At 44.3% G+C, this 57,671-nt stretch carries 33 protein-coding genes, 1 tRNA gene and 3 pseudogenes; 28 read left to right on the plus strand and 9 right to left on the minus strand.

Going from position 1 to position 57,671, the window contains the following annotated elements:
- The 5 genes from BWI44_RS17600 to BWI44_RS17620 all read left to right on the plus strand — a co-directional run.
- On the plus strand, positions 1 to 364 hold a 364-nt coding region (locus tag BWI44_RS17600; RefSeq protein ID WP_286815254.1), incomplete at its 5' end, for a uroporphyrinogen decarboxylase family protein.
- 92 nt (positions 365 to 456) lie between these two features.
- Positions 457 to 1,569, plus strand: a complete 1,113-nt coding sequence (locus BWI44_RS17605; protein ID WP_138291044.1) for a glycoside hydrolase family 26 protein — start codon at positions 457 to 459, stop codon at positions 1,567 to 1,569.
- A gap of 14 nt (positions 1,570 to 1,583) precedes the next feature.
- Positions 1,584 to 2,759, plus strand: coding sequence for a glycoside hydrolase family 130 protein (locus tag BWI44_RS17610; RefSeq protein ID WP_195208815.1), 1,176 nt, complete (start codon positions 1,584 to 1,586; stop codon positions 2,757 to 2,759).
- The gene (locus BWI44_RS17615) at positions 2,747 to 4,129 is read left to right on the plus strand and encodes an MFS transporter (protein WP_195208816.1); all 1,383 of its coding nucleotides are present in this window, start codon (positions 2,747 to 2,749) and stop codon (positions 4,127 to 4,129) included. Before BWI44_RS17610 ends, BWI44_RS17615 begins: the two co-directional genes overlap by 13 nt.
- 50 nt (positions 4,130 to 4,179) lie before the next feature.
- Positions 4,180 to 5,367 (plus strand): AGE family epimerase/isomerase, encoded by a 1,188-nt coding sequence (locus BWI44_RS17620; protein WP_044533051.1) that lies wholly within the window; start codon positions 4,180 to 4,182, stop codon positions 5,365 to 5,367.
- A gap of 10 nt (positions 5,368 to 5,377) precedes the next feature.
- On the opposite strand, the gene BWI44_RS17625 is transcribed toward BWI44_RS17620, so the two are convergent.
- The gene (locus BWI44_RS17625; protein ID WP_195208852.1) at positions 5,378 to 6,715 is read right to left on the minus strand and encodes an amino acid kinase family protein; all 1,338 of its coding nucleotides are present in this window, start codon (positions 6,713 to 6,715) and stop codon (positions 5,378 to 5,380) included.
- A 291-nt stretch (positions 6,716 to 7,006) separates the two neighbouring features.
- On the opposite strand from BWI44_RS17625, the gene BWI44_RS17630 reads away from it, so the two are divergent.
- A complete protein-coding gene (locus BWI44_RS17630; protein ID WP_195208817.1) occupies positions 7,007 to 8,350 on the plus strand; it encodes a sigma-54-dependent transcriptional regulator in 1,344 nt (447 codons plus the stop codon).
- A 119-nt stretch (positions 8,351 to 8,469) separates the two neighbouring features.
- Here BWI44_RS17630 and BWI44_RS17635 read toward each other — a convergent pair.
- Positions 8,470 to 9,020 (minus strand): annotated as a pseudogene (locus BWI44_RS17635) (putative polyvalent protein kinase domain-containing protein).
- 601 nt (positions 9,021 to 9,621) lie between these two features.
- Between BWI44_RS17635 and kdpF the strand changes: the two are divergent.
- From kdpF to BWI44_RS17665, 7 genes are all read left to right on the plus strand, one after another.
- Complete coding sequence (gene kdpF / locus BWI44_RS22325) at positions 9,622 to 9,702, plus strand: K(+)-transporting ATPase subunit F (protein WP_138291096.1); 81 nt, start codon at positions 9,622 to 9,624, stop codon at positions 9,700 to 9,702.
- A gap of 57 nt (positions 9,703 to 9,759) precedes the next feature.
- The gene (gene kdpA, locus BWI44_RS17640; protein ID WP_195208818.1) at positions 9,760 to 11,466 is read left to right on the plus strand and encodes a potassium-transporting ATPase subunit KdpA; all 1,707 of its coding nucleotides are present in this window, start codon (positions 9,760 to 9,762) and stop codon (positions 11,464 to 11,466) included.
- A gap of 19 nt (positions 11,467 to 11,485) precedes the next feature.
- The gene (gene kdpB, locus BWI44_RS17645) at positions 11,486 to 13,534 is read left to right on the plus strand and encodes a potassium-transporting ATPase subunit KdpB (protein WP_195208819.1); all 2,049 of its coding nucleotides are present in this window, start codon (positions 11,486 to 11,488) and stop codon (positions 13,532 to 13,534) included.
- A gap of 72 nt (positions 13,535 to 13,606) precedes the next feature.
- Positions 13,607 to 14,179: a K(+)-transporting ATPase subunit C gene (locus tag BWI44_RS17650; protein WP_138291051.1), complete on the plus strand. Its 573-nt coding sequence runs from the start codon at positions 13,607 to 13,609 to the stop codon at positions 14,177 to 14,179.
- 230 nt (positions 14,180 to 14,409) lie between these two features.
- Positions 14,410 to 15,159, plus strand: coding sequence for a TorF family putative porin (locus BWI44_RS17655; protein ID WP_118424427.1), 750 nt, complete (start codon positions 14,410 to 14,412; stop codon positions 15,157 to 15,159).
- Positions 15,160 to 15,339: 180 nt separating this feature from the next.
- Positions 15,340 to 16,464: a sensor protein KdpD gene (locus BWI44_RS17660; protein ID WP_138291053.1), complete on the plus strand. Its 1,125-nt coding sequence runs from the start codon at positions 15,340 to 15,342 to the stop codon at positions 16,462 to 16,464.
- Positions 16,465 to 16,485: 21 nt separating this feature from the next.
- Complete coding sequence (locus tag BWI44_RS17665) at positions 16,486 to 17,925, plus strand: sensor histidine kinase (protein ID WP_195208821.1); 1,440 nt, start codon at positions 16,486 to 16,488, stop codon at positions 17,923 to 17,925.
- A gap of 61 nt (positions 17,926 to 17,986) precedes the next feature.
- Here BWI44_RS17665 and BWI44_RS17670 read toward each other — a convergent pair whose 3' ends face one another.
- The 5 genes and pseudogenes from BWI44_RS17670 to BWI44_RS17690 form a co-directional block, all read right to left on the minus strand.
- Positions 17,987 to 20,236 (minus strand): S9 family peptidase, encoded by a 2,250-nt coding sequence (locus tag BWI44_RS17670; RefSeq protein WP_195208822.1) that lies wholly within the window; start codon positions 20,234 to 20,236, stop codon positions 17,987 to 17,989.
- Between the two features lie 13 nt (positions 20,237 to 20,249).
- Positions 20,250 to 22,655 (minus strand): glycoside hydrolase family 127 protein, encoded by a 2,406-nt coding sequence (locus BWI44_RS17675; protein WP_195208823.1) that lies wholly within the window; start codon positions 22,653 to 22,655, stop codon positions 20,250 to 20,252.
- A gap of 22 nt (positions 22,656 to 22,677) precedes the next feature.
- On the minus strand, positions 22,678 to 25,080 hold the full coding sequence (locus tag BWI44_RS17680; protein ID WP_195208824.1) for a family 43 glycosylhydrolase: 2,403 nt from the start codon (positions 25,078 to 25,080) through the stop codon (positions 22,678 to 22,680).
- A gap of 67 nt (positions 25,081 to 25,147) precedes the next feature.
- Positions 25,148 to 27,874 (minus strand): retaining alpha-galactosidase, encoded by a 2,727-nt coding sequence (locus BWI44_RS17685; RefSeq protein WP_286815270.1) that lies wholly within the window; start codon positions 27,872 to 27,874, stop codon positions 25,148 to 25,150.
- 352 nt (positions 27,875 to 28,226) lie between these two features.
- Positions 28,227 to 29,329 (minus strand): annotated as a pseudogene (locus BWI44_RS17690) (Fic family protein).
- A 300-nt stretch (positions 29,330 to 29,629) separates the two neighbouring features.
- On the opposite strand from BWI44_RS17690, the gene BWI44_RS17695 reads away from it, so the two are divergent.
- The 12 genes from BWI44_RS17695 (at position 29,630) to BWI44_RS17750 (ending at position 53,074) form a co-directional block, all read left to right on the plus strand.
- Entirely contained in the window at positions 29,630 to 32,065 is a 2,436-nt protein-coding gene (locus tag BWI44_RS17695) for a glycoside hydrolase family 127 protein (protein ID WP_195208853.1), read from the plus strand.
- Between the two features lie 68 nt (positions 32,066 to 32,133).
- Complete coding sequence (locus BWI44_RS17700) at positions 32,134 to 35,175, plus strand: SusC/RagA family TonB-linked outer membrane protein (RefSeq protein ID WP_195208826.1); 3,042 nt, start codon at positions 32,134 to 32,136, stop codon at positions 35,173 to 35,175.
- 13 nt (positions 35,176 to 35,188) lie between these two features.
- A complete protein-coding gene (locus BWI44_RS17705) occupies positions 35,189 to 36,877 on the plus strand; it encodes a RagB/SusD family nutrient uptake outer membrane protein (RefSeq protein ID WP_195208827.1) in 1,689 nt (562 codons plus the stop codon).
- Between the two features lie 27 nt (positions 36,878 to 36,904).
- The gene (locus BWI44_RS17710) at positions 36,905 to 37,942 is read left to right on the plus strand and encodes a DUF4859 domain-containing protein (RefSeq protein WP_138291061.1); all 1,038 of its coding nucleotides are present in this window, start codon (positions 36,905 to 36,907) and stop codon (positions 37,940 to 37,942) included.
- Between the two features lie 70 nt (positions 37,943 to 38,012).
- Entirely contained in the window at positions 38,013 to 40,355 is a 2,343-nt protein-coding gene (locus tag BWI44_RS17715; protein ID WP_195208828.1) for a DUF6055 domain-containing protein, read from the plus strand.
- A gap of 27 nt (positions 40,356 to 40,382) precedes the next feature.
- Positions 40,383 to 40,787 (plus strand): hypothetical protein, encoded by a 405-nt coding sequence (locus tag BWI44_RS17720; protein WP_195208829.1) that lies wholly within the window; start codon positions 40,383 to 40,385, stop codon positions 40,785 to 40,787.
- Positions 40,788 to 40,926: 139 nt separating this feature from the next.
- Positions 40,927 to 42,231, plus strand: a complete 1,305-nt coding sequence (locus BWI44_RS17725; protein WP_138291064.1) for a CotH kinase family protein — start codon at positions 40,927 to 40,929, stop codon at positions 42,229 to 42,231.
- Positions 42,232 to 42,236: 5 nt separating this feature from the next.
- The gene (locus tag BWI44_RS17730; RefSeq protein WP_195208830.1) at positions 42,237 to 43,565 is read left to right on the plus strand and encodes a DUF6055 domain-containing protein; all 1,329 of its coding nucleotides are present in this window, start codon (positions 42,237 to 42,239) and stop codon (positions 43,563 to 43,565) included.
- A 46-nt stretch (positions 43,566 to 43,611) separates the two neighbouring features.
- Entirely contained in the window at positions 43,612 to 44,496 is an 885-nt protein-coding gene (locus tag BWI44_RS17735) for a DMT family transporter (protein WP_195208831.1), read from the plus strand.
- The gene (locus tag BWI44_RS17740; RefSeq protein WP_195208832.1) at positions 44,493 to 48,467 is read left to right on the plus strand and encodes a hybrid sensor histidine kinase/response regulator transcription factor; all 3,975 of its coding nucleotides are present in this window, start codon (positions 44,493 to 44,495) and stop codon (positions 48,465 to 48,467) included. Before BWI44_RS17735 ends, BWI44_RS17740 begins: the two co-directional genes overlap by 4 nt.
- Positions 48,468 to 48,547: 80 nt before the next feature.
- Positions 48,548 to 51,796 carry a S41 family peptidase gene (locus BWI44_RS17745; protein ID WP_195208833.1) on the plus strand — a complete coding sequence of 1,083 codons (3,249 nt, stop codon included), beginning with the start codon at positions 48,548 to 48,550 and terminating at the stop codon, positions 51,794 to 51,796.
- Between the two features lie 525 nt (positions 51,797 to 52,321).
- Positions 52,322 to 53,074, plus strand: a complete 753-nt coding sequence (locus BWI44_RS17750) for a NigD1/NigD2 family lipoprotein (RefSeq protein WP_195208834.1) — start codon at positions 52,322 to 52,324, stop codon at positions 53,072 to 53,074.
- A 69-nt stretch (positions 53,075 to 53,143) separates the two neighbouring features.
- On the opposite strand, the pseudogene BWI44_RS17755 reads toward BWI44_RS17750, so the two are convergent.
- Positions 53,144 to 54,532 (minus strand): annotated as a pseudogene (locus BWI44_RS17755) (FAD-dependent oxidoreductase).
- Positions 54,533 to 54,673: 141 nt separating this feature from the next.
- A tRNA-Met gene (locus tag BWI44_RS17760) sits at positions 54,674 to 54,747 on the minus strand.
- A gap of 207 nt (positions 54,748 to 54,954) precedes the next feature.
- Between BWI44_RS17760 and BWI44_RS17765 the strand changes: the two genes are divergently transcribed.
- From BWI44_RS17765 to BWI44_RS17775, 3 genes are all read left to right on the plus strand, one after another.
- Positions 54,955 to 56,088, plus strand: coding sequence for a winged helix-turn-helix domain-containing protein (locus BWI44_RS17765; RefSeq protein ID WP_195208835.1), 1,134 nt, complete (start codon positions 54,955 to 54,957; stop codon positions 56,086 to 56,088).
- 167 nt (positions 56,089 to 56,255) lie between these two features.
- Entirely contained in the window at positions 56,256 to 56,501 is a 246-nt protein-coding gene (locus BWI44_RS17770) for an NVEALA domain-containing protein (RefSeq protein ID WP_021967964.1), read from the plus strand.
- A gap of 22 nt (positions 56,502 to 56,523) precedes the next feature.
- Complete coding sequence (locus tag BWI44_RS17775; RefSeq protein ID WP_229036111.1) at positions 56,524 to 57,615, plus strand: BF3164 family lipoprotein; 1,092 nt, start codon at positions 56,524 to 56,526, stop codon at positions 57,613 to 57,615.
- The last annotated feature ends 56 nt before the right edge of the window (positions 57,616 to 57,671 follow it).

The raw sequence follows: 57,671 nt of genomic DNA on the forward strand, positions 1-57,671 counted from the left end.
GGTACAAGATGATTCGTTTGCAGTGATTCTTCATAACTGTGGTAATACAGGACATTGTACTCCTGCTATGTTGAAAACCGGTGCCAAAGGATATCATTTTGGAAATAAGGCTGATATGGTAGAAGCACTGAAAGTTTGTCCTGCAGATGTACTGGTTATGGGTAATCTGGATCCGGTTGGTATTTTCAAGATGGCCTTGCCGGAGGTAGTTGTCCGTCAGACAGAGGAGCTTCTGAATCGCACATCTTCATATCCGAATTTTGTAATTTCAAGTGGTTGTGATACCCCTCCGGAAGTTCCATTTGCCAATATTGAAGCTTTTTATCAGGCAGTGGAGAAATATAATAATAAGTGTGGCAGATAAAGACAAAAAAGAGATAAAATTGTATCAGTTTATCCGTTTACAGTCAGCTATCTTTGTCGTGTAAAATAAATGGGAATCTAAATAGTATAAAAATGAATAAGCTTAAAGGGATTGCGTTAACATTGGCCACTACTGCTCTTGTAGCATGTGGACCGGGTCAGAAACAGTCAAATTTTAGTTCGTCTTCTATGCGTACAACAGAAACGGAGAATTTACTTGCTAACCTTAAAAAAGTATCATCTAAAGGGATTATGTTCGGACATCATGATGATACTAACTATGGTATAGGCTGGGATGGTGAAGAGGGACGCTCCGACGTAAAAAGCGTGTGCGGAGATTATCCCGCTGTTATCAGTTTCGATCTGGGACATATAGAACTGGGTGATACAGTGAGCCTGGATAATGTTCCGTTCAGTAAGATTCGTCGAGAAATACTGAACCAATATCAAAGAGGAGGAATGTCTTCTTTGAGTTGGCATTTACGTAATCCGCTGACAGGTGGAGACTCTTGGGATGTATCGGATACAACAGTGGTGAAGTCAGTTCTTCCTGGAGGAAGCAATCATGAAAAATTCACCGGCTGGGTAAGTAAAGTATCTGCCTTTATTAATTCTCTGCAGACAGAGGATGGAGTAAAAGTCCCCGTACTTTTCCGACCATGGCACGAGCATACAGGTAGTTGGTTCTGGTGGGGTGAGAAACTCTGTACTCCCGAAGAATATAAAGCACTCTGGCATATGACGGTGGATATTCTTCGTGAAGATGGTGTGAATAATGCTCTTTATGCTTACTCCCCCGGTTCCGAGCCACAAGATACCGTACAATACCTGAAACGTTATCCGGGAGATGATCTGGTTGATGTAATAGGCTTCGATACTTATCAATTCGATCGTGATAGTTATATTGCTAATCTTGAAAAATCGCTTGCCATTATAGATAGCATCGGTAAAGTACACAATAAAATAATTGCTATCACTGAAACCGGATATGAGGGTATTCCCGATTCGAAATGGTGGACCGGAACTTTGCTGCCTGCCATTGAGAAATATCCGATAGCTTATGTATTGGTATGGCGCAATGCCCGTGAGCGTGTTACTCATTTCTATGCCCCTTATCCGGGACAGATTTCTGCTGATGATTTTGCAGAATTCTATAAGCATCCTAAAACCTTGTTTGCGGCAGATGTAAACTCTTTGTATAAATAAGAAAAACTATCAATATGGAAACTTTTAGTGATAAGGTAAAGAGACTCTTTCAGGAACACGAAGAGCTGATAACAAGAAAAAATGAGCCGGTAGAGGGTGGAAACGGTATTTTCACACGTTACAAATATCCGGTAGTGACGGCGGCACATGCACCTGTCTTCTGGCGATATGATTTGAATGAAGATTCCAATCCTTATCTGATGGAGCGCATCGGCATTAATGCAACCCTTAATTCAGGTGCTATTAAGTGGAATGGTAAATACTTGATGATGATACGTGTGGAAGGTGCCGACCGGAAATCATTTTTTGCGATTGCAGAAAGTCCGAATGGAATCGATAATTTCCGTTTTTGGGATTATCCCGTAACTATGCCTGAGGATTTGATTCCGGCTACCAATATTTATGACATGCGTCTCACGGCCCATGAAGATGGCTGGATTTATGGTATCTTCTGCGCCGAACGCCATGATGATAATGCACCTTTGGGTGATTTATCTTCAGCTACTGCTACAGCCGGCATTGCCCGTACAAAAGACTTGAAGAACTGGGAGCGTTTGCCTGATTTAAAATCCAGAAGCCAGCAACGTAATGTAGTGCTTCATCCGGAATTTGTAGATGGAAAATATGCCCTTTATACCCGTCCGCAAGATGGATTTATTAATGCCGGAAGCGGTGGCGGTATTGGTTGGGCTTTGGTGGACGATATGACCCATGCAGAAGTGAAAGAGGAAAAGATTATAGATTACCGCTATTATCATACCATTAAAGAGGTGAAGAATGGAGAAGGTCCTCATCCGGTAAAAACGCCGAAAGGTTGGTTGCATCTGGCTCATGGGGTACGTGCTTGTGCTGCCGGATTGCGTTATGTACTTTATATGTATATGACTGCCTTGGATGACCCGACAAAACTTATTGCCGCTCCTGGTGGTTATTTCATGGCACCTGTGGGAGAAGAGCGGATCGGTGATGTAAGTAACGTGCTTTTTACTAATGGTTGGATTGCTGATGAAGATGGTAAGGTGTTTATCTATTATGCTTCTTCGGATACACGGATGCATGTGGCTACTTCCACGGTGGATAAGTTGGTCGATTACTGTATGAACACGCCGGCTGACGGTTTATCTTCTTTCGCCTCCGTAGAGACTCTGAAGAAACTTATTGATAAGAACCTGAAGATATGGCAGCACTAAAAGAGAAAATTGGCTACGGTTTCGGTGATATGTCTTCCTCTATGTTTTGGAAGATATTCTCCTACTATCTGCCCATATTTTATTCAAATATATATGGTTTGAGCTTAGCAGATACCGGGGTTTTGTTATTGGTAACACGCATCTGGGATGCTGTATCCGATCCGATGATGGGAGTGATAGCAGACAGGACACAAACCCGTTGGGGAAAATACCGTCCTTATTTACTGTGGATTTCTCTTCCGTTTGCTGTTTGCGGTGTGTTGCTGTTTACAACTCCTGACTTTGGATCAACAGGTAAACTTGTCTGGGCATACATCACTTATATACTGATGATGACGGTCTATACAGCTATCAATGTTCCATATGGAGCCATGCTGGGGGTAATGACGGATGATTCGGACACGAAGACTGTTTTTTCTTCTTACCGGATGTTCTTTGCCTATGGTGGTAGTTTTATTGCTTTGTTTGCCTGGGAACCGTTATGTGCCTGGTTTAAGGAAATGACGGGTTCGTTGACCGTAAGTTGGCAGTATTCCATGATTGTGATTGCTGCATTCTGTTTCGTCATATTCTTACTTTGTTTCAGTATGACGCGGGAATACATAAAGAGTATCTCTACGGTTTCTATCGGAAAAGATATTAAATCGTTACTCGCTAATGTTCCTTGGTGGCTACTTATCGGTGCGGCTTTGTGTTCTAATTTATTCAGCACGGTGCGCGGTGCTACAGCCGCATACTTCTTCAAAGATTATATAGGTGATGGCATATTCTTAAGTTTGGGTGACTTTTCACTCTTGTTTTATGCCGGATTGTTTCTGAGTGTCGGAGAAGTTTCAAATATGATTGGAGTTGTATTAGCGGTTCCCCTTTCCCGTTCATTAGGTAAGAAATCTACTTATATTTCGACTATGGCTGCTTTGGCAGTATTAAGTATTTTGTTCTTTTACCTGCCTTGTACGCCATCAGGTTTTTGGTTGATGCTGGCTATGCAAGTCGTCATATCTGTTTGCACAGGTATTGTATCTCCGTTGGTATGGAGTATGTATGCGGATGTTTCAGATTATGCCGAACTAAAAGACGGAACGGCTTCAACAGGACTCATTTTCTCTTCTTCATCTATGGCGCAGAAGTTTGGCGGTGCGTTTGGGGGTGCTGCCGTCATGTGGATTCTGGCTGCATTCGGTTACAATACGGCCGAGGGAGCAGTACAAACAGAAGAAGCCTTGACCGGACTGAATTTGCTGATGAGTTGGATACCGGCTGCCGTGGCCGTTTTGGCTATGATAGTCGTATACTTTTATCCGTTGACAAAGAAACGTGTTGCAGAGGTTGATGAAAAGCTGAAGAAGATACGGGCTGCCCAGCTATAAATGACGGGAAATAATTGGTATTTGTAAATGATTAAATTGCAAATTGAATGATGGACATCAAGAGTATGAGAAAAGAAATGGAAGCAGAGTTGATAGGCAACATCCTTCCATTTTGGATGAACAGAATGAAAGATGAAGTGAACGGAGGATTTTATGGCCGTATTACGGGAACAGGCATCCTGATGCCGGAAGCAGAGAAAGGGGCCATTTTGAATGCACGTATTCTCTGGACATTTTCGGCTGCTTACCGCTTGTTAGGAAATGAAGAATATCTGACTACAGCAACCCGTGCCAAGCGAATCATCATTGACCGTTTTTATGATAAAGAATTCGGTGGTATCTATTGGTCACTCGATTATAAAGGGAATCCGTTGGATACCAAAAAACAAATATATGCCATCGGATTTGCAATTTATGGCTTAAGTGAATACCATCGTGCTACAGGTGATAAGGAGGCCTTGGACTATGCTATCCGCTTGTTTGAAGATATTGAAAGGTATAGCTTCGATTCCGTAAAGAATGGATATTGTGAAGCCCTTACCCGGGGATGGAGTGAGCTTGCCGATATGCGTCTGAGCGATAAAGATGAGAATGAATGTAAAACCATGAATACCCATCTGCATATTCTGGAGCCTTATACTAATCTTTATCGTGTATGGAAGAATGATTCGCTGAAAAGTCAGCTTTGTAACCTGATAGAGATTTTTATCGATAAGATATTGAATGCTGAGACCGGGCACCTGGAGCTTTTCTTTGATGAAGACTGGAATAGTAAATATCGCATTGTTTCCTATGGACATGACATTGAAGCTTCTTGGCTGATTCATGAAGCAGCGTTGGTGCTGGGAGATGAGGCTCTGTTAGAAAAGGTGGAACCATTGGTTGAGTTTATAGCTGCCGCTGCCGATGAAGGCCTGGCATCCGACGGAGCTATGGCCTATGAAACTTTTCTTACAAAGCAAAGGACGGATACAGACCGTCACTGGTGGGTGCAAGCTGAAAATATAGTAGGACACAGCAACCTTTACCAGCACTTTGATGATGAGGTAGCCTTACAGAAAGCTTTCCGTTGCTGGGAATTCATCAAGAAGAATCTGATAGACAACCGGAACGGCGAATGGTACTGGAGCATATATGCAGATGGTACGGTAAATACCGACGATGATAAAGCGGGTTTCTGGAAATGCCCGTACCATAATGGACGTATGTGTATGGAAATAATGGAACGCTTTTCATAGATATCTTCCTCTAACAAGCTTTTCCGAAGTACTCCGGTTTCAGTAACTTTTCATCAAGCAACCGGAGTACTTCTGCTTTATCTGTTCCCCTGACTACAATCGATACATCATTCTCGTCACTTCCGTACGAAATCATTCTCAACGGGATATTCTTCAGTGCATCAATAATCCGGTTTTCCATGGCGATGCACGAAGACTTCATATTACCCACAACCGAAACAATGGACATACGGTCCTCTACCCATATTTGGGCATATCTGTTTAGTTCACGCAGAATACGGGACAGGAACTCCTTGTTATCCGTCACAATCGATATATTATCATTGGATGAAGTTAACAGGCAGGGATTCGTCCGGTATTTGGCAAAAATTTCCATAATCTTACTGATAAACAGATAAGGCCGTAGCGTATGGTTTGACTCAAAGCGAATATAAATCGCTGAGTCCTTTGCTGCAATAGCTTTTACAGCTTCTCCATTTTGCAAATTATCGGAGATGTAAGTTCCTTCCACCATCGGATTCATCGGATTGAGCAGATGAATAGGAACGTTTCCTTTCCGTGCTGTAGCAAGACAGAACGGATGAAGAATTTGCGGATTGAAATAGATCAGACGTTCCGCCTCGCTGTAGCTGAGGTTCCGGATTGTATCAGCGTCCTTTATGACCAACGTGTCGTTGTTGCGTATGGCAAAGTTTGTCCATAGCTTTATCTCTTTTGCATGCAAGGCCACACCAATAAGGGCTGCCGTATAATCGCTGCCGCCTTGTTTCAGGTAATCGGTTTCGCCAAAAGCATTTTTACAGATACTTCCCTGAGTGATAAACAGGTGAGTGCCGGGATAGAGTTTCAGCTGCTTATCCAGTTTTTGCTCTATGTATTCGATATCTACTTCCCGGTTTGTACCTACGCGTATGAAGTCGAATGCACAAAGCATGGCATTATCGACTTTCTGTTCCTGAAGATAAAGACTCATTAATGTACTGGTGAGTAGTTCTCCTTGTGCCAGAATATCTTTCTCGTCAGCTGAGGTAAAGGGTTCCAGGCAATACTTCCAGATAGCCTGGAAACTATCGAGTATGCACCGGATGGCCTGATGCTTGATTTCATCATCCGTAAGAAGTTCATTGGCGAAGTCAATGAACTGGAACTCCAGCCGGGTGATCTTCTCATGTGCCTCCTCTGTATTACGGCTGAAGAAGCAGGCGGCTATTTCGTCCAGGTGTTTAGTGACATCCTCTGCTGCCGATAGTATTGCTATCGTAGGCTGGTTGTTCATAATCAGTTTGGCAACATGTTGCATTCCTTCTACGGATGCGGTTGAATTTCCATTGAATTTACAGATTTCCATATTCTTCATTTTTTTAGTTATTTATTGAATGATGCTTGCCGGAAGTTTCTTTTTCCTTTCCATTTCAGGGGTGATTTTATCAAAATGGAAGAGAATTATCCGTAAAGTGTGGAGGCTGTCTGAACCCTTATCTCCTTGTATATATGGAGTTAAGCTATAAAGGAGATTCAGTAGCTTTCCGTTCCTCTACTATAAAAGTTCAAAAGATGTGCCGCTCGTATTCGGGAAAAGCTTTATATTTGCACACCTTGTTTTTACCATTATCAGTTTAAACACTTATCCGAATAAGATATGAGTAAGATTCTAATCGTTGATGACGAGGTACAAATCCGTACCCTTTTAGCGCGTATGATGGAGTTAGAAGGATATGAAGTCTGTCAGGCTGGTGATTGCAGGGCCGCCCTACGACAACTGGAACTCCAAACCCCCGACGTAGCTTTGTGTGATGTGTTTCTGCCCGATGGAAATGGGGTGGACCTAGTGTTGTCCATCAAAAAGGCGGCTCCTAATGTGGAAGTCATTCTGCTGACGGCGCATGGCAATATCCCCGACGGGGTACAGGCCATCAAGAATGGAGCTTTCGACTATATCACAAAGGGAGATGACAATAATAAGATAATTCCCCTCATCAGTCGTGCCATGGAGAAAGCGCGGATAAATGTCCGTTTGGAAAAGCTTGAAAAGAAAGTGGGACAGACGTATTCGTTCGAGTCCATTCTGGGAGAATCCAAATCACTGAAAGAAGCGGTATTGCTTGCACGGAAGGTTGCGGTGACCGATGTTCCTGTGTTACTGACGGGAGAAACGGGAACGGGTAAGGAGGTATTTGCCCAAGCCATTCATTATAATAGTAAGCGGGCAAAGCAGAACTTTGTGGCTGTGAACTGTTCCTCGTTCAGTAAGGAGCTGCTGGAAAGTGAGATGTTCGGGCATAAGGCAGGTTCGTTTACGGGAGCGTTGAAAGATAAGAAGGGTTTGTTTGAGGAGGCGAACCATGGCACTATCTTTCTGGATGAGATCGGTGAGATGGCTTTTGAACTGCAAGCCAAGTTGTTGCGTATCCTCGAAACAGGAGAATATATCAAGATAGGCGATACGAAACCGACACGCGTCAATGTGCGTATTATTGCGGCAACCAACCGTAATCTGCCGGAAGAGATAGCCAAAGGGCGTTTCCGTGAAGACCTCTTCTATCGGCTTGGCGTATTTCAAGTACACCTGCCGCCGCTGCGCGAGCGTACGGGAGATATCCGCCTGCTGGCAAAGGCGTTTATACGGAACTTCTCAGCACAACTGTCGCGTGCCATTAATGAGATTACTCCCGAATTTCTCAGTACACTGGAACAACAACCCTGGAAAGGGAATATCCGCGAGTTGCGTAATGTGATAGAGCGCAGCCTCATCGTTTGCGAAGGTGATCGTCTGGATATTGCAGATTTACCGTTGGAGATTCAGAATGCCCATTACGAGCAATCGGACGACGGCATGCCCGGCTGCTTCGAGCTTTCGGCTATGGAACGCCGTCACATTGCCCGTGTACTAGAATATACGAAAGGGAATAAGACAGAAGCGGCACGACTGTTGAAAATCGGCTTGACAACGCTGTACAGGAAGATAGAGGAATATAAGATTTAGGCTTGCATTTCGGGGCATGCCGAGACGGGCTTTTCGGAAAAACATTGCTATCTTTGTATTGTTTAACAAGAAAGAGATAAGATACTATATTATAAACGAATAGGAGGAAAAGCTATATATCACTCAATATGCCTTAATCTCAGTCTGATTTGGGTATCTATGAAGTATAGTTTATTATCTATTCCATAAAGAACATTATTAGGAACAGCATCAAAAACTTCATATTCTTCATTATGGTATTCATCTTCATAGTCCATCTCAAAGCCTAATGCTTCCATGTAATCTGCTATTTCTTCTTCCGTAGCTTCTCGCTTTGCCCTAACATAAGGCTGAACTAATACAGCACAAAACTCATGCATACTATTATAGGCAAAACCTACTAAAGTGTAAGCTACATTGTAGAAGAAATGGTTATGTGCTTCTATTCGGATGAAGAAGTTGGTAAGGTCATCACCTGCATATTCAAAGTTATTCAATTTGAATACAATATCTTCATTTCCGGTGAAAACTTCATTCTCCCCGCCTTTATTGAGGTAAGATAAAGAAAGAGTATTTGCCCTCTCTTATATCCCTCTGGCGGTTCAGCATTTCCTGTTGCTTCTTTTTCTCTTCTAACGAGATGGGCTGTTTCTGCCAAGAGGTTATCGACTTCAAGGTGCTTTCTATCCATTGCTTATGAAATTCATTAATATAGGTTTTTTCCATGCTTTAACACGTTTTATGTGGCTGATGCAAATGTGGTAAATCTATCGGAGAAACCATAGAAAAAGCATTGGCTAAAAATAAATACAGTTGATTTATCTGTCTCTGTAGACCTGTTATCCTTTATCAACTTAACCATTAAAATCCCCTTCCAGCAGCACTAATCTACTGTCCGAAAGGGATTTCTGTCTTCCTGCCTTTGTGCGTGCTGTCTATCCTAGCGGGTTCTCTTCTAAATTGCCATCGCTGTTCGGGTTGGTTTTTGGGGTTCTGCCGTTTTTTGTTTTGATAGGGCACCCTTTCATTTTGGAAGGGTGGGGCGGAGGCGGATTGGCTGTAATGGAATTGTCAGCTTATTGTAAATCAGATTGTTAAGGCTCTTCTCGCGCTTTTGGCACGTCTTTGGCATTGTTGTGGCAAACAAAGTAATAGTATTAATCTGATAAAAGGTAAAAGACATGGGAATAACGATTTCATTTATTTTCTGCCTCGCGAGCGGGTTGCTCGCTTTCGGGCTATTCTGGAAATGTGTGGATTGGTTTGAAAAGATTTAAGAAGGAGAGAGAATTATGTACATAGCATTATTGGTATTGGGTATTGCGGTTTTCGGGTATTTGATGTATGTGCTCGTAAAACCGGAGAAGTTTTAGGCAATTGACAATGGATAATTGACAGTTAAGGTATCATTCTATTAATGAATTAGAGAAATGAACACAGAAATTTTAGGTGTAGTCCTGCAAATAGTCCTGATGGTGGTACTGGCTTACCCGTTGGGAAAATATATTGCAAAGGTCTATAAAGGACAAAAGACATGGTCGGACTTCATGAAGCCGATTGAGAGACTTATTTTTAAAGTGTGTGGCATCAATCCCGCCGAGGAGATGAACTGGAAACAGTTCCTGAAAGCATTGCTGATACTGAATGCTTTCTGGTTTGTGTGGGGCATGGTGCTGCTGGTTACTCAACACTGGCTGCCTTTGAATCCCGACGGCAACGGGCCGCAGACACCGGATCAGGCATTCAACACCTGCATCAGTTTTATGGTGAACTGTAACTTGCAGCACTATTCCGGTGAAAGCGGGCTGACTTACTTTACGCAGTTGTTTGTCATCATGCTGTTCCAGTTTATTACGGCGGCAACGGGTATGGCGGCTATGGCGGGTATCATGAAGTCCATCTCCGTGAAAACGACTAAGACAATAGGTAACTTCTGGAATTTTCTTGTATTGAGTAGTACACGTATCCTGTTGCCGCTTTCGCTGATTGTGGGTTTCATCCTTATTATAGAAGGTACTCCGATGGGCTTTGACGGAAAGATGGAGGTGACCACGCTCGAAGGACAGGAACAACTGGTATCGCAGGGGCCTGCGGCTGCCATCGTGCCCATCAAGCAACTGGGTACCAATGGTGGCGGTTATTTTGGTGTAAACTCTTCGCATCCGTTGGAGAACCCGTCGTATCTGACGAATATGGTGGAATGTTGGTCTATCCTTATCATCCCGATGGCAATGGTTTTCGCACTCGGTTTCTATTCCAATCGTAAGAAACTGGCTTATAGTATATTCGGTGTAATGCTCTTTGCCTATCTGGCGGGTGTCGGCATCAATGTCTATCAGGAGATGAACGGTAACCCGCGTATTGACGAACTGGGTATTGCGCAGGATGGCGGAGCGATGGAGGGAAAAGAGGTACGACTTGGTTCTGCTGCAACAGCCTTATGGAGTATTACGACCACCGTCACTTCCAACGGTTCGGTGAATGGTATGCACGACTCTACGATGCCGCTCAGCGGACTGATGGAGATGCTGAATATGCAGATTAATACCTGGTTTGGTGGTGTCGGGGTAGGTTGGATGAACTACTATACGTTCATAATCATAGCCGTGTTTATCAGCGGACTGATGGTAGGGCGTACGCCGGAGTTCCTCGGTAAGAAGGTGGAAGCACGCGAAATGAAGATTGCGACCGTTGTGGCGTTGCTTCATCCGTTTGTGATTCTGGTAGGAACGGCTCTGTCCACGTATCTGTTTGCCCATCATCCCGATTTCGTGGCGAGCGAGGGCGGTTGGCTGAATAATCCGGGTTTCCATGGGCTGAGCGAGCAATTGTATGAGTTTACTTCGTGTGCAGCTAATAACGGGTCCGGTTTCGAGGGACTGGGAGATAATACTTATTTCTGGAACTACGCTTGCGGTTGGGTGCTTATCCTGAGTCGATTTATTCCGATTATCGGTCAGGTAGCCATTGCGGGACTGCTGGCGCAGAAGAAGTTCATCCCGGAAAGTGCCGGTACACTGAAGACGGATACGGTTACATTTGCTGTGATGACTTTCGCGGTTATCTTCATTGTAGCTGCCCTGTCATTCTTCCCGGTGCATGCGTTGAGTACGATTGCTGAACATTTTAGTTTGTAAGTAGTAGAAAAAGAAAGATATGAAAGATAAGAAATCAGCTTCTTTGTTTCAAAAGGAGCAAGTTATGGAAAGCTTGAAGCAATCATTCGTGAAGTTGGATCCACGGGTGATGATTAAGAATCCGATTATGTTTACGGTGGAGCTTGTGACGCTGGTGATGCTGGTGGTCTGCATCCTCTCGCTGGGAACTACGGAATATGGAACATTCGGATACAACTTCCTGGTGTTCGTCGTTCTCTTTGTTACTCTGCTGTTCGCCAACTTCGCTGAGGCTATTGCCGAGGCTCGTGGTAAGGCCCAGGCCGACAGTTTGCGCAAGACGCGTGAGGAGACTCCCGCTAAAATCCTGATTGATGGCAAAGTCTGCAATATCAGTAGTGCACGCCTGAAGAAAGGTGATTACTTTATTTGCGAAGCCGGTGATACGATTCCGGCTGACGGTGAGATCGTAGAAGGACTGGCTTCCATTGATGAAAGTGCCATCACAGGCGAATCTGCCCCGGTAATCCGTGAGGCGGGTGGAGATAAGAGTTCTGTAACCGGTGGTACGAAGGTGCTTTCTGATAAGATAAAGGTATTGGTAACCCAACAACAGGGTGAGAGCTTCCTCGACAAGATGATTGCCTTGGTGGAAGGCGCTACCCGGAGGAAAACACCGAATGAAATAGCGTTGACTATCCTGCTGGCAGGTTTCACACTGGTATTCGTGATTGTTTGCGTCACGCTGATTCCGATGGCGGACTATACGAATATAGATCATCCGGGAACGTACATCTCGATTGCAGCTATTCTCTCCCTGTTTGTCTGCCTGATACCGACGACAATCGGTGGTCTGCTTTCCGCTATCGGCATTGCAGGTATGGACCGTGCGCTTCGTGCCAATGTGATAACGAAATCGGGTAAGGCGGTGGAAACGGCCGGTGATATTGATACGTTGCTGCTGGATAAGACGGGAACTATTACAATCGGTAACCGTAAAGCTACGAAGTTCTATGCAGCTCCCGGTGTGGACGAACGTGATTTTATTGAGGCTTGCCTGCTGTCCTCCATCTCCGATGAAACACCGGAAGGTAAATCAATTATAGAACTGGGACGGGAAACAGGTCGCCGCATGCGTGACCTGAATACTACGGGTGCCCGGATGATTAAGTTCACTGCCGAAACAAAGTGTTCAGGCGTGGATTTGCAAAATGGTACTCAGATACGTAAAGGTGCTTTCGATGCTATCCGTCGGATTACGGAGAGTGCCGGAAACAGTTTCCCGAAAGAGGTGGAAGATGTGATTGCTGCAATTTCAAGTAACGGCGGTACACCGTTGGTAGTGTGTGTCAACCGGCAGGTGGCTGGCGTTATTGAGTTGCAGGATATCATCAAACCGGGTATTCAGGAACGTTTCGAACGCCTTCGCAAGATGGGAGTGAAGACGGTAATGGTGACCGGAGATAACCCGCTGACGGCAAAGTACATCGCGGAAAAGGCCGGTGTGGATGATTTTATTGCCGAGGCTAAGCCGGAAGACAAGATGGAGTACATCAAGAAAGAGCAACAATCCGGTAAGCTGGTGGCAATGATGGGAGACGGTACAAATGATGCTCCGGCATTGGCACAGGCAAATGTGGGCGTTGCTATGAATAGCGGTACGCAGGCTGCAAAGGAAGCCGGTAATATGGTGGACTTGGACAATGATCCTACGAAGCTGATTGAAATTGTGGAAATCGGCAAACAGTTGTTGATGACGCGCGGTACATTGACCACGTTCTCTATAGCAAATGACGTGGCTAAATACTTTGCGATTATTCCCGCTTTGTTTATGGTAGCCATCCCTCAGTTAGCACCGCTGAACGTCATGGGGCTGCATAGTCCTGAGTCAGCCATCCTTTCAGCTATAATCTTTAACGCTGTCATTATTCCTATATTGATTCCGTTGGCACTGAAAGGAGTACAGTATAAACCGATTGGTGCCAGTGCATTGCTTCGCCGCAACTTGCTGATTTATGGCTTAGGCGGTGTCATTGCACCCTTTATCGGAATTAAATTAATAGATATGGTGGTCAGTTTATTCTTTTAGGGGCGAGGCGCCCCGGCCGGGTTTCCTTTCGGAAGAAGGCCTGATAATAACAAACTAATAAATAACAAGATAATGAAAACTTTATTGAAATCCCTCAAAATAACACTTGCTTTTTGCGTGTTCTTCTCTGTATTCTATATCCTTATCCTGTGGATATTTGCTCAGGTGGTAGGTCCAAATAAGGGTAATGCGGAAGTAGCGACTCTGGATGGTAAGGTGGTCGGTGCCGCTAATGTAGGGCAGATGTTCACAAAAGACATCTACTTCTGGGGACGTCCTTCCCATGCCGGTGACGGTTACGATGCTGCCAGTTCTTCCGGTAGCAACAAAGGTCCTACCAACGAAGAATATCTTTCGGAAGTAGAAGCCCGTATTGATACTTTCCTGGTGCACCATCCCTATCTGCAACGCAAGGACGTTCCGGCTGAAATGGTGACAGCCAGTGCTTCGGGGCTTGATCCGGATATCACTCCCGCCAGTGCTTATGTACAGGTGAAACGCGTAGCCCAGGCACGTGGCATGGATGAGGCACAAGTAAAGACTCTCGTAGACAATGCAGTACAGAAACCGCTTCTCGGCCTTTTCGGGACGGAAAAGGTGAATGTGTTGAAACTGAACATTGCACTCGAAGAGGCAAATAAGTAGTTAAGCTACAGGTTACAAGTTGCTGCGCTATACTTGTGGGCGAATAATTATTCGCCCGGCTATCATGCCGAAAGGTACTCGTCACTCGTAGCTTGTAGCTCGTATCTTGTATCTCACAGAGAGGCGGACAGGCTCCGTTCATATTTTGCCATGGTGATGTCTAAAAACAGGGTGAACGGAGACACGCCTCTCTCTTTTTAAGAGATTGTATTTTAAAGATTGAATGAATTATGAAACAAGTAAAAAGAACGTTTTTTGTAATAGCAGCCATTGTTGCTGCATGTTTTTTCGGGACAAACGATGTGAAGGCACAGGAATTTACCGTGCAGGGTGATTTAGTAAGCTCTTACGTCTGGCGCGGCGTATATCAGACGGGAGCCAGCTTCCAACCTACACTGGGTTTCGGCATCGGCGGCTTCTCTCTGACTGCGTGGGGTTCCACGGACTTCGACGGTTATAAATCTACCGAAGGCCAGGCAAACAAGGAGATAGACCTGACGGCAGCTTACGCATTCGGCGAGTCCGGTCTGTCACTGTCTGTGGCAAGCCTTTGGTGGGCGGGACAGGGTGCCCGGCAGTATTTCAACTTCAAAAGTCATGAGACGGCACATTTCTTTGAAGCTGGTCTGGCCTATACGTTGCCTTGCGAGAAGTTTCCCCTGTCCATAGCTTGGTACACTATGTTTGCGGGAGCCGATAAAAATGAGGAAGGCGCGCAAAACTATTCTTCCTATTGTGAACTGAACTATCCGTTCAGCGTGAAGTCGGTAGGTTTGAATGCAACCGTAGGATTCGTTCCTTATGAAACTTATACGGTAGGATATGGAAACTCCGGTTTTGCCTTTACCAATGTAGCATTGAAAGCTACTACGGCTATCAGGATAACAGACTCATTTTCATTGCCTATATTTGCACAGGCTATCTGGAATCCTTGTTTGGAAGATACCCACTTAGTCTTTGGCATAACCTTAAAGCCTTAATGTAAGTGACAGAGGTATCTTGTCTCTATGACTTAGCATAGAATCATTGGCATTGATTGTGGGAATCATTGGCATTGATTGTAGGAATCATTGGCATTGATTCTATCCATCATCCGTATTGATGATATACCAACTCACTTACTAATCCCGGCTAACCCATAATAATAACTACTTAAAGGTATGGACAGAGAACAAAACGTGCAACACTTCCTCGACCTGATAAAGAAATCCCGTCGTGGCAAGTTCAAGATTTACATCGGCATGATAGCCGGTGTGGGCAAGTCTTACCGGATGCTCCAGGAAGCCCACGACCTGCTGGACAACGGCGTAGACGTGCAAATCGGCTACATCGAAACCCACGGACGTGCCGGGACGGAAGCTCTCCTTGCAGGCCTGCCCGTCATCCCCCGCCGCCGGATATTCTACAAAGGCAAGGAACTGGAAGAGATGGATTTGGAGGGTATCATTCGCATCCATCCCGAAATAGTCATCGTGGACGAACTGGCGCATACCAACGTAGAAGGCAGTCGTAACGAAAAGCGTTGGCAGGACGTGATGGACCTTTTGGACGAAGGCATCAACGTGATTTCCGCCGTCAACATCCAGCACATCGAGAGCGTGAACGAAGAAGTGCAAGGCATCTCCGGCATCGAAGTCAAAGAGCGCATCCCCGACAGTGTCCTTCAGGAAGCGGACGAGGTGGTGAACATCGACCTGACTGCCGAAGAACTGATAACCCGTCTGAAAGCCGGCAAGATTTATCGCCCGGAGAAGGTGCAGACGGCACTGACCAACTTCTTCCGGACCGAGAACATCCTCCAACTTCGTGAACTGGCCTTGAAGGAAGTAGCCCTGCGAGTGGAGAAGAAGGTGGAGAACGAAGTCGTCATTTCGAGCGTAGGCGTCCGGCACGAGAAGTTTCTGGCATGCATCAGCAGTCATGAGAAGACGCCACGGCGCATCATCCGTAAGGCGGCACGGCTGGCTACCCGCTACAATACTTCTTTCATTGCCCTGTATGTGCAGACGCCCCGCGAGAGTGCCGACCGCATCGACCTGGCAAGCCAGCGCTATCTGCTGAATCACTTTAAGCTGGTCACTGAGTTGGATGGTGAAGTGGTTCAGGTACAATCGAAAGATGTGTTGGACGCCATCATCCGTACTTGTAAAGAGAGACAGATTACTTCTGTTTGCATGGGCAGTCCTGCTTTCCGTTTTCCGCAATCCTTGTTCATGGTGTTGAAATACAGAAAATTTGTGAGCGAATTGGCGCAAGCAAACATAGATTTGATTATACTTGCATAAAATTTAATTCATCAGTGCATTATGAATATTCGTACTAAATTGATACTCAGTGTAGGCATTCTGACCGGTATGATCATTCTGCTGGTTGCTCTTTCAGTCGTCAACCTCCAGATTCTGACGGCCACCGAACCGGACAGTCCTGCCGCCATGCCGGGTTTGCAGCGTGCTCTGCTGTGGATTTCCGTTACCGGAGGTGTCTGCATTCTTGCCAGTATCGTGTTGTTGGTCTGGTTGCCCCGTTCCATCAGTAAGCCTATTCAGGAACTGACGCACGGCATCTTCGAAATAGCCAATCACAATTATGAAAAACGCCTCGACATGAGCGGGCACGAAGAGTTCAGCGCAGTGGCCGACAGCTTCAACCGCATGGCGGAACGGCTGACGGAATACCGTGCCAGCACTCTGAATGATATTCTCGCTGCCAAGAAGTTTCTGGAAGCCATTGTGAACAGTATTCACGATCCTATCATCGGCCTGAACCGGGAGCATGAAATACTTTTCATCAACAAAGAGGCGCTCACCGTGCTGAATTTGAAGCGGGAAGAGGTTATCCGCCATTCCGCCGAAGAACTCTCGCTGAAGAACGACCTGCTCCGCCGTCTGGTTCGGGAACTCATCACTCCCAGTGAAAAGAAGGAACCGCTGAAAATCTATGCGGACAACAAGGAGAGTTATTTCCAGGCGTCCTATATCACGATTATGAACACGGAAACCGATACGGACGAACCGCAAAACCTGGGTGACGTCATCCTGTTGAAGAATATCACCGAGTTTAAGGAACTGGACTCTGCCAAGACCACCTTCATCTCCACCATCTCCCATGAACTGAAAACGCCTATTTCTGCCATTCTTATGAGTCTGCAATTGCTGGAAGACAAACGGGTAGGAGCTTTGAACGACGAGCAGGAACAACTATCGAAAAGTATTAAAGAGAATGCTGACCGTCTGCTGGGTATCACCGGTGAACTCCTGAATATGACACAAGTGGAAGCCGGCAAGCTCCAGATGATGCCGAAGATAACGAAGCCTATCGAGCTTATAGAATACGCCATTAAGGCCAATCAGGTGCAGGCTGATAAATTCGGTATTCAGATAGAAGTGGAATATCCCGGCGAGAAGATGCCGAAACTGTTTGTGGATAGTGAAAAGATAGCTTGGGTACTGACGAATCTTCTGAGCAACGCCATCCGCTACTCCAAAGAAAACGGGCGTGTGGTGATTGGTGCCAAGCATGAAGACGGAATCATTGAGATGTACGTGCAGGACTTTGGCAAGGGTATCGACCCGCGTTATCATCAAAGTATTTTCGACCGTTATTTCCGTGTGCCGGGTACAAAGGTGCAAGGCAGTGGCCTGGGCTTGTCCATCTCAAAGGACTTTGTGGAGGCTCATGGCGGCACGTTGACGGTGGAAAGTGAATTGGGAAAGGGAAGCAGGTTCGTGATACGGTTGAAGGGGTAGGGGAGAGTGATAAAGTGATAAGGTGATAGAGTGCTTATCACTTTACCACCTTATCACTCTATCACTTCTTCACTTTGTCCCACTTTGGCGGGTTTCCCCCCATCAAATGACGTACAAAGAAATCATACCGTTTATGTTCCCCGAAGTCTTCGCCCATCGTATGGTGTGCGCCGGGGATGACTACCAGTTCAAAATCCTTGTTTGCCTTAATCAAAGCGTTTACTACTTGCATGGTTGAAGCGGGGTCTACATTGTCATCCAGTTCACCGACTACCAGCATTAGGGGGCGGCTCAACAAATGGGCATTCTCTACATTCGATCCTTCCTTATATTGATCTCCCACGGGATATCCCAGCCAGAGTTCGTTCCACCAGATTTTATCCATGCGGTTGTCGTGGCAGCCACAGGCGGAATAAGCGGCTTTGTAGAATTCGGGATGCAGCAGCACGGCAGTGGTGGACTCTTGACCTCCGGCGGAACAGCCGTAGATGCCTACGCGGTCCATATCCATATACGGATACTTCTCTCCGGCAGCTTTAATCCAAGCGATGTGATCGGGAAGTCCTGCATCTTTCAGATTCTTGTAGCATACGTTCTCAAATTCACGTGAACGGAAAGAAGTTCCCATTCCGTCTACCATGACGACGATAAAACCGAGTTCGGCAAGGGAAGTCATGTACCAGTTGTACGGGATGAAAGTCTTGGGTACATACTGGTCGCCGGGACCTTGGTAAATGTATTCGATAACCGGATACTTCCGGTTCGGGTCGAAGTTAGTGGGACGAACAATCAGTCCCCACATATCCGTTTTGCCGTCACGCCCCTTGGCGGTAAATACTTCCGGTGCTTTCCAGCCTTCTGCTTCCAGACGACTGATATCGGCTGTCTCCAGCGGCATCACCACCTTGCCATCTTCGGCACTGCGCAATACGGTAACAGGAGCTTTGTTTACCATAGAGTAAACGTCTACCAGATAATTCATATCTCCCGAGAACCAGGCACGGTGCATTCCTTCTTCCGGAGTAAGGCAAACCAAGTCTTTCCCGTCGAAACCAATGCGGTAATAGCGGATGAGATAAGGGTCCTCACCGGGTTGTACACCATTTGCGGAGAAATAAATCTGCCGGTTGTCCTCGTCTACGCGGAGCACTTCGCGCACATACCATTCGCCGCGGGTTATCTGATGGATGGGCTGTGCGGTAGTGCGGTCGTACATGTACAGGTGGTTCCAGTTATCCCGTTCGCTCATCCAGATGATGTGCTTGTTGTCCCTTAGGTCGTGACGGAAACGGCGGGTATAGTTCACGTATTTGTCAGAGGTTTCTTCTATCAGAGGATGCACGACGCCTGTCTCGGCAGAGAGTTCAAGTACACGATATACCTGATGTCCACGCTGATTGTATTCGAAGGTTACGGCACGACTGTCCGGGTTCCATTCGGGACCGTATATTTCATACTGCCGATCGAAGAGGTCGGTGCTGGGGATGATGCCTCGTCCTGTTTCAACTTCATAAATGCAAGGTATCTTGAAAGGAAGTTCGTCTCCCGGTTTGGCATATTCCTGCTTGTGCAGCTTCGGTTGGAGTTGATCTGCCGGAGAAGACTCTACATAGTACACATATCGTTTCTCTACCGGGCGGATTTTGCAGGATGCCACCTTCTTGCTGTCCGGAGACCAGCGGATATAAGCTGAGTAATAGTTGCTGAGTGTACCGTCAAGGCTTAACTGCTTTTCTTTTCCCGTGGCAAGTTCCTTCACATATACATTCTGATTTTTGATATAGGCGGTATACTTTCCATCGGGTGAAGTTACGGGAGCGGCTTTTTTTTCGTCATCCCGCTCCATCCAGTGCTTCTGTGGTGCATTACGGTCGGGCAAGCTGCCTTCATTTACCAACTGATTCTTGCGGGTGGTGTACATCCAGCATTGGTTGCCGAATACAAAACGAAGCGTATCTAAGCTCGGATTCACCCGTAACCGTTCCAACTGGATTGCTTCGGGGTTTACTTCTTTGCCGGACGCGTTGCTCAGTGCGCTTGCCAAACGCTTGTGGTCGAACAATTCCTTTCTGCTTTTCTTGTCTGCGTTCACCGATACGTAGATACGGCCTTCGGGCGTATTGCGTACATACCAGAACTGATGTGTGCCTTCTATCCATTGCGGCGTGACGTTGGAGTAGAATACTTTGTTGGCACTGAATTTCTCTCTCAATGCGTAGGCACGGTTATAATCGTCCACCGTGCCTTGTGCGAAAGCCATGCCCCCGCTAAGGAGCATGGCTATCGACAAACTTAATTTACAAACATTCATATCTAACTAACCTTTATTGTACTTCCCATTCATAAACACCTGCTGCATGTTTGTCTGGCAGGGTGATTTCCAGTTTTACTGATTTGGTTTTTATGGGATCAAAGTTTACGGTGTTTCCCGTACCTTTTACAACACCATATTTGTCGGCACCTGTGACGGGCTGCCACTGGCCTTGCGCATCTTTATAATATATCTTCCAGCTTTTCGGTACACGACAGCCGCCCCAAGGGGCATCATCAAACCAATATACGGTGGAACTTGATACGGCAGCTTCTGCCGGGAATTCATACGTGATCCATTCCGTAGTTCCCTGTTTGGGCCACCAATGGTAGTAGGGCAGGGAACGGTCATTTTCATCTTTCGGAATCAGGCGGTCATTGATGGCCGAGATGGATTTTGCGCGATGTGATGCGTCTATTTTACTTTCCGAAGCCAGTGTGGCAGGCATGGCGGGGCGGGATGCGCTCAGCTCTTGCGGCAACCATACTTCCATAGCTCCCGAACCACGGTGAGCCCATGCGTAGTAAGGTATCAGTGTCAGGCTCACATCGGTAGTGGTCAGGCGACCCTGATCGTCGTAGCCAAGTGTCTGTGCGCCGGTCTTCAATTGGTTGATGCCATACAGGAGATCGGGCTTTTCTACCACTTCAAACTTCGGGTTGCGGTTCATGAATACGCTGAAGATGTCGAAGTTATTATCCGGGAATTCTGCACAGTATACAATCGGTCCGCGTTCTACGGCAATGCGTCCGCGGTCGGCTTCCACTTTATTGTTGGCTTTCACGATACGCGGTTCCATGTCGAAGTGTACTTCCACCTTGTCACCCTTTTTCCAACGGCGGTCGATGCAGAAATAACCATCTTTCAGCTCATTCTGTACGGCTTCTCCGTTTACTTTCACTGTGTACTTCAGACGCTTGCCGTCACTATAGGTATACAGGTCACTGGGAACTACCTGACCCCGAACCCATCCGGGAATACGGACTTTCAGGTTGAACTGTCCGGCGCTGTTCTTGTTGATGCCGATGGTGATGTCGCCGTTCCACGGGTATTGGGTGGTTTGCTCGATAGAAACAGCTTTGCCACCCACTTTCAGGTCGGAAGTATTGGACATGAAGAGGTTAACGTAAACGTCCTTATCCTTCACTGCATAGATATACCCCGGCAGGGACGGGATGAAACGGCAGATGTTGGACGGGCAGCAGGCACAACCGAACCAGGGCTGGCGTTGATGCTGTCCCATACTTTCCAGCGGGTTGGGGTAGAAGAAGCCACCGCCGTCTAGGGATACACCTGAAATCAGACCATTGTATAAGGTGCGTTCCAGTACATCGTAATATTTGGATTCACCGTGCAGGAGGAAAAGACGGTAGTTGACGTACACGTTGCCGATGGCAGCACAAGTCTCGCAATAGGCTGACATGTTGGGCAATTCATAATTCTTGCCGAAAGCCTCTCCGGCTGCGGTAGCTCCGATACCGCCGGTGATGTAGTATTTCTTGCCGACGATATTATCCCAGATGCGGTCGATGGCATGGATATAGGCGGTGTCTCCCGTCAGGGCGGCTACGTCGGCCATACCTGCATACATATATGCGGCGCGAACAGCGTGCCCCACAGCCTCATCCTGCTGAACCACCGGTTTATGTGCTTGGCTGTATTCGTCCGTACGGCTGGTATATCCACGCTGGTCGAGGAAGAACTTGGCCTGGTCGAGGTATTTCTTGTCTCCGGTGACCAGATAAAGTTTGGCAAGTGCCATTTCTGCAATCTGATGTCCGGGAACGCGGATTTGCTGTCCCTCGCCTGTACCGATTTCACGGCATACGCAGTCGGCATATCGGATGGCGATATTGAGGAAGTTCTTCTTTCCGGTGGCCTGGTAGTGAGCGATGGCGCCTTCCACCATGTGTCCCAGGTTGTAGAACTCGTGGCTCAGGTCTTCTACCTTTTCCCAACGTTTGCTTCCCGCCCATTCGTGTGGATGCTTCGGGTTCATGGTGCGACTGGTGTAGAGGTATCCGTCCGGTTCTTGTGCTGCGGCTACAATTACCAGTACACTGTCAATGTATTTAGCCAGTTTCTTGTCCGGATAAGTCTGTAACAGGTAGCTGGCGCCCTCGATGGTTTTATAGACGTCCGTATCGTCAAAAGCCAGTCCGCCTACTTTAATCGTATCGCTGGGATGTGCTGCGTTGACAAAGTTCTGATATCTTCCGGTTTCCTCGCATTTGCTGAATGCCAGGGGGATGGTTACCTCTCGGCTCGCGTTGAGGCGTTGTCCCCAGAAGGAGTCGGTTACTTTCACCGAGGTGAAAGGTACGGGATCGATGGGATACCCGTGTGATTGGTTTTTCACTTGTGCCTGACCGCCTATGGTGGCGGCAACCAGCAGGGTGGTAACTAATACTTTTCTCATGGTTATTATTCGTTTAATGGTATTATTTCTTGATTGGAATATATTCGTCCCATAGTTTCAGTGAATGCAGGTAGCCCGTGAACGGCCAGTTGCGTTCTGCATTCCGCCCCAAAGTTACGTATTGTGATGGTTTTATTAGCAATTGAATGTCTTTTTCGCTAATTAATTTACCATTGATATATACTTGTTCCATGCGGCCGTCGAAACAAATATAGATATGCTGCCATTTGCCGGTCAGCTCTTTCATGTCCTTGTATCCGGCATCTTCGTACCAGCCGTAGTGGTTGATGACACCGCATCGGGGCTCCGTGCCACTGACGAGCATAATCTTTTCCAATTCGTCATGCGAAGTCGTGAAGTCGGCTACACATTCATTTTCGGCAATGGAATCATTCAGTATCCAGGCTTCCAATGTATAGGGGGTGTTGTCCAGCAAGGTTGCAGGCAGGGAGAAGTTGGACTGGAATACCTGATGACCATCAAAGCTGAAACTTTTCTTTCCTTCCACTTCCTTAATGATGGAGGGGGCTTTGTGGGCTTCGAAGTATCCTTCTATTCCATGATTGGAAAGATAATGTACGGTGTCTCCTGCGGCGAAGTCATCGGCGGTGATGCTTACTACCAAGCCACGCTTTTGCTGATCGGCAGCTGGTAAGCGGACGATATCCGTAGTGGTATCATATTCCTGTTCGGCAGGTGCCTGTTTCCAGTTATAGTAGCGCAGATTAGTGATGATTAAGGGTTCGGCTCCACTTTGAAGCGAAATCACGCCGGATGAAAGGGCGGACTCCGCTTCGTAGCTTTGCCATCTACCTAACCTATGAACTAACCCACTAATTGTATGCTCCTTGGAGGGAGAAAGTAACGGGTGACGGTATTCCAGTGTAGTACCCGGTTCGAGAACCAGTGCGTCGCGTCCGTCAATGCGCTTGGTGCGGGCTGATCCTGCTTTTAGGATAAAAGCACCTCCTAACATTCCTTCATTGTTCTGCCATTCGCGACCATTCCAGTCGGCGGCTGTCAGACCGATCCACTGTTGGGGAGCGGAGTCTTCGATACCGGAAAATACCTTGATGTTCCAGATAGCACCACCGAAGCCATTCTTCTGTCCGCCGGTATAAGTGAGGCGCACGAAGCGGGCTTTGGCTTTTCCGAAGTCCACCATCGGACTGCCTGCCAGACGATTGTTTCGCTTGTCGGCAAAGATATTCCAGTGTTTACCGTCTGTTGAAGTTTCAATCAGGTATTGATAGAACTGAGTGCCATATTCAAATTGGGTCCAGATCGTTTGTATCTGCTGGGTGCGTCCCAAGTCTATTTCAAGCCATTCCTGTCCCATGCCGCGCGGGTGCCATAAAGTTCCGTTGTTATCATCTACGGCATATTCGGGACGGAAGGTGTCATCATAAGAGGAAGAGGCACGCACGCTTTTACCAAAGGCAAGGTTGGCTGATTTAACAACGGAGGGGGCCAGTGCACCTACGCCGTCATGAGTAGGGATGATTTTCTGAATCGTCCCGTCTGCATTGAATGACATGCGGTCGATGCAAAGCTGGCGGTGGAAACCACGGTTGGAGTGTGGATTATCGTGGCGGTGATAAATGATATAGTAATCATTGCCTTCCTGGAGGATACTGTGATGTCCGGGACCGTGAATGGTGCCGTCAGCATTGGTTTCGAGGATGCAGCCGCCATAGGTGTAAGGCCCCAGAGGCTTGTCTGAGGTGGCGTATTGCACACGGTATGTGTGGTCGTGGCAGGAACCGGAGGAATACATAAAGTAGTAGGTTCCATTGCGTTTGATTACAAAAGGTGCTTCAAAGAAATCGGTGGCTTCGGTATTGGGGATGAGGCGGGTTTCGATAAAACTCTTCAAATCGGGAGCTAATTTTCCGGCACCGCAACCGAAACCTTTGTAAATACCCCAGGTTCCCCAGTACATATAGACTGAACCGTCATCGTCCACAAATGTTTGTCCATCCAGAGTGATGGCATTTGTTACGAAACGGTCGGGGATGAGGACGGCTTCGCTATCGCCTAGGATATTTTTCCACGGGCCACGGGGCGTTTCACTGACTCCGCAATGAATGATACAGGGCTGGCAGTAGAAATAGTAGTACTTTCCATCAGGGTGCTGCATCACATCGGGTGCCCATATCCAGTGGCTGTCGGGCCAGTTCATGGGCATCAGGGTCCAGTTTACGAAGTCCTTGCTGGTCCATACTTGTGCAGGGCCGAAGCCTGCACCACTGCCATCGGTAGTGGCGTACATATAATAAGTATCACCAAACTTTTTGATGGTAGGGTCGGCGAAATATCCGGGAATCACGGGATTGCCGGCACCGGGAGTATTGAAAGCGGCCTGTGCAAAGGCGGAAATGGCTCCTATTAAAAAGAAAGTGATTAAAAGAATGGTTCTATTCATATTATTACTTTATTGTTAGAAAAATTACTTGCACCGCGCAGCAAACCTTGTTCCAGCGCTACGCTGGTCATTTATGTATTTCATTATTAATCGGTATCTCTATCTCATAAAAATATTCTTTCAACAACTTGTACATTTCCGGATCGTAGGCTTTCAGCTTTACGCGACGATTCATAGAATTGTGTACACCATTGGCTGGATCAGCGTAACGGTTACAGTTAAAGAAAGACTGTACACATTCCGCAAAATACTCTTCCTTGTTGCTTAATGCATAAGTACCGGCCCATAGTCCTTTTTCTCCAGCACTTTTCCACAATGCTTCCAGTCGGTCATTGAAATCCGGTTCCACACCTGCAATTCCTACCATATGTATCAGATGAGCAAATTCATGAATCAGAATATTCTCACCCATATATTTATCTTGTGGCGAGGCCAACAGATTCTCTTCCCCGCAACTGGCGGAGAACTCTTCTTCCGGTGCTCCACCGAAACCACGGGCACGCCAGTTCCAGTATGCAATGCTGTCCGGTGAATTGCAGATATGGGCAAACTCCGGCAAATCACAAGTTTCTTCGTCTTTACCGATAACCATCACATGGCAGCCTTTTTTCACCATATGCGCTTTTACATCCGGACGTTTTGATAGCATCAGACTGATGATATCGCAGGCTTTCAGCAACGCTTCATCACTTACCCTTTCGGAAGAAGTGACATATAATCCCTCAGTTTCAATGTATTTCTTATAAAAAGAAGGAATATTCTTTCCCTCGGGTATGGACGTTACTTCACCTCGCACCGGATATAACTCAAGTTTCATCGCGAATCCTCCGCCCGAAGCTAAATGTAGCTTTATCCGGCTGTTTTTATCTATAATCAGTTTCTCTGTACGATAATCTTCCGCTTGTTTGTTCGCATTAATACCATCAGCAAAAAGCGTGGCTGTATAGCGAACATTGGAAGGCAGGAACGAAAAGTCAAGTTCTACATCACGTTCATCCCAGTTTGTCATCCCGCCAATGTACCAGTTGATATCTTTCTTTCGTACACTAACGATATATTCTCCCATTTTACCTGCGGCGATAAAGGTAGAATCCGTCTCCACAGGAATTGAAGTGATGAAGTCCACACATTCCTGTTCATTCAGATAATTCGTCGGAGCATCGCACAGCATGGTGAGCGGAGAATCGTGTACAATATAGGCGGCCAACTGATGACAACGGGTTCCCATACTCATCGGTGAGTAATAGACGGCACGCCAGTCGGCTTTCGTTGCATTGCGCATGGCACCCGGAGTATAATCTACCGGCCCTGCCATCATACGGATATAAGGGAAGGTCACATCGTAGAGAGGCATGTTATTCTTGATATCCGTCCACTTCACCTCTTCCATACCGAACAGGCTCTCAAAGTTGATGATATTCGGATAAGTGCGATTGATACCTGTAGGTTTGTAAATGCCATGGAGGTCGAGTGTCAACTTATGTTTTGCCGTAGCATCAGCGATACGATATACCATTTCAACAGCAGTCTGATCGTCACGATCTAGAAAGTCTACTTTGAAGCCTTTGATACCCATTTCGGAGTACTTCTTGCATGCGGCTTCCAGTTGTTTGTCGAGTACATTGAATACTGTCCAAAGAATGATATCAACTCCTTTCTGTTTTCCGTAGGCAATCAGTTCCGGAAGATTCAGTTCCGGAATAACAGTCAGCATATCACCGCTTTTCGGGTTATACCAACCCTCGTCGAGCACTATAAACTCTATATCATTCCTGCTGGCGAAGTCTATGTAATATTTATAGGTATCCATATTGATACCTGCCTTAAAGGGGACACCTTTCAGATTCCAGTCATTCCACCAATCCCAGGCCACTTTTCCGGTCTTTATCCATGATGTGTCACCTATGCGATTGGGAGATGCCAGTGCATACACCAGATTATTAACAGGCATATCCGTATCCTTTTCTGTAACAGCCAGTACGCGCCAAGGATAAGTACGTGCCTCACTACTGCGTGCTATGAAATCACTGGTTTCTGTTACATACTCCTGCATACGCCAAGGATAGAAATCTGTTTGGGTAGGGTAGGAGGCAAAAACACCTTTTAGCCCATATCCATCTTTCTGAGATTCTACAAACATTCCCGGATATGCTTCAAGATCAGATTCCAGTAGAGTTAATTTGGTTTTACCGCAGTCCACTGTAACGGGTAGGAAAGCTACTTTCGGCTGTGCCTTTGATAGTGGGGTAACATCGTATATATTTTGAAAAGCCATTGCCATCGGCTTTTTGTCATTCGTCGTATAAGGAAGATAAGCTGTATAATCTTGATTAAAGTTGAATTCAGCTATTTCATCTTTGACTGTAATACCTGCTGTACGTGTGGTATAGAAACGGTAAGCTACTCCATCATTATAAGCGCGGAAAGTAACTCCAAAACCACCTTTCAACTTCAAGTCGAGTTCATTGCATGCAACAACGAACTCCTTGAAGCGGTAGAAAGGGGATTCTACATTATCCCTGATCTTTTTCCTTTTTATACCTGTTGCCTGAGAATAGTTTCCTATTTCGGTTCCGTCAGCCAGAACCAAGCCTATGTTAGAAAGAGAGAGAATTGTATCCTTTTCGTGCATTACCTGATAAGATAATTTGTCTCCGGTACTGATTTCTACTTTCAGTTTTCCGTCGGGAGATGCCAGTGCGTATTTCTTTCCTGATGCTGCCTCGAGTGAATTATTTCCGCAATACAGAAATAAGGAAATAACGACTAATTTGAAAGAGAGGTTGTTTTTCATGATTCGGTTAATTCTTATTTGTCTGTCTGCAAAGTAAAAGAAAAAAGAGCGAACGGAAGGACTGAATAATATAATGTAATAAAAGAATAGTCCAAAAGATGCCTTTCTATGGTCCTCTCAATGGCTGTTTGTAGTATTCTTGTATTCGATTGGATTATTTTTTCGTCCATTTGCGTGTGCTTATCTGGTCCATGTTTATCTCGTATTTAGGGCGTAGGTGTATTCCGAATATCTGTCTGGTTGGGTGCAGTTTTTGAATGATCAGGATTTATCTGATGCAATAATGCGGAGATTAGGATTTGTAATCTCCGCATTATATGCGATGAATATAAGAAGTGCTTCCTATGAAATATTACAGATTTAATTCGTAATTGGTGCTACGTCCTCCTTCGTTTGTTTTCCGCAGTACATTTTTGCTATCAAATCTTGTATATCACGTAAGGCTGTATCCGCAGAACATTTTGTAATCTTTCCCCACTTTGAGGAGGTTACTTTCCCATTAAAGCCATCCCATAGTAAATTCACCATTTTTATCTGTCGCTCATTCATCAAGACCAACCGGTGCTTGTCCCAGAAAGCAGCTTTCTGCAAAACAGTACTGACCATTTTTTCTGTATGAATCAATGCGGCTTTTAAACAGTCCAAAAACCATTCAAGCCAATCCGTGATATCCAGACCACTCTTTTGGCTCTTCTCTAATATATCATAGTAACTTTTCCGCTGTTTACGTATTTCAGCAGACATGCTATAAAAGCGATACGGCATCTCATCCGCACGAGCTAAGAATAGATCTGTTATTGTTCGGGAAATACGCCCATTACCATCGTCAAACGGATGAATAGTTACAAACCAGAAGTGAGCTATGGCGGCTTTTAGCACCGGATCTATCTCCTGATTATCATTTACCCAATCCAAAAATAGCCCCATTTGATAGGGGATTTCACTTGAATCAGGTGCTTGATAATGAATTTTTTCTTTTTCCATAGCACCCGATATGACCTGCATAGGTTCTGATCCTTGCCGCCAATTGGCAACCGTTATTTTATATGCACCACTTCGCCCTGTAGGAAATAAAGCTGCATGCCAGTTGAAGAGACGCTCGTCTGTTAAGGGTTGCATATAATTTTGAGTAGCATCTATCATCACTTGCACCACTCCATCTATATAACGATCCGCTTCGGGTATTCCTTCTATTTCTATTCCTAAATGGCGGGCCACGGAAGAGCGTACTTGATCTATATTTAATATCTCACCTTCTATTCCAGATGATTTTGTAATGTCTGCCGTTAGTGCATCGAGTATAGCACTATTCTTCAGATCAAGACCGAGCACACTCATTTTTCCTACAAGTTTACCTTGTAAGCTTCGGACTCTACCTAATTTATAGGATAATTTAGAGTCATTCCAGGTGAAGTCAGGCCACTTGTTTTGTTGCCAGATATAAGTTGCTCTCATAATCTCAGTATGTTTTGCGGTAAAAGTACAAATAATTCTTCATATCCTTTGTTTTGCCATGCAACTTTATATGAATTGGGAGTATGTCTTTGCTTGCTGTTTATGAGCTTACTGGGTATAATATCTACAGGCATGAAAAAATAGTCCAATCTATGAAATGATTGTCTAAATCCCTTTTTGGAGCCTCGTGCTTCGACTATTCTTTTATCCTTATAGATTATTTTTTCATCCTGTTAGCAGGAAATCCCTTTCCTTTGCCGTACACTAATGCTAATGATTTAAAAGCACATATATAGTATGATGAAGAAACGAATTCAATTTTTTTTCGGTAGCATTGCCCTTCTGGGCATGAGTGCTTGTAGCAATTCCTACGTTAAGCCTGATGCACCGATCAAAGAAGTTCCTTTTACGCAAGTTCACCTGAATGATAACTTCTGGACTCCACGCATTGAAACGAACCGTACTGTTTCTATTCCTTCCGCATTTAAAGAATGTGAGAAGAACGGACGCTTCGATAACTTTGCCATAGCCGGTGGTCTGATGAAGGGAGAACATCGCGGTGACTTTTCTTTTGATGATACCGATCCTTATAAGATTATAGAAGGAGCCTCTTATTCGCTGGCTGTGAAGTATGATAAAGCGCTGGATGCTTATCTGGATAGCGTTATTACTTTGATTGCTGCTGCTCAGGAACCGGATGGTTATCTTACCACTTGCGTTACTAATAAATGCTATCGCCTTTCCGGTTGGTGGGGAAAGAGCCGTTGGGAAAAGATTAATAGTCATGAACTTTATAATAGCGGTCATTTGTATGAAGCTGCCGTTGCTCACTATCGCGCAACAGGTAAACGCTCCTTGCTTGATGTAGCTATCAAAAATGCCGACCTTGTTTGTCAGGTATTTGGTCCGGGTGAAGGACAAAAGCATGTTCCTTCGGGGCACCCCATCGCTGAAATGGCGCTTGCTAAATTATATAAAGTGACAGGTGATGAAAAATATCTGAAAATGGCCAAATACTTCGTGGAGGAAACCGGTCGCGGAACAGACGGACATCGTCTCAGCGAATACAGTCAAGATCATAAACCCATTTTGCAGCAAGACGAAATTGTAGGGCATGCCGTGCGTGCCGGATACCTTTATTCGGGTGTTGCCGATGTGGCTGCCCTGACCCAGGATACGGCTTATTTCAATGCTCTGAGTCGCATTTGGGAGAATATGGCAAGTAAGAAGCTCTTTATTACCGGTGGAATCGGCTCTCGTCCGCAAGGCGAAGGCTTCGGTCCCAATTATGAATTGAACAATCATACCGCTTATTGTGAAACTTGCGCAGCCATTGCCAATGTTTATTGGAATCACCGCATGTTTTTGGCTACGGGAAATGCCAAATATGCCGATGTACTGGAGCGTGCTCTTTACAATGGAGTTATTTCGGGGGTTTCACTCAGTGGCGATAAGTTTTTCTATGATAATCCGCTCGAATCTATGGGGCAGCACGAACGTCAGCATTGGTTTGGTTGTGCTTGCTGTCCGGGTAATGTAACCCGCTTCATGGCTTCCGTACCTTATTATATGTATGCCACCCAGGGCAATGATATTTATGTCAATCTTTATATCCAGAGTAAAGCTGACCTTAATACAGACAGCAATAATATAGCTTTGGAGCAGACTACTGAATATCCTTGGGAAGGAAAGGTTTCCATCTTAGTTACTCCCGAGAAAGAGCAGAAATTTGCTTTGCGTTTCCGTATCCCGGGTTGGGCGCAAGATGCTCCTGTGCCGACGGATCTTTACTCATTTACTGATAAGGCAGGTGCTTACAGCATTTCTGTCAACGGTAAGAAAGTAAATGCTAAACAATATGATGGCTATGCTACTATTTCACGTACCTGGAAAGTGGGTGATGTGGTAGAAATCAACCTTCCGATAGATGTACGTCGTATCAAGGCTAATGACAATGTAGAAGATGACTGTGGCAAACTGGCTATCGAACGTGGCCCTATCATGTTCTGTCTAGAAGGCAAAGATCAGGCTGACAGCACTGTCTTCAATAAATTCATCCCTGATGGTACTCCAATGGCGTCTGCTTACGATGCTAACCTATTGAACGGAGTTGTAGTGCTGACCGGTAATGCGAAAGAAGTAGGTAAAGATGGTAGTGTGAAAGAGGTTCCTTTCAAAGCCATTCCTTATTCAACCTGGAATAATCGTGGTGCAGATCAAATGGCGGTTTGGATTCCTGAAGCTGCCGAATATGCCCGTCCTATTCCCGAACCGACAATTGCCAGCAAGGCACGGACGCTGATGATACAGGCTCCTATCCAGAAAGACGCTCCTGAATCTGCCTCCGTAGAAACTTGGGCATGGGGGGTGAATGACCAATGGGAACCGAAACGTTCATCGGATATTTCTAAACCTTACCACTATTGGTGGTTGAGAAATGGAACGCTGGAAACCTTGGCCTATCAATTTGATCAGCCTTATACCGTTTCAAACGTACAGGTTTATTGGCTGGACTTCGACCATTACGACGGCAATTTCCGCATACCGGAAAGCTGGAAACTCTACTATAAAGATGGAGCGAAATGGAAAGAAGTAGAAGCATTGAATGAATATACGGTAAAGAAAGACTGCTACAACAGCCTTGATTTCAAACCGGTAAAGACGACAGGATTGAAGATAGCCGCCCAGTTGCAGAAAGGTGCTTCAGGTGGGGTGATTGAGTGGAAAGTTAAATAATCCGTTTTATTAAAATTAAGAAATAGTAACTTGTAATTAAATATTAACCTTTTAATTAAAGATGTAATATGAAGACACATGAAAATCGAGCCTTGTTCAGCAAAGCTGTTCTAAAGGTTACAACCTGTCTTTTCCTTGCAGCAAGTGCCAGCGTTAGTCCGGCATTTGCGTTTCCGGAGATGACAGAAACTATGGGAACCGAGGTTGTACAGCAACAGACTGTTACAATCACAGGTGTGGTAAAAGATAAGGAAGGTGAACCGGTTATTGGTGCTAATGTTCTTGAAAAGGGGACATCTAACGGTGTAATTACCAATGTTGATGGAGAGTATGTTTTGAAAGTGAAAGATTCAAAGTCAGTATTGGTCATATCCTACATTGGTTATAAGACGCAGGAGGTTGTAGTAGGCACTCACCGTAAAATTAATATAACGCTCCAAGATGACACGGAACTGCTGGACGAGGTAGTAGTGATTGGTTATGGTACGCAGAAGAAAGGTGATGTTACCAGTGCCGTAGCATCAGTCAAGCCGGAGGATTTTTCTGTTGGTAACTTTAATAATGCAGGTGATTTGATTAAGGGCAAGGTTGCCGGTCTGACAATAACTCGCCCTTCTGGTGATCCGGGTGCAGGAACAGAAATAAGTCTCCGTGGCATTGTATCCGTATCAGGAAATACCACTCCACTTGTTCTTGTGGATGGTGTCCCCGGTAGTCTTAATTCTGTACCGCCTGAAAACATCGCGTCAATAGATGTTTTGAAAGATGCCTCAGCTGCTGCCATATATGGTACTCGTGGAGCAGCAGGTGTAATTCTCATTACTAGCAAGACCGGACTTCGTGAACAACCTGCTACTGCTACTTATGCAGGATATGTATCTTGGTCTAATTGGGCCAAACGTGCAGACTTCATGGATGCGCAAGATATTCGTGACGGAAAGACGAATTTTAATGATTTAGGCTATGATACAGATTGGTTGGATGCGGTTAGTCGTACAGCTATTACCCAAAACCATAGTTTTTCGTTGACCGGTGGTTCTTCTTCCACTTCCTATTATGGAAACGTTACATACCGTAAGGCTGAGGGCGTGATGAAAAAAACTGGTAATGAAGATTTGAGTATGTCGTTTGACATGAGCCATTGGATGCTCAATGACATGTTGAAGGTTAATTTGAATCTTGTGGCGGATTCATATAAATATGAAGTGAATGATGCTACCGCCATTTACCGTCAGGCTGTGATACGCAATCCGACTGCACCGATTTGGGATGAAGACGGCTCTTATAACGAGGGCAGCTTATTGCAATACTGGAATCCGGTATCTATGCAAAATGAACAGACGGGCGAGGCAAAGTCACAAGAGATCCGTATGACTGGTAATATTACTTTTGAACCGATTAAGGGATGGCAAACGAACTTGATGTTAGCTAGCCACCGTAGTCAGTCGAAAAATGGAAATTATTATACTGGCAAAGAGTCTGTGAATGGTATTAATGGAAAAGGATCTTTGTCCGGATCTGCCTCTTTAGGTGATGCATCCAATCGTTCTGATTACTTAGAGTTGACTTCTAAATATGCAAATACATTTAAAGGACTTCATCGCTTTGAAGGACTTGTGGGATATAGTTGGTCGAAAAATAGTTATGAAAGTGCCAGTATGTGGAACGGCAATTTTCCTACTGACTACTATGGTTATTACAATATCGGTTCAGGTACCAAGCTGACGGACGGAAATGCATCCATGTCTTCCTATAAGGAAGAAAGCAAACTAATTGGATGGTTTGGGCGTGTGAGTTATGGATATGGAAATCGGTATAACGTTCTTGCAAGTGTACGCTATGAAGGCTCATCGAAATTTGGCAATAATCATAAGTGGGGAGCATTCCCGTCTGTATCACTCGGATGGAATATTATGAATGAGAAATTTATGTCATCTGCTCACAAATGGTTAGATAACTTGAAACTGCGTGTCGGTTATGGTATTACAGGGGTAATTCCTGGTAATGCTTATCAGTCATTGCTTCGCTATACTTATTCAGGAGGAAACTATTATCGAAACGGAAAATGGCAGCAGGGATTGAAAGCTGTCTCTAATTCTAATCCTGATCTTAAATGGGAAAAGGCTAATGAACTTAATATTGGTTTGGATTGGGCTGTTCTTGGTGAACGTTTGAGTGGTAGCATTGATTATTACTATAAGAGAACGTCGGATATGCTTTTCGATTATGCAGTGCCGAGCCCGCCTAATTTATATACTTCTACCTATGCTAATGTGGGAAAGATGCGTAATTCAGGAATCGAGATTCTGATTAATGCCGTACCTGTAAGGACACGTGATTTTGAGTGGTCGACTTCACTTACTCTTCAACACAATAATAATAAGTTGGTAAGCCTCTCTAATGATCTTTATCAGACAGATAATATTTTGTGGATGCAGGGTGTCAGTGATCCTGTTACTCAAATAACTCATAAGGTGGAGGTCGGTCAATCGTTTGGTCGGATTTATGGTCTGAAAGCCGTAGGTGTATCAGAGTCCACGGGACTCTTTCTGATAGAGAATCCTCATACAGGGGAATGTGCGGAGTTTTATCAAGAAATGCGTGACGACCGTGACGAATGGTATCAATATCTCGGTAATGGCATACCTAAGGTGACTATTGGATGGAACAATACCTTTACCTACAAGAAGTTTGATCTTTCACTTCAGTGCAATGGACAGTTCGGTTTTAAAATTATCAATAATCAGCGTGTTTTCTATGAGAATAATGCCCACGCTTATAACAGATTAAAGTCTGCCGCTGAAGCAATCGGCAGGATTCGTCCTCTTTCTTCCCAACAGTCGCAGGTAGCGACAAGTTATCATATAGAGGATGGTGATTATTTTAAGTTGAGTAATCTTACATTGGGATATACGTTTGACTTTAGGGAGAGTAAATATGTGAAGAATATCCGTCTTTATGGAAGTGTTTATAATGTGTTTACCATTACCAAATACAAAGGTCTGGATCCAGAACTTGGCAGCGATAATTTTTGGACTGCTGGAGTTGACGATCGTGATAAATACCCCACAGTACGTTCGTTTACTGTAGGTTTGAATGTAACATTTTAAAAAAAATAGTATCATGAAATATAATATTTTAAAGAAAAGCTTTTATGCAGTCTTTGTAGGAAGTGCATTGGCATTTTCTGCTTGCACAGATTTGACAGAGACTGTGTTTAGCGAAATTCCGGGAGACGGAAGTTATGAAATGACCGCAGAAGATATTCAAGCACAGTATGGAACAATTTATGATCGTCTTCGTGACATGTATAATGGCTGGGAAGGATATCAAGATATCAGTGAAGAATGCGGAGACTTGATTATGACTCCTTTCCGTTATGAAACTTCCGGTTGGGGGGTGCAATATGTATCGCTTCACAAACATGAATATCATGCAAATATAGCACATCTTTATCGTCCTTGGTATTCATGTTATCAGGGAATAAATGCTTGTAATCAGCTCCTTGACGACGAGAGTATATCGTCGAACGAAGAGAGTAAGGCAGAGTTGCGCACTTATCGTGCATTGTTCTATTATGTTCTTTTCGACCTATGGCGTAATATTCCGCTTGAAACGACCTTAAAAGTCCCGGATGGTTATATGCCAACTCAGGAAAGTCCGGAGAATACCTATAATTTCATTGTCAATGAATTAATAGAGTCTAAGCCTTATCTGACGAAGGAAGTTGAATTTGGACAAATTAATTATTATGGTGCTTGTATGATTTTGGCTAAGATGTATCTGAATCGTAATGCTTGGTTTCCTGATACTACAGAAGATAAGTCATATTATGAGAAGGCTTGTGACGAAGTGAATGAAATCATCAATGACGGAAAATATACACTTGCAACTGATTACCTCAATCCGTTTAAAGCAGACACTTATGATCCAGAGGTGATTTTAGCGTTTGTTTATGACAAAACCTATGCGGGAATGGGGACTAATTATTATTGTAAGTGGTATTTGTCTGGTAGCCAAGATATCTTTGGTGTCACACTGGATGCTTGGAACGGAAGTGCATGTGTCCCGCAATTTCTTGCTACTTATGATGTCGATGATTCTCGTAAGACGGATTGTTGGAGATGGGGACCGCAGACTGATAGAAAAGGAAATCAAATTTATATTAATGGTGTGGCATTGAACTATACTGTTGATGTATATGCTATTGAAAAACCTGGAGCAGCTGGTATGCAAGGAGCGCGTCTTCAGAAATATGAAATAGTCGAGGGGGATATCAGTGTAAGCAATGATGACGTACCGTTTTTCCGCTTGACCGATGCATATTTTATCAAAGCAGAATGTCTTCTTCGTTTAGGTGGATATAATGGTGAAACAGAGCAGGATGCAGCGGACATAGTTACGATGGTTCGGCAACGTGCGTTCAAGAATAATCCATCCAAAGCTATTCGTACTGTAGCGCAATTGAAAGGTGGTAGCTGCTATGATTACGGATTGCGTGAGACGCAGGGGGATATCAATGAAGCCGGAGATCTGGTGAATGTTGTGAATACTGAAACTCATGAGGGTGGTAATGATATTATTTTGGGCGGTCTTTTGGATGATCTTGCTTGGGAGTTTGTTTATGAACATCACCGTCGACAGGATCTTATTCGATTTAAAATGACTAATGGATGCAATGTTTTCAATGGTAAGTCTTGGTTTGGTAAAAGTGCCAATACTAATGCTTCAGATCGCCATGTTGACATCTTTCCAATACAGCAAGGCTTCTTGGATGCCAATCCTAATTTGAAGCAGAATCCCGGTTTTTAATAGATAACCTTAATAAAAAGTATAACAATGAAAAAGATATTATTCAGCATCTTAGCTGTTTGCATGACTTTAGTTTGTGTGACGGCTTGTAGTGAAGATTATGTGGATGCTAGTAAGCCGCATTTCTACGGTGAAAACGAGAATCCACCGTTGAAAGGTACTGATGCAAATATGCCTTCTGCTTCCTTGACGATGGGACAAGCGAATGCAGGAATGGAGATAAAGGTTATAGACCTTGCATGTTATGAGAAAATTGTATCCGAACAGCTTGGAATGACGGTTGACGAAGCTGTCGCTGCCCTGAATGATGGTTCAGTCAGATTCTTGGTAGTTAATCCCACTCGTAGAGTCTGGGACAAGACTCCAGCTAATGCTGGAGAAAATAAGTGGGCACTCTCAGCCTCGGGTATTGTTATTGAGCCGGATGATGCTTCAATAGTAGTTGAGTTTGTTCCTACTGCCAAAGAGATTCGCTTTCAATTAACTTCTAAGGCAACCGCTGGAATTATTCCCGTAATAGTAGGTTTTGTGAAGACGGATGATTCCGCTTATTCTGTGAATTTCCGTTGTCAATCTCTGATTACTGTAACCGATGCGAGTGTAGTTGAAGCTGAAGTGACTGTACCAAAAGGCGATTATGCGGGTTGGCAGTTGCCGTTAGGTGATTTTATAAATAATATAGATTTTGCATTTGGAGTTACTCCTTATGATTTGGCTAAAGGACTTGATACGTCTGATGCGGCATATGATGTTTATCTGATGGATGCATCTGGAAATCTATATGGTGGACCGGATACGTATACGGCGAATGGAGCCGGATATTGGTTGACGGAAAATGTTGAGATTGTAAAATGGGGAGCTGACGGATTTGCTTTCTTTATAGAACCTGATATTTGGGATTATGATACAGAAGATTATTATAGTGATGGTGGATACCTTAATATAGGTCGTCTTTCGTCAACGACTCCTGCTTCCGGTGCAGTGATAAATGCTAATATCGTCATAAAGTCACGAGCTACTTCTGGCAAGACCTTGACGATTATGCTGACGTTAAATTTTGAATAATTAAATAATTACGAATAGTGCGCTTGTAGGACAAGCCATCCGAAAAAGCGCACTTTTATAATTGAACATTATGACTTTAAATAGAAATAAATATTTCCACATTGTGGCAATTGCCATAATATCTTGGGGGATGGCAATGGTTATGGGCGGATGTTCTGACGATGATATGTCGAAGACAGTGGCAGACTATGATCCCCGTTATAAAGGCTCTGTGGTGTTCGGTACAGCCGACTATAATGTTGAAGGTGATGCAACAGAGCAAGTAGTTACATTTTCAAGCGATATGGCATGGACGGCAGCCATGTATGCAGACGGTGAAATATGTGATTGGGCTACCGTGACTCCCTCTAGTGGAGAGGCTGGAGAAAGCCTGCAGGTTACAGTATCTATTCAAGCTAATGAGAGCCTTGAGAATACCCGTACTTGCACTCTGCAGATTGCTACAGAGAAAGGAGCAAATAAGTCGGTTAGCTTTGCCCAAAATTATAAGGTTCTGGTGCTTGACCCGACAGATATATTAGATTATGATAAATATATTTGTCCGGAGTCGTGGAATCCTCATTTTGAACATGGGGCCGATTATATGCTTCGGCACGATTCGTATTATTCATGGCATCGTATGAAGCAAAGTGAACACTTCTTTGTATTCTGGTCACCGGAGTTTGGAGAAGATCCAAATGCGGAAACCGTTGCGGCTGCCATGCGCGTAGATATTGATGACCTTCTTAAGAAAGCGGAATCATACTTCAATACCAATGTTAACATTCTTAAGATGGCGACTTTGGGTGAAGGTAAATCTATGCTTGACGATTATAAGATGCAGATTTATCTGATTTATCAGGATGAGTGGCTTGCCACTGGTTCTGGTTATGATGACAAAATAGGTGCCCTTTGGGTAAATCCATCTACTTGTCAGCCTGTAGGTTCTACCATAGCTCATGAAATCGGTCACTCATTCCAGTACCAAGTTTATGCTGATAAAGTGAACAAGCAGGGGGCTCCGGCTGATTTACATCATGGATTCCGTTATGGATTTGGCCTCGATGGTGCCGGAGGTTGTGCTTTCTGGGAACAGTGTGCACAATGGCAAGCTCAACTTGACTATCCGGAAGAAATGTTCGGCTATCATCTTGATGTTTGGAAAAAGAATTATCATCGACACTTCAACCATGAATGGATGCGTTACGCCAGTTACTGGTTGCAGCATACTTGGGTAGAGAAACATGGAATTGATGCATATGGACGTATTTGGAGTGATTCGGAATATCCTGAAGATCCATTGCAAACTTACCAGCGTATATATTGCGGTAATAGTCAGAATGTTCTTTATGCTGATCTTTATGACTATGCTTCACGTATGGTATACTATGACTTGAAGTTTGCCAATAATGACAATAGACCGGTAACTGTGCCTGATAATATAAAAGGTGATTACAGCACTGATCTGTACAAGGTGGGCGATCTCCAATATCAGGTGGGTTATGCGAGTTGTCCCGGAACTACCGGATTTAATGTTATTGAACTGAAAGTGCCTGCTGCTGGTACTACTGTTTCTACTACAGTCAGTGCTTTAGCTCCAGGAAGTGCTCTCGCCAAAGGTGATAAAGGCGAACAAGTGGACGGAGATGGAAAAGTGGTGGCTAAAACGACGATCTACAATGCTTCGGATAATACTTCATCTGACTACCGTTATGGCTATGTAGCTATTGTAAACGGCAAACCAACCTATTCGGAAATGAGCAAGGGTGTCGAAGGTACAGCTTCTTACACAGTACCTGTCGGTACCAATGAACTCTACTTCGTGATAATGGCTGCTCCCGATGAATACAATCGTCAGTATTGGAATGATAAGGAAGAAGATGATGAACAGTGGCCCTACACTATTACTTTGAGTGGCACCGACGTGGAAAGTTATAAGGATGTAGTTGAAGTGGTGCTTGATCCGAATGCTAAGCCTAAAAACGTTGAAATGATTATCAATGTGCGCGGTACGGCTGATGCATCTTATGAATTTGCTCATTATAACATCGCTTACTACGATAATGCAGCTATTTGCCATGCTTTCTGCCTGATGCCGGAAGATTTTGCAGCCATCCAGCAACATAGTTCTGAGGGATTGGCCGAAGGAAAAATCTGTATGCGTCTGAAATTGCCTGATGGTACTTATAGTTATGAAGATAATTGTGGTGGTGAGTTGGGAGGATTCTGGTGCAACGCTGTTGGCGAGCCGCAAGGATGGGGTGCAGATGCACGTACCTATACCAAACTTCACACTATCTACGATATGGAAGTAGGCTTTATGCCGGGTACTCTCACTGCTGGAGAAATTTATCCTCAAATCGTTGAACTTGTCTATACCAAAGATGGTAAGGAGTATATAGCAACGTTGACGTTTAATTTTATTGTTGAATAATTATTTGCTTGATTAAATTTTACAATTATGTTGAAAAGAACTTTTGTAGTAGTTTTATTGATGGGTATGCTGTCAATAATGAAAATATTTGCTCAGGCAAACCATGATTTGGTCTTTCAAGCTTATCAAACCGGAAATTTAAGCTTTACGACCAAGGTTATTCAACCTCGTCCAGCTTCTTTTGGAATAGATATCGGGTCTATGGATAATAGTGTTACGATGGATGCACTGTTTATAACAGATGACAATTGTGCAGTTATTAATGTGCAGGTTAGCTGTCCTAAAGTAACCTCAACTTCGAAACTTAAAATTACAGATGGATACACATGTGAATATCTTATCCCATTTTCAGGGACTAATGCTAACTATTATGGTAAGATACCTTTGAGTAGCGGTAGCTCAACAAGGATATTGGTGACTGTTACTCCTTAATTGGATGTCATTTAAATAGTTGCTATGGGCTTGTGTTTGTATCGGCAGACGCAAGCCTTTAACTGTAATATTGAGAATACTGAATTATGTGGGTGGGAATTACTACTTATTTTATCCATTTTCTAATTTTAGCTTCAAAATGAGTTCAATAATTAAAAATGTATTTTGGAGAAAACTGATGTGCTTATCCATACTTTTTGCAAGTTGTTCTGGTGAATCAGAACCTGCTTGTATTCATCCGATATTTCCAGAAGTACCTTCAACCTTCATCTATCAGGTTGCCCAACTGACCATCAACACCGAAAACGGTACTCCTATTGTCTCAAAGGACAAGAAGGACTATGTGAACTGTACCCTCACCATTGATTCGGAAAAAGAAGAATGGGATTATACCGGAACAGGACGCATTCGCGGACGTGGAAACTCCACCTGGTTATGGTATCCTAAGAAACCTTATCGCATTAAGTTGGATAAAAAGTCGGAAATACTTGGACTGGCTACTGAAAAGGACTGGGTACTTCTTGCGAATTACCGTGATCCGACCCAAATGATGAATACTTTCGCATTTATTGCAGGTGAGAAGTTAGGTTTGCCTTATACCAATCACTCTCGTTATGTAGAAGTTACACTGAACGGTGAGTACATCGGACTCTATCAATTGACCGAACAGGTGGAACAGGGGAGTAGCCGCGTAGCGGTGAATGATGAACAGGGAATGCTGATTTCATTAGATGCGGATGATGGTCCGGAACTGAATCCGAACGGGGAAGACAACTTCTGGTCGACAGTTTACCGAATGCCCATTTGTGTGAAACATCCGGAAGACGCTACTGCCGCACAACTGAAAGCTGTGCAAGATGACTTTGCCCGCTTGGAACAGAGCATACATGAAGGCAATTATGAAGCAACTGCTCAACTGATGAATATCGCTTCGTTTATAGATTATATGATGATACAGGAATTGGTGTACAATGTGGAAGTAGATGCTCCACGCAGCATCTATATGCATAAGGATAAAAACGGTCTTTGGACCATGGGACCACTTTGGGATTTCGATGCGGGGTTTGATTTCGACTGGGGAACCATGTATACCGGACATAACTATTTCAACAGTTACAAAGAACTTGTATTAGGCACTGATCCGGTCAACCATACCGGAGGCTATCGCGTTCCGTCTTTCTTTACGGATCTTTTCAAAAGTAAACGTTTTGTGAGTGAATATAAGGCGCGTTGGGCGGAAATAAAGGGCGAGATTATGTGGGAATTCTGGGGAGATACGGATAATTTTGTCGTGTGTTGTTCTGATGCCATGAAGCGCAATGCCGAACGCTGGCCTATCGATAAAAATTATCAGATGGAAATTGCCCGGATGAAGCAATGGCTTCAACAGCATACCGACTATTTAGATACTGTAATTAAAAACTATCCGTCAGGAACAAAATAAAGATTATGAAGAAACATATCCTTTTATTTGCTTTTACTTTGTTTATAAGCTTCGGTTTGAAAGCACAAGAGGTGACGCCTGTCCCTATGCCTTCCGGTAAATCAATCTATATTCCTCGGGACTTGCAAAGCATGGATTTGCAAGACCTTGAAAGCAAGTGGAGCTACCGCCGCATGGCCTGCACCGAAAACTTCGTCATCTTCTGGGAAAAAGGCTTTGGGAACGATTTGTCCAACCCTCCACAGCTGGAAGGACATGATATGAAAGTTGATTTACCGAATCTGATGGGTAAGTTGGAGAGTTTTTACCGTTTCTTCCGTGATACACTGGAGTTTTCGCGTCCCGGTTCCAAGTGCGACAAGTATCGCATGATGGTGATGCTGAACTATTCCCTGGAAGGCACGGCATACGGTGGAGATTATGACGGAGAAATCGGTGCTTTATGGATTGCCCCAAACCGTGTGCAAGATAAGAAATTGAACTGCATCGCCCATGAATTGGGACATAGTTTTCAGGCACAGATCAGTTGCGATGGGCAGGGCGAAGCCTGGGGAGGATGCGGTTTCTTTGAAATGACTTCGCAATGGATGCTGTGGCAGGTTAATCCCGAATGGATTACTGATGAAAAATATCATTGGGATGCTTTCATGAAACTGACTCACAAGGCTTATCTCCACATGGAGAATATTTATCATTCACCTTACGTTTTGGAATATTGGGGCATGAAACGGGGACTTCCCATTATAGCCGAACTTTACCGCCAGGGAAAGCGGGGAGAAGATCCGGTTATCACCTACAAACGTTTGGCTGCTTTGAATCAGAAACAATTCTGTGACGAGATGTTTGATATTTACCGCCACTTTATCAACTGGGATTTTCCGCGCGTCTGGAAAGAAACACGTCCGTATGCCAATAAATATACTTCTCAGCTAATAGCTCAGCCGGATGGATGGTATGGGATAGCACCGGAGAATTGTCCTGAAAATTATGGATTCAATGCTATTCCTTTGGCTGTTCCTCAGCCGGGAGAGAAAGTGAAAGTGGAATTCTGCGGAGAAGCAGGAAAGGAAGGATATACTGCAATCCATACAGATAAGGCAGGTTGGCGTTATGGTTTTGTTGCTGTAACGGCAGAAGGTAAATCTATTTATGGCGAAATGGGCGATAATAGCGGGAAAAGTATTATTTTTACAGCTCCAAAAAATCAAACTCTGACCCACTTGTGGTTGGTTGTGATGGGAGCGCCGACGGAGCATTGGATGAATCCCGCTCCGGGAGAGAAAGATGCTCAATGGCCATATCGCATCAGGGTTACGGGAAGCAATCCTTTATAAACATACAGATAAATACGATGTCTGCAAAAGAAACATATATGAACCGATGAAAAACAGTACAAGTGCCGTTGTTTATGCCTGCATTGCAGTGCTTAGTTGGTCTACTGTAGCCACTGCTTTTAAGATAGCATTAACGCATCTTACTCATTTTGAGATGCTGCTGATAGCTAGTTGTACTTCATTAGTCATATTTGCCCTTTTGCTGACTTTCCAGAAGAAGTGGAGACTGGTGTCGGAACTTTCCGGTCGCCAATGGGGATATTTTGCATTGTTGGGATTGCTGAACCCTGTCGCTTATTATCTGGTGTTGTTCAAGGCTTATGATCTGCTACCTGCACAAGTAGCGCAGCCCATCAACTATGCATGGCCTGTTGTGCTGCTTATTCTGTTGGCCTTGTTTGCCCATCAGCCCATACCCCCGAAGAAATATATTGGCATGTTCATTTCACTGGGTGGAGTGGTACTTATTTCTGTAGGAACCGGGCAGTCGGGAGGTATGGATATACCCGTGCATGGCTTATTGTTGGCGGCATTGAGTGCTTTGCTGTGGGCCATGTATTGGATGATAAACAATAAGTTCAAAGATAAAACAGATGGTAGTATCGCTCTGTTTATGAGTTTCCTGTTCGGCACGGTTTATTTGTTGATAGGAGCTGTGGGAGTGGGGGTGCACCTTAATACATTGCCCGGTATCTTGTCGGGTATGTATGTCGGCGGGTTTGAAATGGGTATTCCTTTCATCTTTTTCAGCCTTGCCATGCGGAAAACATCCAATCCGGCACTGGTCAACCAGCTTTGTTACTTATCTCCCTTCTTGTCTTTATTCTTCATTGCAATCATATTGGGTGAACAGATTGTGTTTACAACTTACATCGGTCTTGCATTGATTGTAATGGGAATTATGTTCAATCAATATCTGGTGGAGAAATGAAAAAGATTGTCCTTGCTATAATAGCCGGTATTATTCCGTTGGTGCTTTCGGTAGCTTCTACTGATTTTTGGTTCCGCCATTTTTCCGTGGAAGATGGATTATCCTCCAACTCTGTGCGTGCTATTATGCAGGATAAATATGGCTTTATGTGGCTCGGTACGGATGACGGCTTGAACCGTTACGACGGCACTACTATAAAGGTTTATAATCTGAATCCGCAAGGGTCTAATGATTATATTTCTTCTCTTTACGACACTACAGACAATATCTGGATAGGGACAGAAGACGGTGTTTATATTTTTGATTATGAAACGGAAAGCTTTGAACCGTTCAAAGTATTGACAGCCCAAGGTGACAGCATTAAGAGCAATGTGAATCATATTGCAGAAGACAGAGACGGCAACTTGTGGTTCTCGACAGTAGGGCAAGGGATTTTCAAGTATAATATATCCAAGCACTATCTGGAACATTATGAATTTAAAGATGCCAATGGATTAATGGCGAGTGTGCTGATTGATAGTGAAAATCAGATCTGGGCAGTCACTAATTGGGGAAGTCCCACTGTGTCCAAGCTGAATAAGGCGGAGAATAAATTCGAACCTTTCCCTATCACTTACGAAGCGGGGCAATATGACTCAAATTCTCTGGTCATGCTCGAAGACTCTGAACATGCACTGTGGCTGGGAACATGGGAATGCGGTTTGCAGAAGATAGACAGATATACGGGTAAGGCAATCACTTATTTGCATCCGTCGGAAGGTAAGGGGGCTACACATATCCACTCTTTGATGGAATATGCTCCCCACCAACTATTGATAGGTTCGGATGACGGACTTTTGTTGTTTAATACCCTTACGTGTGAACATCAACTGTTCACGGAAGATGAAACAAACCCTTATTCATTATCCAATCGTTTTGTCTATCCTATCGTAAAAGACCGTGAGGGTGGAATCTGGGTCGGGACTTATTACGGTGGGGTGAATTATCTTTCGCCTAATACCGGGCAGTTTGAATGCTTTGCCCATTCGCGCTTTTACAACTCGGTGAACGGAACTGTTATCGGACGTTTTTGTGAAGACTCTTCTGGATATATCTGGATAGCCTCTGACGATGGAGGTCTGAGCCGCTTTGCTCCCAAGGATAAGCAATTCACTCATTATATGCCCGATGAGCACAGAAACAGTCTTTCTTACCATAATGTGCATGCTCTTTGTATGGATGATGACGATTTATGGATTGGTACCTATACGGGAGGAGTCAATGTGCTGAATACGAAAACAGGCACGTTCAGGGTATATACCACCAAAGGGGGCGATTTGACCACCCTTGACGGCACCAGTTCTTACGCCATCTTCCGTGACCGGGAGAAACGGATCTGGGTGACTTCTATGGCAGGAATAAACTTGTATAACCGTGAAGAAGACAATTTTATCCGTGTCAAAGACTTGGAATCGCTGACCATTGATATAGATCAGGATGCCGATGGTAACATCTGGTTTTCTACGCAAGGGAAGGGTTTGTTTAAGTATAATCCGGATAAAAAGACCTGGAAGAATTACGTGTACAGTAATACTCCCGGTGCATTGGTTAACGATCAGGTGAATTGTGTGTTGATAGATGGTAACGGAAATATGTGGGTGGGGACGATGAACGGGCTTTGCAAGTATGACGCTGGGGAAGACCGGTTTGAAGCGATACCTCTGGATATTCCCAGCCGTAACATCTGCGGTATAGTTGAAGATCAGCATGTGCTGTGGCTGACCACGACGAAAGGGCTGGTTCGTTACGCTCCCGGCGAGAGTTGTCAGGTCTTCACGCGTAGCGATGGTTTGCAGAGCGAACAATTCCTGCCTAATGCTGCTTTGAAGGCTTCCGACGGGAAGATATATGTCGGCTCGGTCAATGGCTTCAATGCCTTTTATCCTTATCAGATAAAAATGAATAAGGTGCTTCCACCGGTTGTTATCACAGGATTGGAAATCTTCAACAAGGAAATCAGGATAGGAGATAAGAAGTTGCCGAAAGCCCTGAACTGGATGGCGGAACTGGATTTGTCTTATAAAGACCATGTATTCAGTCTGCTCTATGCTTCATTGAGCTATTGTACACCCGAAAAGAACCAGTACGCCTATAAACTGGAAGGTTTTGATAAAGACTGGAATTATGTAGGTTCGCAGAATAAAGCTACTTATACCAACTTGCCTGCCGGAACATACGTCTTCAAGGTAAAAGCCACGAATAATGACGGTATTTGGAGTAATCAGGAAGCGAGCTTGAAAATAACCATTCATCCTCCTTTTTATTGGAGCACGGCTTCCAAGATTCTTTATTTCATATGGGTGTGCATAGCGCTGACCTTCTTTATCCGTTTCTTGTTGAAGCGGACGGAGAAGAAGCACACTGCGGAAATCAATCAACTGAATGTCAGTAAGGAGAAGGAAGTGCATGAAGCTAAGATTAAGTTTTTCACGATGATAGCTCACGAAATCCGCACCCCGGTTTCGCTTATCATCGGTCCTTTGGAGAAGATTATGAAATCGTCCATACCGATGCCTGCAGTGCTGAGGGACGATCTGAATATTATCGACCGCAATAGTCAGCGACTGCTGTTTCTGGTCAATCAGTTGCTGGATTTCCGTAAAGTGGAACAGGAAGGCATAACCATGAGATATGCTTCGCAGAACATCCGCCAGTTGTTACAGGCGGTTTGCGAGCGGTTCAAACCGTTTATCACCCAGCATGGTGCGCATCTGGAAGTGGAATATCCCGATGCTGATTTCACGGCTATGGTGGATAGTGAGGCGATCACCAAAATGATAAGTAACCTGCTGACGAATGCAAGCAAGTATACCAAGGATAAAGTTGTCCTCTCATGTATTGTTCAGCCGGAACAGCATACGTTTGTGGTGAAAGTGACAGATAATGGAATCGGTATCAGTAAAGAAGACCGTAAGAGAATCTTTAAGCCTTTCTTTCAGGCAATGGATAATAAACCCGGTACGGGTATCGGACTCAGCATTGTGAAGAGCATTGTGGAGTCGCATAACGGTTGCATAGAGGTGGAATCCGAAATCAATAAAGGTTCCTCTTTCATAGTGACGTTACCTATCGAACAAGTCGGGGCGGAGGTGCAGGAAGGGGAGGCAGGTGTTCTCAATCCGGCAATACCCGAGGATATCTTGTCGGAAACCTTGCCGGTGATGTCCTCTAAGAACAAACCGTTGATGTTGATTGTGGATGACAACGAAGAAATGCTGAACTTCCTTTCAAGCAGTTTCTCCGCCCAATATTCCATTCTGACGGCAGAAGACGGAATGGAGGCATTGGAGAAACTGAAGGAACATGAGGTTACCTTGATTGTGAGCGACTGGATGATGCCGCGCATGGATGGGGTGGAATTCTGCAAGGCTTTACGCGCCGACCAGTCCATCAGTCATATACCGTTTATTTTGCTGACTGCTAAAACAGATACGAACTCCAAAATAGAAGGTATGGACTGCGGGGCGGATGCTTATATTGAAAAGCCTTTCTCGGTGCAGTATCTGGAAGCATGTATTAAGAATCTGCTTGATCTGCGTAATTTGTTGCGTCAGAAATTCTCTAAAATGCCATTGGTACCGTTGAACAGTATTGCCAATAACTCTATGGATAATAAATTCCTTACCCGTATCAATGAGATTATAGAGCAAAACTTCTCAAATTCGGAACTGTCTGTTGATTTTCTGGCAGAAGAACTTTGCATCAGTCGTTCCGGATTATTTGCCAAAATAAAAACGCTGGCTAATGTTACTCCGAATGAACTGATTCAGATTGTGAGGTTAAAGAAAGCTGCTGCTTTGCTTTCAGAGAATAAATACCGGATTAATGAGATTTGCTATATGGTAGGTTTTAATAATCCATCTTATTTTGCCAAATGTTTCCAAAAGCAATTCGGTATCAAACCCGGAGAGTTTGTTAATGGAAAAGAGTAATTCTGTCAACAAATTCATTCTATCAATTTGTACTATCTTTTTCTTTTCATACTTTTGTAAGTTAATTAATATTTAAGAGTATGAATAAGAAATTACTTTTATCCTTATTTGCCCTTGTAGGTGTATCAGTCTGTCTTTCGGCAGCAGATGAAGCGCGTTTATTGCGCTTTCCGGCAACGAGCGGGAACGAGATTGTTTTCTCGTATGCAGGCGATTTGTATAGAGTGCCTGTCACTGGAGGAGAGGCGCAGCGCCTGACTTCGCATGTGGGTTACGAAATGTTCCCTCGTTTTTCACCCGATGGCAAAACGATTGCTTTTACCGGTCAGTATGATGGAAATACGGAAGTATACACCATCCCGGCAGTCGGTGGAGAACCACAACGCCTGACGTATACTGCAACGAATTCCCGTGATGACCTGGGCGATCGTATGGGACCTAACAATATTGTGATGACCTGGACACCGGATGGTAAACAGATCATTTATCGTAACCGTATCAGTGACGGTTTTTCCGGTAAGCTTTATTCTGTCAATCAGGAGGGTGGTATGCCCGAAATTATCCCTTTGCCCGAGGGTGGATTCTGTAGTTATTCTCCCGACGGCAAGCGACTGGCTTACAACCGTACCATGCGTGAATTCCGTACCTGGAAGTATTATAAAGGCGGTATGGCGGATGATGTCTGGATATACGATCCGGCAAAGAAATCAGTGGAGAATATAACGAATAATGTTGCTCAGGATATCTTCCCCATGTGGATAGGCGATGATATATTTTTCCTTTCCGACCGTGACCGCACCATGAATATCTTTGTTTATAATACGAAGACAAAACAGACGTCGAAGGTTACTAACTTTACCGAATATGATGTGAAGTTTCCGAGTGCTTCCGGCAATACCATTGTGTTTGAGAATGGCGGATATATCTATAAGATGGATGCTGCCACCCGTCAGCCCGAGAAAGTCAATATCAGTCTTGCTTCGGATAATATCTATGCACGCAGCGCCATAAAGAATGGAGCTAAGTATCTGACTGCCGCCAGCGCATCTCCCGACGGAGAACGGGTGGTGGTGACTGCTCGCGGAGAGGTCTTTAATCTGCCCTCAACCAAGGGTGTGACGAAAAATATAACCCGCACTCCGGGTGCCCACGAACGTAATGCACAATGGTCTCCTGATGGAAAATACATTGCTTATATCTCGGATGCTACCGGAGAGACAGAACTTTATCTTCAGGATGCAGTGGAAGGTAATCCGGTGCAGCTGACCAAGAATAATGATACGTATATCCGCTCTTTCGAATGGAGTCCGGACAGTAAGAAGATTGTTTATACCGACCGTCAAAATCGTATCAATCTGCTAGATGTAGCTTCACGACAGGTGACTATGCTATTACAAGACCCAATGGGGGAACCGCAGGATGTGACTTTTTCACCGGATAGCAAATGGTTGACCTATACCCGTGATGCAGACAATGAAATAACTGTTGTATATGTCTATGATATTGCTGGAAAGAAGGAATATCCGGTGACGGACAAGTGGTATAATTCTTCTTCACCGGTATTCAGTACGGATGGTAAGTATCTGATTTTCTCATCTGCCCGCGATTTCAACCCTACATACGGCTGGTTGGAATGGAACCATGTCTATAATAATATGTATGGAGTTTATCTTGCTTTGCTCTCGAAAGATACCCCGTCACCTTTTATACAGAAAGATGCCGGAATGAAGAACGACAGTGAGAGTGAGGCCCCGAAGGCTGCTGAAAAGACTGCCGGAAAGAAAGATGCGAAACAGGAAACAGTTTCTGCATCACTCGTCAAGTTTGATTCGGAAGGTATTATCGACCGTATCATCAAGCTTCCATTGTCGGCTTCTTATTATACTAATTTCTATTCAAACGGAAAGAAAGTATATTACTGGGGCAATGGCGGAACGAAGTTTTTCGATCTTGAAGGTCAGAAAGAAGAAACGGTTGCCGATGGTGCTATGATGACGGTTACTCCGGGTAGCCAAAAGGCTTTGTTCTACAAGGACAACAAGCTTTATGTAACCGCTATACCGGAAGGAGCGGCTAATCTGAGTACGCCTGTCAATATGGATAATATGTCCATTACGATAGATTATCCCAAGGAGTGGGCGCAAATCTTTGATGAGGCCTGGCGTGCTTATCGTGATGGCTTTTATCTGGAGAATATGCATGGTGTGGACTGGAAAGCGATCAAACAGAAATACTCTGTTCTACTGCCTTATGCAAAGACGCGTCTCGACCTGAACTATATCATTGGAGAGATGATTGGTGAGCTTAATTGCGGACACGCATACGTCAATCCGGGTGAAACGGATAAACCGGCACGTATCAAGACCGGTTTGCTGGGCGCTGAGGTATCGGCAGATAAGAGTGGTTTCTTCCGTTTGGATAAGATACTTCCCGGTGCTTCCTGGAGTAAGGAATTGCGCTCTCCGCTTACTGAACCGGGTATTGAGGCTAAGGCCGGGGAATACATTGTTGCCATTGACGGCATACCGACGAATACGGTGAAGAATATCTATGCTTTACTGGTAGGAAAGGCTGATGTGCCGACAGAAATCTCGCTGAACAGCAAACCGCAATTGGCAGGTGCAAGAAAGATTGTCATCAGTCCGCTGGAAAATGAATATCCTCTTTATCATTATAATTGGGTACAGAATAACCTGAAGAAGGTGGATAAGGCATCCAATGGACGTATCGGTTATATCTATATTCCTGATATGGGTCCGGAAGGTCTGAACGAGTTCTCCCGTTATTTCTATCCGCAGCTCGACAAGGAAGGTCTGATTATAGACGACCGTGCTAATGGTGGCGGTAATGTATCTCCTATGATTCTGGAACGTTTGTCTCGCGAACCTTATCGCTTGACGATGGGACGTGGTACGAAGCGTGTCGGTACTATACCCGATGCCGTGCAAGTGGGGCCGAAGGTTTGTCTGATTAATAAATATTCTGCTTCTGATGGTGATCTCTTCCCGTGGGGCTTCCGTGCATTGGGGCTTGGTAAACTAATCGGTACCCGCACCTGGGGTGGTATTGTAGGTATCAGCGGACCGTTGCCTTATATGGATGGTACGGATATCCGTGTTCCTTTCTTTACTAGTTATGATGCGAAAACAGGCCAGTGGATTATTGAAAATCATGGCGTCGATCCGGATATCTTGATTGATAACGATCCTGTGAAGGAGTGGAACGGTGAAGATGAACAACTCAATAAGGCTATCGAAGAAGTGATGAAAGAATTGCAGGATCGTAAGCCATTGCCGCCTGTTCCGGCTCCAAGAGATTTCAGTAAGTAGTCGGCAGTGCTACAAAAAAGTTTTGTGCGCATTTTATACATTCCTATATCCGTTGCGTACGTGGTAGATATATAGTCGATTAATGGGTATGGGAAAGAATACAGACAGGGTGTGGGAAAGTTTTATCCTACACCCTGTTTGTTATTTCTTCTATCCCGTTCCCTCTTTACCTTTATTCCTTGATAAAGACGTAAACTGATAACCTTCTTAGGAAAGAATCATACCTTTGTTCACTCCACACGGTAACTCCATTTACATGCCGAGGTAAAGGTCGTTACATACCGCGGTAAAGAGCGTTACAATAAGGGGTAAAGGACGTTACATCCCGGGGTAAATGCTTTTACATTATTGGGTAAATGAGATGTAAATGCTATCTGTTGATAATCAGAGATATATGCTGTTCTAAGTAACTTGGCTGATTTTATTTGAGCATAATTAACAAAATGCCATGCAGTCTTTTCCTCAATATCTCATTTCTATAACGTAGAAAAGTTATTTTAAATGTTTAATAGGAGGAACCACACTATGAAAATTAATTCTGTATTTAATAAAACACTTTTATTTGTTGGGGCCATAGTTTGTACTATAGGTTTGCAGTCCTGTTTGGACGATGATGATAACAATGCCTATTATTTGAGGTATCCTAATGCTCTTGTAACAGTGAAGGGTGCTGCCGACGATGCATTCTTCTTGCAGTTGGATGATAAGACGACCTTATTGCCAACCAATGTAAAAACTTCTCCTTTCGGGGACAAAGAAGTCAGAGCCTTGGTGAATTACAGTGAAGTGAATGAACCCAGTGGCGACTACACGAAAGCCGTGCATATAAACTGGATAGACAGTATCCTGACCAAGCCTATTGCACCGGATTTAGGGGAAGAAAATGATGAGGTATATGGCACAGACCCTGTAGAGATTGTGAATGATTGGGTAACTATCGCTGAAGATGGATATCTGACACTTCGTTTCAGGACTATATGGGGCGGTAGTAAAAAGCATTTCGTAAACTTGTTGTTGGGACAAAATCCGGAGAATCCTTATGAAGTAGAGTTCCGCCACAATGCGTATGGCGATACCTACGGAAGTGAAGGTGACGGCTTAGTAGCTTTTAAGTTGGACGAACTGCCTGATACGGAAGGTAAAACAGTTAAACTGAAATTGAAATGGAAGTCATTTAGCGGTGAAAAATCAGCCGAATTTGATTATTGTACGCGGAAGGCGGTTACATCGAGTGCAGCGGCTATTACAGCAGTAAGAAGCACTTTAGAATTGAGATAGTTTTCATAAGACTGTGATTGATAAGAGAAGGGCGCCATGAGCTTTGGCGTCCTTCTTTTTGTTGCAGTATTACAACAATTGACCTACCTGTTGAAGTCTGTTTCTAAGTTGTTTTATATCTACATTATGTACGTCAGGCGATTTGGATCTGCAGATTTGTCCGGCAGCTACACCTACAGCCTCTCCAGTCACCAGGCAAGGTGGCATTACACGCAGACTTCCATGTGCGTAATGATCGGTTGAAATACAACGGCCGGCTACAAAAACATTCTTTAATCCTATTGGAAGAAGGCTTCGGAAAGGAATTCCGTGCGATTCTCCTTTTCCGTATCTGGGATATGTTGTGGCATTGCTTTTATGTACATCGATATAATAGGCGTTACGACCAATGCCATCCTCAAATTCTTTGCGGGCTAACCAATCATCTAACGTGAAAGTATAATCACACTTGATGCGTCGACTTTCGCGGATTCCCATTAATGAAGCAGTACTTGCCAGATAAGAGGAAGCAAACACCTTAGGTTCATATTCGGCGAGTCCTTCCTGGAATTGTCGGGCTACTTTCCGGCCAGCCATCATGGCTTTCGAAAGAGAGACTGGATCTGTACTGTCTACTGTTACATGTCCTGCGTTGAACATCAGATATCCTGGTCCGGCGTATTTATCGTTGATATGATTGTCTTTTATCAGATTATATTTACCAGAATCGAGCATCTTATGAATAGGTCCGTCTTTTCGGCTGGTATGCACAGAGCCAACTAGTGAAAATTCGTAAGGGTCGATGTTGGATAAGGAAAAACAAAGAGTGCCTTGCTGAACATTTCCTTCTTCATCGCCCATATCAAAACCTGCACCGGCCCATGTTGCTAAATCACCATCGCCTGTGCAGTCGATAAACAGTTTTGCTTTGTAAGCAGTGAGTCCGGCTTTGTTGGCTACAACAATTGCATCTACCACTCCTTCCTGTTTCATCTCTACCGCGGCCATGGTGGAGAAGAATAACACAGAAACTCCTTCGGAAGTGACCAGATCGTCGTATACCGTTTTCAGATATTCCGTATTGATGGGTACCCAGTCGTTACCTTTGCTATGTGGAACTCCTTTTTTTGCCTCAAGGAAAACCCTTTCGGCAATTCCTCTGTAAATTATCTTTTCTTTATCCGTAAAGGGGCACCAGGCATTTAACAATCCTGATGTTCCCATTCCTCCTAACATTCCTGTTGATTCTATCAACAAAACCTTAGCACCTTCTCGTGCCGCTGCCGTTGCCGCTGCGCAACCGGAGGGACCACCTCCCACAACAATTACATCTCATTGGTCACCTGTTTTTATCATTCCTTTTTTTGAGGAAAGACTATTGCTCTCCTCTGTGGATGTTGTTGCTTGCATTATTCCCGGGATGGCTGCAGCTGCAGCAATCATTCCGGCCTTTTTCATAAAATCTCTTCTACTAGTCATATAAGCTATTTATTTTTATGATACTGTGTTATCCGCCGTTTTTTTACGCTGATCTGATTTCACTATGATTTCACTGATGTGTAAAAACAAAAAAAGACCGCCAAGAGTGGAAGCCTCCTAACAGTCTAAATCTTCATCTTGTAGCGGGACCCGGGATTGAACCGGGGACCTCATGATTATGAATCATGCGCTCTAACCAGCTGAGCTATCCCGCCATCGTTTCTCGATTGCGGGTGCAAAGATATAGCTTTTCTTGAAATCTCCAAAACTTTTGCGAATTTTTCTGTGCTTTTCTTTTCTCCTCCTGGTTCTGATGCGATGTTTTTCCATTTTCTCTCCTCCTATTTGTCAGATTAATAGTAGATTAATGTATTTGTTGACCTTTTTATACTAATTTTGCAGGATAATATGTTTGATGAACTATGAATAAAAAAGGCGGAACTGCGGAACCCGGTAGATTAATATGTTTGTGGATAGGTACTTTCATCTGTACTATGGTTACGGGGGTATATGTCTATATCTTCTATAATAGCTATAAAGAACAGATACCGGAATGGAATGCATTGGCGAAAGAGACATTCGTGGAGGCACTGAATCTGGAGGTGCAGAAGCGAGGGGACATTGTTGTGCCATTTGTGGTTGGTGATTCTCCTGAAGTGAAAACATTGGAAACCCCATTCAAAAGTCCTGTGACTTTGGCGAGCAAGTATGGAACGCATAGCTATGAAATACCGCGTGTGAAATTTGATAATAGTCTTATTAAAGATACCGAAAGGAGAATGTTGCTCAGCTATGTACTTGAGAAACACCCTTTGGATGCGGATGCGTTGAATTTATTTTGGGATAGTCTGTTGGTCGAGAAATCTGTAGCGGCTAATACCGGTATTCGTCTTTCAACTACTGATTTATTGAAGAAGACTTCCACCGTTTACTCTTCCGATAGCATAAAAGTGCTACAGGGAGATAGCCTGTTGTCTCGCTATATAGGATTTCGTTGTGAAGTGGGGGTAACGGGTTTTGTTTCTTATGACTGGTGGCGGGTGTTAAAAGTATGGCCGCCCATAACAACATTACTTTTGCTTTGGCTTTGTTTTTTTCTTCTTCTTTTATATTATAAACAGATTTCTTCCTTCTTGCAGCAAAGACTGGTGAAAAAGGAAACAGTTGTCTGTATTCAAGAGAAAAAGATAATTGTTGAAAGGAAAATGCATTTGGAGGAAGAGCCAGGGCAAACCGGATTATATGAATTGGCTGACGGGACTATTCTGGATTCAGAAAAAGGCATCCTGTTGAATGGAGAAAAGACGAGGCAACTCCGGCCTCAAGTAATCGTCTTGTTGAAGCTCTTTCTACGGACTGAAAATTATCGACTGACCGCAGAAGAAATTATTGAGAAACTGTGGCAAGGGAGGGGAAATCAGAATAGACTTTATGCTGTTATTCATCGTTTGCGTGAATCATTGGAAGGTATTTCTTCTCTTATCGTGGAATATAAAGATGAACATTATTGTTTGAAAATGCCCCATTCCATCGAAGAAAATACTGAAAAAGGATAAAAAACAGCCTTACCGATGCTTACCAAAAGGTCTTCAAGTAAAGTTGGTAAGTCGTTGTAAGTCAAAATAGTTGGTCTGATACAAAATTCCGTCTACCTTTACGGATAAATATGAGGCAACTTTGTTTGTATGCTTCATACGGATATCTAATATAAATGTAGTAGAATATGAAAAACAAAATCAAAATTGCTGTAATCAGTTTGTGCGCAGTTAGCTCAATAACTGTTTTTTGTAGTCAGAAATCTTCCGGTAAACAAATGGATGATTTGCTATTGAAGAATGTAGAAGCTTTAGCTTGGGGTGAAGGAGGAGGATATACTAGTTGTTTTGGTGTAGGTAGTGTTGATTGCCCTACTACTCAATATAAAGTTGAATATGTAATGAGTGGTTATAGCCTTGAAGACCTCTACTAATATATTATTAGTGTTTCTTTTCATGGCTTGTACTTCCGTGCCTGATGAGAGAATGACGTCCTATGCTGATTTTCCTGAAACAAGAGAATTGACAGCCCGGACTTTGTCATTGGATTCAGCTTTGTTTCGTTATCCTTATAGGGTACGTATACAGGACGACAAGGGTGTAGTGCTTGATTTACATGGAACGGAATATTTCTTCCATGCCTTTCACTATCCCGGCTTTCATTATTTGTCCTCTTTCGGCAAGCGAGGTGATGCTCCCGAAGAGATGCTTTCAGCCGAAAATCTTCGATGGAATGGGAACTTTTTGTGGACACTTGATTCCAATAAGTCTGAATTAACCCGGTTAGGTTTTGCTTCATCCGGTGACTCATTGCTTCGGTTGGAAGCCGTGAGTCTGGATGAAGAACTGCTTCGGGCACTGGACTTTGTGCAATACGATGATTCCACCTTTATTATTCCTGACTATTCAGGTGACAGTCGCTTCTGTTTGGTAAGTCGGCAGGGTAAGTTACTCCGTAAAATAGGGACTATTCCCACTGCCAATGAGGATGCCTTGAAGAGTGCCCGTCCTGCTTTAGCGCAGGCGTGGCGAAGTTTCATTGATTACAATCCTCGTAATGGAGTGCTGGCAGCAGTTACTCAATTGGGTGAAGTTCTTGAAATTTATAATCTGAAAGATAGTACGCATATCGTACGTATTGGCCCTAATGGCGAACCGGAGTTTCAGATAGCCCAAGGTTATGGCATACCGACCGGTATCATGGGGTTCAGTGATATACAAGTGACAGATAGTGCTATTTATGTTGTCTTTCAAGGACGTGCATTTAAGGATATTATGCAGAAAGCGAAGCAAGGTATTAATTTACCGGATGGTGGACAATATATTTATGTATTCAGTTTGGAGGGTAAACCGCTTCGGAAGTACGTGTTGGATCACTATATTCATGGGATTTCAGTAGATGAGCAGAAGGGCGTTATAATAGCTACGGATGTGAATAAGGATGAGCCGATAATAGAATATCGTTATCATTCTGCTGCAAAGGAAAAGACTCACTTAGTGAGAATAAAAAATAAACCGGTTTTAAGCTATGACGACAGCGTGATGTGAAATGATCTCAGCGAGATATTCTGTATCTTGCTTCTCTGAAGCACAATATTGGTTTG

It is taken from the genome of Bacteroides sp. Phil13 (genome assembly GCF_001940965.1).
Lineage (GTDB): Bacteria > Bacteroidota > Bacteroidia > Bacteroidales > Bacteroidaceae > Bacteroides > Bacteroides intestinalis.

Excerpts from the sequence above, each read along its gene's own strand:
- BWI44_RS17655 (WP_118424427.1), top strand. The coding sequence starts at position 14,410 with ATGAAACAAGTAAAAAGAACGTTTTTTGTAATAGCAGCCATTGTTGCT.
- BWI44_RS17700 (WP_195208826.1), top strand. The coding sequence starts at position 32,134 with ATGAAGACACATGAAAATCGAGCCTTGTTCAGCAAAGCTGTTCTAAAG.
- BWI44_RS17725 (WP_138291064.1), top strand. The coding sequence starts at position 40,927 with ATGAGTTCAATAATTAAAAATGTATTTTGGAGAAAACTGATGTGCTTA.
- BWI44_RS17740 (WP_195208832.1), top strand. The coding sequence starts at position 44,493 with ATGAAAAAGATTGTCCTTGCTATAATAGCCGGTATTATTCCGTTGGTG.
- BWI44_RS17665 (WP_195208821.1), top strand. The coding sequence starts at position 16,486 with ATGAATATTCGTACTAAATTGATACTCAGTGTAGGCATTCTGACCGGT.
- kdpA (WP_195208818.1), top strand. The coding sequence starts at position 9,760 with ATGAACACAGAAATTTTAGGTGTAGTCCTGCAAATAGTCCTGATGGTG.
- BWI44_RS17670 (WP_195208822.1), bottom strand. The coding sequence starts at position 20,236 with ATGAATGTTTGTAAATTAAGTTTGTCGATAGCCATGCTCCTTAGCGGG.
- BWI44_RS17660 (WP_138291053.1), top strand. The coding sequence starts at position 15,340 with ATGGACAGAGAACAAAACGTGCAACACTTCCTCGACCTGATAAAGAAA.
- BWI44_RS17695 (WP_195208853.1), top strand. The coding sequence starts at position 29,630 with ATGAAGAAACGAATTCAATTTTTTTTCGGTAGCATTGCCCTTCTGGGC.
- BWI44_RS17765 (WP_195208835.1), top strand. The coding sequence starts at position 54,955 with ATGAATAAAAAAGGCGGAACTGCGGAACCCGGTAGATTAATATGTTTG.
- BWI44_RS17775 (WP_229036111.1), top strand. The coding sequence starts at position 56,524 with ATGGCTTGTACTTCCGTGCCTGATGAGAGAATGACGTCCTATGCTGAT.
- kdpB (WP_195208819.1), top strand. The coding sequence starts at position 11,486 with ATGAAAGATAAGAAATCAGCTTCTTTGTTTCAAAAGGAGCAAGTTATG.
- BWI44_RS17680 (WP_195208824.1), bottom strand. The coding sequence starts at position 25,080 with ATGAATAGAACCATTCTTTTAATCACTTTCTTTTTAATAGGAGCCATT.
- BWI44_RS17735 (WP_195208831.1), top strand. The coding sequence starts at position 43,612 with ATGAAAAACAGTACAAGTGCCGTTGTTTATGCCTGCATTGCAGTGCTT.
- BWI44_RS17685 (WP_286815270.1), bottom strand. The coding sequence starts at position 27,874 with ATGAAAAACAACCTCTCTTTCAAATTAGTCGTTATTTCCTTATTTCTG.
- BWI44_RS17730 (WP_195208830.1), top strand. The coding sequence starts at position 42,237 with ATGAAGAAACATATCCTTTTATTTGCTTTTACTTTGTTTATAAGCTTC.
- BWI44_RS17605 (WP_138291044.1), top strand. The coding sequence starts at position 457 with ATGAATAAGCTTAAAGGGATTGCGTTAACATTGGCCACTACTGCTCTT.
- BWI44_RS17705 (WP_195208827.1), top strand. The coding sequence starts at position 35,189 with ATGAAATATAATATTTTAAAGAAAAGCTTTTATGCAGTCTTTGTAGGA.
- BWI44_RS17620 (WP_044533051.1), top strand. The coding sequence starts at position 4,180 with ATGGACATCAAGAGTATGAGAAAAGAAATGGAAGCAGAGTTGATAGGC.
- BWI44_RS17675 (WP_195208823.1), bottom strand. The coding sequence starts at position 22,655 with ATGAGAAAAGTATTAGTTACCACCCTGCTGGTTGCCGCCACCATAGGC.
- BWI44_RS17625 (WP_195208852.1), bottom strand. The coding sequence starts at position 6,715 with ATGGAAATCTGTAAATTCAATGGAAATTCAACCGCATCCGTAGAAGGA.
- BWI44_RS17750 (WP_195208834.1), top strand. The coding sequence starts at position 52,322 with ATGAAAATTAATTCTGTATTTAATAAAACACTTTTATTTGTTGGGGCC.
- kdpF (WP_138291096.1), top strand. The coding sequence starts at position 9,622 with ATGTACATAGCATTATTGGTATTGGGTATTGCGGTTTTCGGGTATTTG.
- BWI44_RS17650 (WP_138291051.1), top strand. The coding sequence starts at position 13,607 with ATGAAAACTTTATTGAAATCCCTCAAAATAACACTTGCTTTTTGCGTG.
- BWI44_RS17615 (WP_195208816.1), top strand. The coding sequence starts at position 2,747 with ATGGCAGCACTAAAAGAGAAAATTGGCTACGGTTTCGGTGATATGTCT.
- BWI44_RS17745 (WP_195208833.1), top strand. The coding sequence starts at position 48,548 with ATGAATAAGAAATTACTTTTATCCTTATTTGCCCTTGTAGGTGTATCA.
- BWI44_RS17770 (WP_021967964.1), top strand. The coding sequence starts at position 56,256 with ATGAAAAACAAAATCAAAATTGCTGTAATCAGTTTGTGCGCAGTTAGC.
- BWI44_RS17630 (WP_195208817.1), top strand. The coding sequence starts at position 7,007 with ATGAGTAAGATTCTAATCGTTGATGACGAGGTACAAATCCGTACCCTT.
- BWI44_RS17610 (WP_195208815.1), top strand. The coding sequence starts at position 1,584 with ATGGAAACTTTTAGTGATAAGGTAAAGAGACTCTTTCAGGAACACGAA.
- BWI44_RS17720 (WP_195208829.1), top strand. The coding sequence starts at position 40,383 with ATGTTGAAAAGAACTTTTGTAGTAGTTTTATTGATGGGTATGCTGTCA.
- BWI44_RS17710 (WP_138291061.1), top strand. The coding sequence starts at position 36,905 with ATGAAAAAGATATTATTCAGCATCTTAGCTGTTTGCATGACTTTAGTT.
- BWI44_RS17715 (WP_195208828.1), top strand. The coding sequence starts at position 38,013 with ATGACTTTAAATAGAAATAAATATTTCCACATTGTGGCAATTGCCATA.